55 protein-coding genes (2 of these 55 only partly in view) are annotated in these 55399 nt (G+C 74.8%); 22 read left to right on the top strand and 33 right to left on the bottom strand.

Annotation, left to right across the window (positions count from 1 at the left end; all coding sequences use genetic code 11):
* Both ACUW6W_RS02835 and ACUW6W_RS02830 read left to right on the top strand, forming a co-directional pair.
* On the top strand, positions 1-405 hold the end of the coding sequence (locus tag ACUW6W_RS02835) for an AMP-binding protein (protein WP_206452073.1). Its footprint begins 777 nt before the window's first position; the window shows 405 of its 1182 coding nt (coding positions 778-1182); the start codon falls outside the window, past its left edge; the stop codon is at positions 403-405.
* Between the two features lie 127 nt (positions 406-532).
* Positions 533-1405, top strand: coding sequence for a 1,4-dihydroxy-2-naphthoate polyprenyltransferase (locus ACUW6W_RS02830; protein ID WP_206452074.1), 873 nt, complete (start codon positions 533-535; stop codon positions 1403-1405).
* Between the two features lie 57 nt (positions 1406-1462).
* Here ACUW6W_RS02830 and ACUW6W_RS02825 read toward each other — a convergent pair whose 3' ends face one another.
* Positions 1463-1738, bottom strand: coding sequence for a DUF4229 domain-containing protein (locus ACUW6W_RS02825; protein ID WP_010080315.1), 276 nt, complete (start codon positions 1736-1738; stop codon positions 1463-1465).
* A gap of 69 nt (positions 1739-1807) precedes the next feature.
* Here ACUW6W_RS02825 and ACUW6W_RS02820 point away from each other — a divergent pair, with 69 nt between their 5' ends.
* Positions 1808-2212: a PLDc N-terminal domain-containing protein gene (locus ACUW6W_RS02820; RefSeq protein ID WP_206452075.1), complete on the top strand. Its 405-nt coding sequence runs from the start codon at positions 1808-1810 to the stop codon at positions 2210-2212.
* Positions 2213-2227: 15 nt separating this feature from the next.
* Here the strand turns inward: ACUW6W_RS02820 and ccsB are convergent, their stop codons facing one another.
* The 5 genes from ccsB to ACUW6W_RS02795 all read right to left on the bottom strand — a co-directional run bounded on the left by ccsB (position 2228) and on the right by ACUW6W_RS02795 (position 7236).
* Positions 2228-3328, bottom strand: coding sequence for a c-type cytochrome biogenesis protein CcsB (ccsB, locus tag ACUW6W_RS02815; RefSeq protein ID WP_060973988.1), 1101 nt, complete (start codon positions 3326-3328; stop codon positions 2228-2230).
* 2 nt (positions 3329-3330) lie between these two features.
* A complete protein-coding gene (gene resB, locus ACUW6W_RS02810) occupies positions 3331-5028 on the bottom strand; it encodes a cytochrome c biogenesis protein ResB (protein WP_216880282.1) in 1698 nt (565 codons plus the stop codon).
* A complete protein-coding gene (locus ACUW6W_RS02805; protein ID WP_206452077.1) occupies positions 5025-5780 on the bottom strand; it encodes a cytochrome c biogenesis CcdA family protein in 756 nt (251 codons plus the stop codon). Before ACUW6W_RS02805 ends, resB begins: the two co-directional genes overlap by 4 nt.
* Before the next feature lie 16 nt (positions 5781-5796).
* Positions 5797-6408, bottom strand: coding sequence for a TlpA family protein disulfide reductase (locus ACUW6W_RS02800; RefSeq protein WP_002856341.1), 612 nt, complete (start codon positions 6406-6408; stop codon positions 5797-5799).
* A 153-nt stretch (positions 6409-6561) separates the two neighbouring features.
* Entirely contained in the window at positions 6562-7236 is a 675-nt protein-coding gene (locus ACUW6W_RS02795) for a histidine phosphatase family protein (protein WP_044658894.1), read from the bottom strand.
* Positions 7237-7361: 125 nt separating this feature from the next.
* Here ACUW6W_RS02795 and ACUW6W_RS02790 point away from each other — a divergent pair, with 125 nt between their 5' ends.
* On the top strand, positions 7362-8102 hold the full coding sequence (locus ACUW6W_RS02790; protein WP_454179764.1) for a hypothetical protein: 741 nt from the start codon (positions 7362-7364) through the stop codon (positions 8100-8102).
* A 6-nt stretch (positions 8103-8108) separates the two neighbouring features.
* On the opposite strand, the gene ACUW6W_RS02785 is transcribed toward ACUW6W_RS02790, so the two are convergent.
* From ACUW6W_RS02785 to ACUW6W_RS02775, 3 genes are all read right to left on the bottom strand, one after another.
* Positions 8109-8378, bottom strand: a complete 270-nt coding sequence (locus ACUW6W_RS02785) for a glutaredoxin family protein (protein WP_222958517.1) — start codon at positions 8376-8378, stop codon at positions 8109-8111.
* Between the two features lie 95 nt (positions 8379-8473).
* On the bottom strand, positions 8474-8572 hold the full coding sequence (locus ACUW6W_RS02780) for a 30S ribosomal protein bS22 (protein WP_005504750.1): 99 nt from the start codon (positions 8570-8572) through the stop codon (positions 8474-8476).
* Between the two features lie 163 nt (positions 8573-8735).
* Positions 8736-9989 (bottom strand): acetoin utilization protein AcuC, encoded by a 1254-nt coding sequence (locus ACUW6W_RS02775; protein WP_036317274.1) that lies wholly within the window; start codon positions 9987-9989, stop codon positions 8736-8738.
* 144 nt (positions 9990-10133) lie between these two features.
* On the opposite strand from ACUW6W_RS02775, the gene ACUW6W_RS02770 reads away from it, so the two are divergent.
* A complete protein-coding gene (locus tag ACUW6W_RS02770; protein ID WP_311795205.1) occupies positions 10134-11609 on the top strand; it encodes a TrkH family potassium uptake protein in 1476 nt (491 codons plus the stop codon).
* On the top strand, positions 11602-12279 hold the full coding sequence (locus ACUW6W_RS02765; RefSeq protein ID WP_002856329.1) for a potassium channel family protein: 678 nt from the start codon (positions 11602-11604) through the stop codon (positions 12277-12279). The genes ACUW6W_RS02770 and ACUW6W_RS02765 overlap by 8 nt, the downstream gene beginning before the upstream one ends.
* Positions 12280-12294: 15 nt before the next feature.
* On the opposite strand, the gene proC is transcribed toward ACUW6W_RS02765, so the two are convergent.
* The 6 genes from proC to trhO form a co-directional block, all read right to left on the bottom strand.
* Positions 12295-13125: a pyrroline-5-carboxylate reductase gene (proC, locus tag ACUW6W_RS02760; protein ID WP_363736790.1), complete on the bottom strand. Its 831-nt coding sequence runs from the start codon at positions 13123-13125 to the stop codon at positions 12295-12297.
* Complete coding sequence (locus ACUW6W_RS02755) at positions 13122-14009, bottom strand: sugar phosphate isomerase/epimerase family protein (protein ID WP_049159026.1); 888 nt, start codon at positions 14007-14009, stop codon at positions 13122-13124. The genes proC and ACUW6W_RS02755 overlap by 4 nt, the downstream gene beginning before the upstream one ends.
* Positions 14010-14011: 2 nt before the next feature.
* Entirely contained in the window at positions 14012-15034 is a 1023-nt protein-coding gene (locus ACUW6W_RS02750) for a Ppx/GppA phosphatase family protein (RefSeq protein ID WP_200969350.1), read from the bottom strand.
* Between the two features lie 5 nt (positions 15035-15039).
* Positions 15040-17874 carry a type I DNA topoisomerase gene (gene topA, locus ACUW6W_RS02745; protein ID WP_454179760.1) on the bottom strand — a complete coding sequence of 945 codons (2835 nt, stop codon included), beginning with the start codon at positions 17872-17874 and terminating at the stop codon, positions 15040-15042.
* A gap of 142 nt (positions 17875-18016) precedes the next feature.
* Positions 18017-19693, bottom strand: a complete 1677-nt coding sequence (locus tag ACUW6W_RS02740; RefSeq protein ID WP_145951057.1) for a DUF7059 domain-containing protein — start codon at positions 19691-19693, stop codon at positions 18017-18019.
* Positions 19690-20619 (bottom strand): oxygen-dependent tRNA uridine(34) hydroxylase TrhO, encoded by a 930-nt coding sequence (gene trhO, locus ACUW6W_RS02735; protein WP_101967388.1) that lies wholly within the window; start codon positions 20617-20619, stop codon positions 19690-19692. Before trhO ends, ACUW6W_RS02740 begins: the two co-directional genes overlap by 4 nt.
* A gap of 93 nt (positions 20620-20712) precedes the next feature.
* On the opposite strand from trhO, the gene ACUW6W_RS02730 reads away from it, so the two are divergent.
* Both ACUW6W_RS02730 and ACUW6W_RS02725 read left to right on the top strand, forming a co-directional pair.
* On the top strand, positions 20713-21486 hold the full coding sequence (locus ACUW6W_RS02730) for a GNAT family N-acetyltransferase (protein ID WP_101967387.1): 774 nt from the start codon (positions 20713-20715) through the stop codon (positions 21484-21486).
* On the top strand, positions 21483-24095 hold the full coding sequence (locus ACUW6W_RS02725) for a DEAD/DEAH box helicase (protein WP_113913826.1): 2613 nt from the start codon (positions 21483-21485) through the stop codon (positions 24093-24095). Before ACUW6W_RS02730 ends, ACUW6W_RS02725 begins: the two co-directional genes overlap by 4 nt.
* Here the strand turns inward: ACUW6W_RS02725 and ACUW6W_RS02720 are convergent.
* The 6 genes from ACUW6W_RS02720 to ACUW6W_RS02695 form a co-directional block, all read right to left on the bottom strand.
* Entirely contained in the window at positions 23999-24454 is a 456-nt protein-coding gene (locus tag ACUW6W_RS02720) for an Rv3654c family TadE-like protein (protein WP_049147915.1), read from the bottom strand. The genes ACUW6W_RS02725 and ACUW6W_RS02720 overlap by 97 nt on opposite strands.
* Positions 24451-24903 carry a TadE family type IV pilus minor pilin gene (locus tag ACUW6W_RS02715; RefSeq protein ID WP_049147914.1) on the bottom strand — a complete coding sequence of 151 codons (453 nt, stop codon included), beginning with the start codon at positions 24901-24903 and terminating at the stop codon, positions 24451-24453. The genes ACUW6W_RS02720 and ACUW6W_RS02715 overlap by 4 nt, the downstream gene beginning before the upstream one ends.
* Positions 24896-25129, bottom strand: coding sequence for a DUF4244 domain-containing protein (locus ACUW6W_RS02710; RefSeq protein ID WP_049147913.1), 234 nt, complete (start codon positions 25127-25129; stop codon positions 24896-24898). Before ACUW6W_RS02710 ends, ACUW6W_RS02715 begins: the two co-directional genes overlap by 8 nt.
* A 176-nt stretch (positions 25130-25305) precedes the next feature.
* The gene (locus tag ACUW6W_RS02705; RefSeq protein WP_260844530.1) at positions 25306-26433 is read right to left on the bottom strand and encodes a type II secretion system F family protein; all 1128 of its coding nucleotides are present in this window, start codon (positions 26431-26433) and stop codon (positions 25306-25308) included.
* On the bottom strand, positions 26430-27752 hold the full coding sequence (locus tag ACUW6W_RS02700) for a CpaF family protein (RefSeq protein WP_145951058.1): 1323 nt from the start codon (positions 27750-27752) through the stop codon (positions 26430-26432). Before ACUW6W_RS02700 ends, ACUW6W_RS02705 begins: the two co-directional genes overlap by 4 nt.
* Before the next feature lie 158 nt (positions 27753-27910).
* Positions 27911-28720 (bottom strand): NUDIX hydrolase, encoded by an 810-nt coding sequence (locus ACUW6W_RS02695; RefSeq protein WP_063190170.1) that lies wholly within the window; start codon positions 28718-28720, stop codon positions 27911-27913.
* Positions 28721-28756: 36 nt separating this feature from the next.
* Between ACUW6W_RS02695 and ACUW6W_RS02690 the strand changes: the two genes are divergently transcribed.
* Complete coding sequence (locus ACUW6W_RS02690) at positions 28757-29962, top strand: NAD(P)-binding domain-containing protein (protein ID WP_063190171.1); 1206 nt, start codon at positions 28757-28759, stop codon at positions 29960-29962.
* Positions 29963-29979: 17 nt separating this feature from the next.
* Here the strand turns inward: ACUW6W_RS02690 and nth are convergent, their stop codons facing one another.
* A complete protein-coding gene (gene nth, locus ACUW6W_RS02685; RefSeq protein ID WP_063190172.1) occupies positions 29980-30786 on the bottom strand; it encodes an endonuclease III in 807 nt (268 codons plus the stop codon).
* Between the two features lie 234 nt (positions 30787-31020).
* Here nth and acs point away from each other — a divergent pair, with 234 nt between their 5' ends.
* The gene (acs, locus tag ACUW6W_RS02680; protein ID WP_044658877.1) at positions 31021-32961 is read left to right on the top strand and encodes an acetate--CoA ligase; all 1941 of its coding nucleotides are present in this window, start codon (positions 31021-31023) and stop codon (positions 32959-32961) included.
* Between the two features lie 75 nt (positions 32962-33036).
* Here the strand turns inward: acs and ACUW6W_RS02675 are convergent, their stop codons facing one another.
* The 4 genes from ACUW6W_RS02675 to ACUW6W_RS02660 all read right to left on the bottom strand — a co-directional run bounded on the left by ACUW6W_RS02675 (position 33037) and on the right by ACUW6W_RS02660 (position 36804).
* Positions 33037-33507 (bottom strand): GntR family transcriptional regulator, encoded by a 471-nt coding sequence (locus ACUW6W_RS02675; protein WP_063189855.1) that lies wholly within the window; start codon positions 33505-33507, stop codon positions 33037-33039.
* Positions 33479-33664: a methionine/alanine import family NSS transporter small subunit gene (locus tag ACUW6W_RS02670; RefSeq protein ID WP_063189857.1), complete on the bottom strand. Its 186-nt coding sequence runs from the start codon at positions 33662-33664 to the stop codon at positions 33479-33481. Before ACUW6W_RS02670 ends, ACUW6W_RS02675 begins: the two co-directional genes overlap by 29 nt.
* Before the next feature lie 3 nt (positions 33665-33667).
* Complete coding sequence (locus tag ACUW6W_RS02665; protein WP_063189859.1) at positions 33668-35311, bottom strand: sodium-dependent transporter; 1644 nt, start codon at positions 35309-35311, stop codon at positions 33668-33670.
* A 119-nt stretch (positions 35312-35430) separates the two neighbouring features.
* The gene (locus ACUW6W_RS02660) at positions 35431-36804 is read right to left on the bottom strand and encodes a CvpA family protein (protein WP_063189861.1); all 1374 of its coding nucleotides are present in this window, start codon (positions 36802-36804) and stop codon (positions 35431-35433) included.
* Positions 36805-36978: 174 nt separating this feature from the next.
* On the opposite strand from ACUW6W_RS02660, the gene ACUW6W_RS02655 reads away from it, so the two are divergent.
* Entirely contained in the window at positions 36979-37656 is a 678-nt protein-coding gene (locus ACUW6W_RS02655) for a Crp/Fnr family transcriptional regulator (protein WP_002854021.1), read from the top strand.
* 35 nt (positions 37657-37691) lie between these two features.
* On the opposite strand, the gene ACUW6W_RS02650 is transcribed toward ACUW6W_RS02655, so the two are convergent.
* From ACUW6W_RS02650 to ACUW6W_RS02640, 3 genes are read right to left on the bottom strand one after another with little or no spacing between them, the layout of a single operon-like run.
* Positions 37692-38594, bottom strand: a complete 903-nt coding sequence (locus ACUW6W_RS02650; protein ID WP_063189863.1) for an NUDIX hydrolase — start codon at positions 38592-38594, stop codon at positions 37692-37694.
* Positions 38584-39084, bottom strand: coding sequence for a RidA family protein (locus tag ACUW6W_RS02645; RefSeq protein WP_020628330.1), 501 nt, complete (start codon positions 39082-39084; stop codon positions 38584-38586). The genes ACUW6W_RS02650 and ACUW6W_RS02645 overlap by 11 nt, the downstream gene beginning before the upstream one ends.
* Positions 39081-39248 (bottom strand): DUF4177 domain-containing protein, encoded by a 168-nt coding sequence (locus ACUW6W_RS02640; protein ID WP_010080276.1) that lies wholly within the window; start codon positions 39246-39248, stop codon positions 39081-39083. The genes ACUW6W_RS02645 and ACUW6W_RS02640 overlap by 4 nt, the downstream gene beginning before the upstream one ends.
* Positions 39249-39316: 68 nt before the next feature.
* Between ACUW6W_RS02640 and ACUW6W_RS02635 the strand changes: the two genes are divergently transcribed.
* Genes ACUW6W_RS02635 through ACUW6W_RS02620 form a run of 4 tightly spaced genes read left to right on the top strand, consistent with a single transcriptional unit; the run spans position 39317 to position 46216 of the window.
* Positions 39317-41500 carry a transglycosylase domain-containing protein gene (locus ACUW6W_RS02635; protein ID WP_063189865.1) on the top strand — a complete coding sequence of 728 codons (2184 nt, stop codon included), beginning with the start codon at positions 39317-39319 and terminating at the stop codon, positions 41498-41500.
* A gap of 5 nt (positions 41501-41505) precedes the next feature.
* On the top strand, positions 41506-42474 hold the full coding sequence (locus tag ACUW6W_RS02630; protein ID WP_036338244.1) for a metallophosphoesterase: 969 nt from the start codon (positions 41506-41508) through the stop codon (positions 42472-42474).
* A gap of 41 nt (positions 42475-42515) precedes the next feature.
* Positions 42516-44354 (top strand): ABC transporter ATP-binding protein, encoded by a 1839-nt coding sequence (locus ACUW6W_RS02625; RefSeq protein ID WP_036338247.1) that lies wholly within the window; start codon positions 42516-42518, stop codon positions 44352-44354.
* Entirely contained in the window at positions 44351-46216 is a 1866-nt protein-coding gene (locus ACUW6W_RS02620; RefSeq protein ID WP_036338250.1) for an ABC transporter ATP-binding protein, read from the top strand. The genes ACUW6W_RS02625 and ACUW6W_RS02620 overlap by 4 nt, the downstream gene beginning before the upstream one ends.
* A 65-nt stretch (positions 46217-46281) precedes the next feature.
* Here the strand turns inward: ACUW6W_RS02620 and ACUW6W_RS02615 are convergent, their stop codons facing one another.
* Positions 46282-47229 (bottom strand): phosphoribosylaminoimidazolesuccinocarboxamide synthase, encoded by a 948-nt coding sequence (locus ACUW6W_RS02615; RefSeq protein WP_044658867.1) that lies wholly within the window; start codon positions 47227-47229, stop codon positions 46282-46284.
* On the bottom strand, positions 47226-48515 hold the full coding sequence (gene purD / locus ACUW6W_RS02610; protein WP_060973806.1) for a phosphoribosylamine--glycine ligase: 1290 nt from the start codon (positions 48513-48515) through the stop codon (positions 47226-47228). The genes ACUW6W_RS02615 and purD overlap by 4 nt, the downstream gene beginning before the upstream one ends.
* A gap of 62 nt (positions 48516-48577) precedes the next feature.
* Between purD and ACUW6W_RS02605 the strand changes: the two genes are divergently transcribed.
* A complete protein-coding gene (locus ACUW6W_RS02605) occupies positions 48578-48847 on the top strand; it encodes a hypothetical protein (RefSeq protein WP_020624424.1) in 270 nt (89 codons plus the stop codon).
* Between the two features lie 42 nt (positions 48848-48889).
* On the opposite strand, the gene ACUW6W_RS02600 is transcribed toward ACUW6W_RS02605, so the two are convergent.
* Both ACUW6W_RS02600 and ACUW6W_RS02595 read right to left on the bottom strand, forming a co-directional pair.
* A complete protein-coding gene (locus ACUW6W_RS02600; protein WP_060973807.1) occupies positions 48890-49519 on the bottom strand; it encodes a response regulator in 630 nt (209 codons plus the stop codon).
* Entirely contained in the window at positions 49516-50895 is a 1380-nt protein-coding gene (locus ACUW6W_RS02595) for a sensor histidine kinase (RefSeq protein WP_060973808.1), read from the bottom strand. Before ACUW6W_RS02595 ends, ACUW6W_RS02600 begins: the two co-directional genes overlap by 4 nt.
* 186 nt (positions 50896-51081) lie before the next feature.
* Here ACUW6W_RS02595 and ACUW6W_RS02590 point away from each other — a divergent pair, with 186 nt between their 5' ends.
* The 6 genes from ACUW6W_RS02590 to purF form a co-directional block, all read left to right on the top strand.
* Entirely contained in the window at positions 51082-52233 is a 1152-nt protein-coding gene (locus tag ACUW6W_RS02590) for an ABC transporter permease (protein WP_078026137.1), read from the top strand.
* 79 nt (positions 52234-52312) lie between these two features.
* Positions 52313-53110, top strand: a complete 798-nt coding sequence (locus ACUW6W_RS02585; protein ID WP_078026136.1) for an ABC transporter ATP-binding protein — start codon at positions 52313-52315, stop codon at positions 53108-53110.
* An 81-nt stretch (positions 53111-53191) separates the two neighbouring features.
* Entirely contained in the window at positions 53192-54265 is a 1074-nt protein-coding gene (locus ACUW6W_RS02580; RefSeq protein WP_078026135.1) for an asparaginase, read from the top strand.
* Positions 54262-54663 (top strand): sterol carrier family protein, encoded by a 402-nt coding sequence (locus ACUW6W_RS02575; protein ID WP_454179750.1) that lies wholly within the window; start codon positions 54262-54264, stop codon positions 54661-54663. The genes ACUW6W_RS02580 and ACUW6W_RS02575 overlap by 4 nt, the downstream gene beginning before the upstream one ends.
* A gap of 141 nt (positions 54664-54804) precedes the next feature.
* Positions 54805-55212 (top strand): hypothetical protein, encoded by a 408-nt coding sequence (locus tag ACUW6W_RS02570; RefSeq protein ID WP_423448633.1) that lies wholly within the window; start codon positions 54805-54807, stop codon positions 55210-55212.
* On the top strand, positions 55209-55399 hold the 5' portion of the coding sequence (purF, locus tag ACUW6W_RS02565) for an amidophosphoribosyltransferase (RefSeq protein WP_036339306.1). It continues 1423 nt past the right edge of the window; the window shows 191 of its 1614 coding nt (coding positions 1-191); its start codon is at positions 55209-55211; its stop codon lies beyond the right edge, outside the window. Before ACUW6W_RS02570 ends, purF begins: the two co-directional genes overlap by 4 nt.

Here is a 55399-nt window from a genome sequence, read left to right as displayed (position 1 = left end):
GACGGCGCCCGCGCCTTCCTGACCGAGGACACGGGCGTGCTCTCCCTCACCGACGACGGCGGCGTGCGGCTGGCCGTGACCGGCCGCCTGGACGACGTCGTCATCACGGGCGGGGTGAAGGTGTCCGCGGCGGCGGTGACCGCGGTGCTCGAGGCGCACCCGGGCGTCGCGGCGGCCCACGTGGCCGGCGTGCCGGATCCCGAGTGGGGCGCGCGGCTGTGCGCCGCCGTCGTGCCCGCCCACCCGGCCGCGGCCCCCGACGAGGCCGTCCTGCGCGCCCACGTGCGCGCGGCGCTGGGTGCGGCCGCGGTGCCCAAGACGTGGCTCGTCCTCGACGCCCTGCCCCTGCTCTCGACCGGCAAGACGGACCGGCAGGCCCTGGCCGCCCGGTTCACCGCCAGCTGAGCGACGCCCCGCCCGCGTGGGAGAATGACCCGGGCCCGGCCGACGTCGGGCCCCGGCCGCGCGCCGCCGTCGACCCGGCCCGCCGCGCGCCGCTGCCCACCCCGCTCCCCAGGAGGAACCCCCGCCCATGGCCGCCACGCTCTCCCACTGGGTCGCCGCCGCGCGCCTGCGCACGCTGCCCATGGCGATCGCCCCCGTGATCGTCGGCTCGGCCGCCGCCGCGGAGCTCGGCTCCTTCCACCTCGGTGCGGCGCTGCTGGCCCTCGTGGTGTCGCTCGCGCTGCAGATCGGCGTGAACTACGCCAACGACTACTCGGACGGCATCCGCGGCACCGACGACGAGCGCGTCGGCCCCTTCCGGCTCACCGTCTCCGGGCTCGTGCCCGCGGTCCGGGTGAAGCAGGCGGCCTTCGCGTTCTTCGGCCTCGCCGGGCTGGCCGGCCTGGGGCTCATCCTGCTCTCGGGGCACTGGTGGTTCCTGCTGGTCGGCGTCGCCTGCGTGCTGGCCGCGTGGTTCTATACCGGCGGGAAGCGGCCGTACGGGTACCTCGGCCTCGGTGAGGTGTTCGTGTTCGTGTTCTTCGGGCTGGTGGCCGTCCTCGGCACCACGTACACCCAGGCCGACGCCGTCAGCGGCCTGGCCTGGGCCGGCGCGATCGGCTGCGGGCTGATCTCCACGGCCCTGCTCATGGTCAACAACATCCGGGACATCCCCACGGACCGCGAGGTCGGGAAGATGACGCTGGCCGCCCGTCTGGGCGACGGACCCGCGCGGGCGTCCTACGGCGTCATGCTGGCCGTCGCCCTGCTGCTGCCGCTGTTCTGGGTGGCGGTGCACCCGGGGCTGCTGCTCGTGCCGATCGGCGGCCTGCTCGCGATCCGGCCGATCCGCACGGTGCTGCGCGCACAGGATCGCCGGGCGCTGATCCCGGTGCTGCGGGCGACCGGCGTGATCGGGATCGTCTACGCGATCACGTTCACCCTCGGCGCGCTGCTCTGAGCCGTACGGGATGACCGCGGCGTCGGCGGCGGGGTCCGCGCCGTCGCCCCGCGGGGCTCACTCCCGGAAGCGGCCCTCGGTGTAGGCGTCCTCGGCGTCCGCGTCGGCGGTCTCGGTGCGGCCCCGGCGGCCCGGACGGCCCTCCCACGCGGCGGACAGGTCCTCGGTGGCCCCCGTGCGCAGGCGGCCGAGGAAGAGGTAGCTGACCGCGAACGTCAGGATCGTGGCCGCGATCACTCCGAAGATCATCCCGAGGTCCATCACGTAGTAGAACAGTGCCCACAGGGCGACGAAGACGACCACGCGGACCAGACCGTAGAAGAAGATGCGCACCGGTCCATCCTACGAGGACGGACGCCCCGCCCGCCCGCCGACCCCACAGCCCGCGCCTAGACTGGCGGGATGGGCCGCTTCATCATCCCCGCCGCGATCATCCTCGCCGGACTGACCCTCTACGCGCTGTTCGAGGCGCTGCTCACCCCCGCCCGCGAGGTGCGCAGCCTGCCGAAGACGGCGTGGGTGGCGGTCATCGTGCTCGTGCCGCTCGTGGGGCCGCTGCTGTGGCTGCTGCTCGGCCGCGCCCGCCCGGCCGGCGCGGGCAGCCGCCCCGCGCCCCGGCCCACCGGGGCCCCGGACGACGACGAGGCCTTCCTGCGCAGCCTGCGCGTGCAGCGCCGCCAGGACGCCCGCGAGCAGGACCTGGACCGCCGCGAGGCCGAGCTGCGCGCCCGCGAGGAGGAGCTGCGCCGTCGTCGGGAGCAGGGCGACGACGACGCCGACCCGGAGGGCGACGGGCCGCGCGCCTGAGGGGCCCCGCCGGACTCAGCCGGGCAGACCCGCGTACGAGTGCAGGCCCGGGAAGTACGTGTTGACGATCGTGTAGTTGAACACGATGCACAGGAAGCCCACGATGCTCAGCCAGGCCGCGCGGGCACCGGTCCAGCCGCGGGTGGCCCGGGCGTGCAGGTACGCCGCGTAGACCACCCAGATCACGAAGGACCAGACCTCCTTGGTGTCCCAGTTCCAGTAGCGGCCCCACGCGGCCTCGGCCCAGATGGCGCCGGCGATCACGGTGAACGTCCACATCACGAAGGCGATCGCGTTGAGGCGGTAGGACCAGTTCTCGAGCCCCTGCGCGGCCGGCACGAGGCGCAGGAACGCCCACGAGCGCTCGCCCGCCGCAGCGCGCTTCTCCGCGCGGTCCTGCAGCAGCTGCAGCACGGACATCGCGGCGGTCAGCGCGAACAGCGAGCTGGCAAGCACGGCGATGGACACGTGGATGACGAGCCACGGCGTCTGCAGCGGCGGCTGGAGGTGGCCCACCGGCGTCGGGAAGCCCATGGTGGCCGCGCACATCATCGCCACGACGATGCCGGTGACGAACGTGCCCACGAAGCGCAGATCCTTGCGCAAGAGGAACAGCAGGTAGACGGTCGTGATCACGAGCGCGCCCGTGGTCATGAACTCGTACAGGTTGCCCCACGGCACGCGGGAGGCGGCGAGGCCGCGGGCGACGACGGCGAACGCGTGCAGCGCCCAGCCGACGGCCAGCACGGCCACCGCCACGTTGGCGACCGGGCGGCGGCCGCCGCCCGTGTAGTCCATGTCCTCGTCCACGAGGGCGCCGTCCGCGTCGACGCCGCGCTCGGCGGCGCCGGTCGGACGGGCCGCGTCGGAGGCGCTCGCGCCGACCGCCGTGGACCCGCCGACGGCGACCCCCACGGTCTCGCGGGCCGGAGCGGTGCGCACCTGCCCGCGCTGGGCCGCGAGGTCGGCCTCGAGGCGGCGGATGGTGGCCGAGGCGGTGGCCATGTCGATGGTGAACAGGATGAACGCCGCCGCGTACACGAGCGCGGCGATGAGCATGAAGAGGTCGCTGTACAGCGCCAGCTGCTCGTTCACGGGGGCCGTGGGGTTGAACACTGTCAGTCTCCTGATCGGGCGTCGGCGGGGCCGGCGGGGGTCTCGGGGGCGGTGGGGGTGGACTGGGGGGCGGCACCGGCCGCGGCGTCGTCGGCCGTCTCGGTGGCGGCGACGATGGGCCACCACTTCTCCATGGCGGCGCGCAGGGCCACGTGCTCCTCGTGGAGACCGAACTCCTCGCCGCGGGCGAGCAGCGCGTACTCCACGCGGGTGCGGCCGTCGTCGTCGGTGCGGGCACGCACCCACACGCGGCGACGGCGGACGAACAGACTGATCGCCAGGCCGAGCAGGGCGGTGCCGGCGAACACGCCGACGCCCCACTTGCCCGGGTCGTAGTGGATGTCCAGGCCGACGTAGCGGCGGACGCCGTCGAAGCTGATGGAGCCCTTGCCCTCGGGCAGCTCATACGTCTGGCCCGGGCTGAGCACGATGCCGCCGTTCTCGTTGGTGCGGCTGTTGAGCTCGGTGAGGGATGCGGTGTCCAGCACGTACACGTTCTGCGGGCGGCCGGTGTCCAGGCCGAGGTCCCCGTAGTACGAGTTCAGCTGCAGCTCCGGGTTGAGCAGCTCGGGGTCGGCCGAGAAGGCGGCGCCCTTCTCGTCCTCCACCGCCGTGGGCAGGAAGAAGCCGACGAAGCCCAGCTGATCCGGCCGCGCGTCGGGGACCTTGATGGTGGCCTGCGAGCCGTAGTTCTGGTCGAACACGCGGGTGACCACGGGGCCCTGGAAGGCCACGTCCCCGGCGCCGTCGCGGATGGTCACCACGGGCGCGTAGCCGTTGCCCACGAGGTAGACGCGCACGCCGTCGATGTCCAGCGGCTGGTTGACCTTGAGGATCTGGCGCTGGAGCTCGCCGCCGGAGCCCTCGCGGACGTCCATGACGGCGGTGTAGTCCAGCGGCTGGCCGTAGTGGGTCTCGGACTCGCGGTCGAACACGGCGTCGAAGGAGTCGAGGGTGAGGGAGAACGGCTGGAGGTCGTCCGCGCTGAAGTAGGTGCCGGGGGTGAAGGAGTCGTAGGCCACGAGGTTGTTGGCGAAGCCCTCGCCCTCCACGATGATCTTCTGCCCGCCGTACTTGGTCATGCCGCCGTAGGCCATGAACACGAGCACGCCGATCAGCGAGACGTGGAACAGGATGTTGCCGATCTCGCGCAGGTAGCCGCGCTCGGCGCCCACGGAGGCGCCGCCGTCCTCGAGGCGCCGCTCCACGCGGTAGCGGCGCTTGCGCAGCCACGCCTGGGCTCTGGCCACGGCCTCCTCGGGGCTCGGGCCGCCCTCCTCGAGGACGACGACGCCGGAGGCCGGCAGGCGCGTCAGGTTGCGGGGGGTGCGGGCCGGGGGCTGGCGCAGGGCCTTGGCGTGCTGGATGGCGCGCGGCCACACGCAGCCCACGAGGGAGACGAACAGCAGCAGGTAGATGGCCGAGAACCAGACGGAGTTGTAGACGTCGAAGAACTGCAGGGCGTCCAGGACGGGGCCCCACACGGGGTTGTCCTCGATCCACTGGTCCACGATCTCGGGGCCGGCACGGCGCTGGGGCACGAGGGAGCCGGGCACGGCGGCGACGGCGAGCAGGAGCAGCAGCATGAGCGCGGTGCTCATGCTGGTCAGCTGGGTCCAGATCCAGCGCAGGGTGCCCGCCAGGCCGAGGCGCGGCAGGGTGACGGGCTCGGAGCGCGTCCGGGCGGCCTTGGAGCTCACAGGGGCATCTCCCATTCGTTGGCGAACCACAGCTGCAGCTGCGTGGTCCAGGCGGTCCAGACGCCGGTGACCATGAGCAGGCCCAGCGCGATCAGCAGGGCGCCGCCGAGGCGCATGATCAGCACGCGGTGCCGCGTGAAGAACCCGAGGGCCCGCATGCCGCGCTCCATGCCGAGGGCCATGAGCACGAACGGCAGGCCCAGGCCGAGGCAGTAGAGGAAGGCGAGCAGGGCGCCGCGGCCCACGGAGCCGGAGCTGGCCGTGGACATGGCCAGGACGGCGGCCATGGTGGGGCCGATGCACGGCGCCCAGCCCAGGCCGAAGGTCATGCCCAGCAGGGGCGCGCCGACCAGGCCGGCGGCGGGCTTGAAGTGGACGCGGCGCTCCTGCTGAAGCCGGCCGCCGCCGCCGAGGAACACGAGGCCCATGAGCATCACGAGCACGCCGAGCACGGGGGTGACCCAGGCGCCGTCGCGCCGCAGCCAGACCATGGCCTGGGTGAACACCACGGTGATGCCCACGAACACCACGGCGAACCCGAGCACGAACAGCACGGAGCCGAGCACGAGGCGCCCGCGGCGGCGGCTGGTGAGCACGTCCCCGCCGAGGCCGGTGACGTACCCGAGGTAGCCGGGCACGAGCGGCAGCACGCACGGGGAGAGGAAGGAGATCAGGCCGGCCAGCACGGCGATCGGCGCGGCCAGCAGCAGGGAGCCGTCGAGGGCGATCTCGGCGAAGGGGTTGCTCTGCATGGACACGGCGGCCGGGTCAGGCCGCGGCCTCGTCCACCACGGTGGTGAGCAGGGCGCGCAGGGTGGACTCCTCCACGGCGCCGAGCACGCGGGCGGCCACGCGGCCCTCGACGTCCAGGACGAGGGTGGAGGGCACGGCCTGCGGGGGCACGTAGTCGGTCATGTTCAGGAGCACGTCCCCGCGGGCGTCCTCGATGGACGGGTAGGGGATCTCGAAGGTGCGCTCGAAGGCCTGCGCGGTGGTGGCGGTGTCCCGGACGTTCACGCCGAGGAACCGCACCCCCTGCGGGGCGAACTGCTCGTGCAGGGCCACGAGGTGGGGGGCCTCCACGCGGCACGGGGCGCATGCGGCGTACCAGAAGTTCAGCAGGGCCGGGGCGCCGCGCAGGCTCGCGCCGGTCACGGGGGTGCCGTCGAAGAGCTCGGCGGCGAACTCCACGGGGGCGCCGCGCTCGGCGGGGGCGATCTCCAGGACGGAGCCGTCTCCGGCGATGTAGTTCTTGCCGTCCGCGTTGCCGGCCTGCTGCGTCAGCGAGTCGTCCCCCGAGCACGCCGCGAGGACGGGCGCGAGGCCGAGCAGCGAGAGGCCGGTCAGCACGGTGCGACGGGACGGACGGGGGGTCTGCATGGCGGGCTGCCCTCCAGGGGACGCGCGGGGCTGGATTCCGGGGACCTGGGGAGTCTACTGCCCGCCCCGCATTCTGACTGAACCCTGGACGTCACACCCCCACCCCGTGGGAGGCCGCGGACGGCGCCGTCGACGCCGGCCGCCGTCGGGGCCTCAGGCGCCCGGCAGGGAGGAGGCGTCCTTCAGCAGGGCCTGGTTCGGCTCGTGGTACTCGACGCGCGGCACCCTGCGCCCTTCCTCGTACACGAGCGAGGTCACGGAGGTCAGCGAGCACTCACGGCGGCGCGGGTCGTGCCACAGCGGACGGCCCTCGACGGCCAGGCGCGTCACCCAGATCGGCAGCTGGTGCGAGACGAGCACGGACTCGGCGCCGGGCCCCTCGGCGGCCACGGCCTCGCCGCGGAGCCGGTCGACGACGGCCAGCATCCGGGCGGCCTGCGCGCGGTACGGCTCGCCCCAGGACGGGCGCAGGGGATTGCGCAGCCGGGGCCACAGCCGCGGGTTGCGCTTCAGCGACGCCGCCACCTGGGACATGCCCTCGAAGGCGTTCTCCGCCTCGATCAGGTCCGGCTCGGTGACCAGCGGCAGGTCGAACGCGGCCGCGATGGGCACGGCGGTCTGCTGTGCGCGGGTCAACGGGGAGGCGGCGACGACGGCGGGCGCACGGCCGGTCTGCGCGGCGCGCTCCGCGAACCACGCGGCCACGCCCCGGGCCATCTCGTGGCCGAGCTCCGAGAGCCCGAACTCCGGCAGGCGGCCGTAGAGGACACGATCGGGGTTGTGGACTTCTCCGTGGCGGACCAGGTGGACGGTGGCGAGCGTCTGCATGGGGCCAGTCTGGCAGAGGCGGACCGGTGGCCCCGGCGGTAGCGTGGGGCACACCTCGGCGCGACCGCGCCGCCACCCCCGTCCGCACCGAGACGCCGCGAGCGTCGGCGTCGCTAGGAGGCCCCATGTCCGGCACCTCGCCCACCGATCCCCACGGCAGCCAGAACCCGTACGGCACCGACCCGTACGGCGCCGCCCCGCAGGGGCCGACCCCGGGCTCCCCCGACCCGGCGGGCGCGAGCCCGTACGGCCAGAACCCCTACGGCGCACCGCCGGCGGCTCCGTACGGCGCCCCGGGCCAGGCGGGGATGCCCCAGGCCCCCTCCCCCCACGGCCCGGCCGGCTGGCAGTCTCCCGGCCCGGTCGAGCTGCCCCCGCGGCCGCGTTCCCTGACGGCCGCGTTCTGGCTGATCGTCTCGGGCGGCCTCCTGCTGCTGGCGACGACCCTGCTGGCGGCCTTCGCCATCACCCAGCCGGAAGGCCAGGCCGCGATCCAGCAGGAGCTGGACCGGTCCGTCGAGCAGATGGATCTGCCCGCCGACCAGGCGGAGCAGATGCGCGCCATGACGGACGGGATGCTTCCGGCCCTCGCCACGACGGCGGCCGTGTTCGGCGTGCTCGCGTTCCTCGTCTACCTGTGGGTGGCGTTCGCGATCCGCGGCGGCTCGCGCACCGCGCGCATCGTCGGAACGGTGCTGGCGTCCCTGTCCGTGCTGGTGCTGGTCTCCAACGCCGTGATGGGGGCGTTCAGCCCGCTGGACCTCGTGTGGGTGGGTCTCGGCGTCGCCGGCATCGTGCTCGCCTACCGCCCGGACGCCACGGAGTACATGCGGCTGAAGGCCTGGCAGCGCTTCGCGCGCCGCTGAGCCCGCTCAGGCCCGCGGGGCGTCCAGGAGCCGGACCAGGCGGGCCGGGTCCACGCGCCAGAAGTCGCGCTGGACGCCGTCGACGAACAGCACCGGCACCTCGTCCGCGAACCGCTCGAGCAGGGCCGGGTGCGCGGCGCCGTCGACGGCCTCCCAGGCCTCGCCCCGCGCGACGCACACCTGCGCCACCGTGGCCTCGGCCTCGGCGCACAGGTGACAGCCGGGCTTCACGAGCAGCTGGACGCGGGCGGTGGCGGCGGGCAGGTCGGCGGTCATGGACCCACTCTACGGATCGCCGTCCACGACGAAGCCGCCGTCCTCTCGGAAGGGGACGACGGCTTCGTCTCGTCAGCGCCCGGAGGGCGCGGGCGTCACTTCTTGTTGCGACGCTGGTGACGGGTCTTGCGAAGCAGCTTGCGGTGCTTCTTCTTCGACATGCGCTTGCGGCGCTTCTTGATCACAGATCCCATGGGGACTCCTTGAATCGGGGCGAGGGTCGGCGGTCGTGGGACCGCAGGCATCCGGGGCGCCGGACACGCCGACCCGCATTCCACCGGATGTGGAACGCCTGGAAACGTTCTCGGCCACAATACCGGCCGCACGGGCCGCGGTCGAACCGGGACGCGGGCCGGCTCAGTCGAACCAGGGGTCCAGCCCGTGCAGCGGGAACACCTCGCGGCGCGTGGCCATGATCGACTGGTCCACCGGGTCGGCCGGGTCGTAGCCCACCTCCCACGAGCGCCACCACACATCCGCGTCCTCGCCCATCACGGTGGGGATCCGCTCGGCGTCGTCCCCCTCGTGCACGGACATGTCCCCGGTCAGCTCGTCCGCGGTGAGGGTCCGGACGTGCTCGATCCAGGCGGCGGGGATCTCGCTCTTCACCGGGATCGGGGTCTGCAGGACGGCGGCGGTCAGGTGGGCCCACGCGCGCGGCACCACCCGCAGCGGGTTGTAGCCGCCGCCCCCGGTGGCCAGCCACCGGCCGTGCGCGAACCGGTCGGCCCAGTCGCCGACGTCGAACGCGAGCTGGCGCTGGCCGTCCACGCTCAGCCGCAGGTCGGCGAGCGGGTCCGTGCGGTGACCGTCGCAGCCGTGCTGGCTGACCAGCACGTCCGGGGCGAACGCCTGCAGCAGCGGGGGGACCACGGCGTGGGCGGCGCGCAGGAAGCCGGCGTCGCCGGTGCGCGGGGGCAGCGCGACGTTCACCGCTGTGCCCTGAGCGGCCGAGCCGCCGATCTCGTTGGCGAAGCCCGTGCCCGGGAACAGGCTGATGCCCGTCTCGTGCAGGGAGATGGTGAGCACGCGGGGGTCGTCGTAGAAGATCGACTGCGTGCCGTCGCCGTGGTGCGCGTCCACGTCGACGTAGGCGACGCGCTCCGCGCCGAGGTCCAGCAGGCGCTGGATGGCCACGGCGCAGTCGTTGTAGATGCAGAACCCGGACGCCGAGGACCGGGCGGCGTGGTGCATGCCGCCGGCGAAGTTCACGGCGCGGTCCACCTCGCCGGACCAGATCGCCTCCGCGGCGACGAGGGAGCCGCCCGCGATCCGGGCGGCGGACTCGTGCAGGTCCGGGAACACGGGACAGTCCTCGGTGCCCAGGCCGAAGCGGCCGTCCTCGGCCGACGACGTCGCCGCGGCCCGGCGGACGGCGGCGACGTACTCGGGGTCGTGGACGAGGGCGAGCTGCTCGTCCGTGGCCACGGGCGGCTCCACGATCCGCACGTGGGGCGCGTCCAGCAGGCCGAACGCCTCCACGAGCCGGTGCGTGAGGTCCAGCCGCAGGGGCGCCATCGGGTGTTCCGCGCTGAACCGGTAGCGGAGCAGGCTGGAGTCCCACACCACAGCGGCGGGGGTGGGAGCGGGAGGGGTGGACGTGGTGCTCATCACGGTCCAGCCTAGGGCTCCGGGCGGCACGGTGGCGACGAGCGCCTCGGATGTCTCACCCGCGTGACGCGCGGGCCTCAGGGGCGCGCGATACTGGGAGCCGGTCCGTTCCCCGTCCCCCGTCCCCCTCGCAGGAGGTGCCCCGTGGCAGGTCCCCGTCCGACCCCGCACGCCCGCCGCCACGGCGGGGTGCGCCGGCCCGGCGGACTCCCCCGGCCCGGCCAGGCCTCCACGCTGGAGTCCTCGACCGACCTGCGCACGGCGCTGCGGCGCTCGGGCCGTGCCGTCAGCTCGGTGGTGGGCGGCTCCCCGGCCCGCGCCGCCCTCTCCGCCTTCGCCCTCATGGCCCTGGTGTTCACCGGGCTCCTCGCCCTGCCGTGGGCCGCGGCGGACGGCCACGCCACCCCCCTGCACGACGCCATGTTCACCGCGGTCTCCGCCTTCTCCGTGACCGGTCTGACCACCGTCAACACGGCCGAGCACTGGTCCCCCGCGGGCCAGGTGGTCATCCTCGTGGCCATCCAGATCGGCGGCCTGGGCATCCTCTCGATGGCCTCGCTGCTCACGTTGGCCGTCTCCCGGCATCTGGGCCTGAGGTCGAAGCTGGCGACGCAGCAGGCGGGCATGACCTCCGGCAGTCTCGGCGAGGTCGGCCAGCTGCTGCGCGTCGTCGTCGTGACGGTGCTGACCGCGGAGGCCGCGCTGGCGCTCGTCCTCGTGCCGCGGTTCGCGGCCATCTCCGGCTCGTGGCTCACCGGCCTGTGGCACGGTGTCTTCTACTCGGTCAGCGCCTTCAACAACGCGGGGTTCACCCTGCACGTGGACGGCCTGCCGGAGATCATGCACGACCCGGTGATCATCACGGTGCTCGGCGTCGGCGTGTTCCTCGGCGCGCTCGGCTTCCCCGTGGTCATGGTGCTGCTGGAGAAGGGGTGGCGGTTCCGGGAGTGGAACCTGCACACCAAGCTCACGGTCGAGGTGACGCTGGCCCTGCTGGTGCTCGGCGCCGTCGCCCTCTTCTTCTTCGAGGCGGGCAACCCGGCGACCCAGGCCGGCATGGGCTTCTGGCAGCGGGTCGGGCACTCCCTGTTCGGCTCCGTGATGACCCGCTCCGGAGGCTTCGCGATCGACGACACGAACGCGCACCAGCCCGAGTCCCTGCTGCTCATGGACGCGCTGATGTTCGTGGGCGGTGGGTCCGCCTCCACCGCGGGCGGCATCAAGGTGACCACGCTGGCGATCATGTTCCTCGCGATCGTGGCGGAGGCGCGCGGCGACCGCGAGGTGACGGCGCACGGCCGCACGATCGCCCCCGAGTCCCTGCGCGTGGCCATCGCGGTGCTCGCACTCGGGGCCACCCTCGTGCTCGTGGCCACTCTGGCGCTGGTGCACATCACCGACGAGTCCCTCCAGCGACCCCTGTTCGAGGTGATCTCCGCGTTCGGCACGTGCGGGCTCTCCGTGGGCGTCTCCGCGGAGAGCCCACCGGCCGGCAAGTACGTCCTGACGGCCATGATGTTCGCGGGCCGCGTTGGTACGATCACGTTCGCCGCCGCCCTGGCCCTGCGCCAGCGGCGCGTGCTCTACCGCTACCCCGTCGAGAGGCCGGTCATTGGCTGACACCCCGCAGCGCACCGATCCCAACGCCCCCGTGCTCGTCGTGGGGCTGGGCCGCTTCGGCGCCGCCACGGCCGAGGAGCTCGTCGCACAGGGGCGCGAGGTGCTCGCCGTCGAGCGGGACCCCGTCCTCGTGCAGCGCTACGCCCCCTCGCTGACCCACGTGGTGGAGGCGGACGCCACCGACTCCGAGGCCCTGCGCCAGCTCGGTGCGCAGGACTTCTCGACGGCGGTGGTCGGCGTGGGCACCTCCATCGAGGCATCGGTGCTGATCACCGTGAACCTCGTGGACCTGGAGATCCCGCACATCTGGGTGAAGGCGATCAGCGAGGCGCACGGCACGATCCTCAAGCGGATCGGGGCGAACCATGTGATCTTCCCGGAGCACGACGCCGGCGTGCGCGCCGCCCACCTCGTGAACGGGCGCATGCTCGACTTCATCGAGTTCGACGACGACTTCGCGATCGTGAAGATGTACCCGCCGGCCGAGTGCGTGGGCTTCACGCTCGCCGAGTCCCACGTGCGCTCCAAGTACGGCGTGACCGTGGTGGGCGTGAAGACCCCGGGCGAGGACTTCACCTACGCCCAGCCGGACACCCGGGTGGGCCCGCGCGACACCCTCATCGTCTCGGGCCACACCGACCTCATCGACCGGTTCGCCGCCCGGCCCTGAGGCACGCCGGAGCCGTCAGGCCCCGAACTCCTCGGCCATCTCCTTGTCGCGCTGCGCGGCCGCGTCCATGGCACGGTTCACGAGGTCGCCCATGCCGCCGTCCAGGAACGCCTCCACGGCCTTCTCGGTGGTGCCGTTCGGGCTCATCACGGCCTTGCGCAGAGCCTCGGCCCTGGCCCCCTCCTGCTGGAGCATGATGCCGGCGCCCTTGACGGTGGCCGCGGCCATGGCCTCGGCGGAGGCGGCGTCCAGTCCCATCTCCGCACCGTGGGCGGCGATCAGCTCGGCCAGCAGGAACACGTAGGCCGGGGCGGAGCCGGCGGTGGCCACCACGGCGGAGAGCTGCTCCTCGGCCACCGGCACCACCAGGCCGCAGCCCTCGAAGAGAGCACGCACGGCGGTGGCCTGCTCCTCGGTGACGCCCGGCCCGGGGGCCACGCCCACGACGCCGGAGCCCACCGTCAGGGGCGTGTTCGGCATGGTCCGCACGATCGGCTGCCCCGCGGGCAGCACGGCGGCCATGGTCGCGGCGGTGACGCCGGCTGCCACGGACACCACCACGGTCTCGGGGCGCAGCGACGGCGCCAGGTCCGTGAGGGTGGCGACCATGTCCTTCGGCTTCACGCCCACCAGGACGATGTCCGCCTCAGCGACCGCGGCATGGTTGGCGCGTTCGTCCCGCTCCTGGGAGGTCACGGTGACGCCGTGCTGCGCGGCGGCCTTCTCGGCGGAGGCGGCGGAGCGGGTGGTGGCGGTGACGTCCTCGGCGCGCACGGCGCCGGCGTCGAGGGCTCCGGCGAGGATCGCGCCGGTCATGGTGCCCAGGCCCAGGATGGTCAGCTTCATGGTCGGTCCGTCTCCTTCGTGGTCGGGCGCGGAACGCCGTCGTCGTCGTGGTGGTCGGTCCCGCCGGCGGCCAGGTGCTCGCGCGCGAACGCGAGCGAGGCGGCCAGCTTCTCCTCGCGCTGGCCCGCGTACTCCACGCCGCGGGTGCCCACCTCCACGCACACCGCGCCGGCCAGGCCCTCGGTCGCCAGGTGGCGCAGGGTCTCGGCCACGCGCTGCGTGCCCTCGCCGGGGACCAGGTGGTCGTCCTTGCCGGAGTCGTTGCCGTCGGTGAGGTGGACGTGCCGCAGCCGCGGGCCGAGCTCGCGGACGGCCGCCAGGGAGTCCGCCCGCGCGATGGCCGCGTGGGAGAAGTCCCAGCAGATGTGCTCGTACGGCTCGGGCAGCGGGTTCCAGTGCGGCAGGTACATCTTGGCCTCGCGGCCGTAGGCCCGCCACGGGTACATGTTCTCCACCGCGATCACCACACCGGTCTCCGCCATGAGCTCGTGGATGCCCTCGGCGAAGCGCACCGCGTACGTGCCCTGCCAGCGGAACGGCGGGTGGGCGACCACGGTGGCCGCACCCACGGCCTGCGCCAGCTCCACGGAGCGGCGGATCTTGGACCACGCGGAGCCCCAGACCTGCTGCGTGAACAGCAGGGTGGGGGCGTGGATGGAGTCGATGGGCATCCCGTGACGCTCGGACAGCCGCGTCAGCCGCCGCGCGTCCTGGCTCCACGCGTTGTGCGTGACCATGACCTCCACGCCGTCGTAGCCGAGGTCCTCGGCGGTGGCGAACACGTCCTGGGTGCCCAGGGGGAACACGGACGAGGAGGACAGGGTCACGGGGATGTCCGCGCCGAAGCGCGCCGCGGGGGCCAGGTGCGCGGTGGCGTCCGCCATGCTCAGCGCACCCCCAGGCTCAGTCCCGGCAGGAGGGTGTCCGGGTTGAGGTTCACGTGGCCGACGCCGGGCAGGCCGTCCCGGGTGAGGTGGCCCTCGAGCATGAGCGCGTCGAGGCGGTTGAGGATCAGGCCCTCGCGCAGCGCCCACGGGCAGATCTCGAGCTGGGCGATGCCGAACGTGCGCATGGCCGTCAGCGCGACGATCGCCCCCGCGAACACCTGGTGCGCGCGCACGTCCGAGACGCCGGGCAGCTCCGCCCGCTCCGCGATGGTCATCGCCGCGAGGCGGTTCACCCACAGGTGCAGGTCGTCCGCGCGCAGGTGCCGCTTCACGAAGGGCCCCGCCGCCGACGGCGCCGCCCCGGTGATCCGGGCGAGGGAGCGGAACGTCTTCGAGGTGGCGGTGACCACCACGGGCGACTCGATGCGCGGGAAGTCCGCGTAGGCCTCCTCGAGTCGCTTCTCCACGTGCTTGCGGAGCTTCTTCACCGCCTTGGGGCTGGGCGGGTCCTCGGGCACCCAGTCGCGGGTGAGGCGGCCGGCGCCCAGCGGCAGGGACAGGGCGTGCGAGGGCAGCTCGTCCTGGCCGTAGGCGATCTCGAAGGAACCGCCGCCGATGTCGAAGTTCAGGATGGAGCCGGCGTCCCAGCCCTGCCAGCGGCGCACGGCGAAGTACGTCATGGCCGACTCCTGGTCCCCCGTGAGCTCGGAGAGGTGCACACCGGTCTCGGCCTGCACGCGGGCCAGCACGGCGGCGCCGTTCGCGGACTCGCGGATCGCCGAGGTGCAGAACGAGATCATGTCCTCCGCCCGATGCTCCTCCGCGAACGCGGCGGCCTCCCGGACGAAGTCCACGAGCTCCCGCTGACCCTCCTCCGTGATCGCCCCGTCGGCGTCCTGGTAGCGGATCAACGGAAGGGAGCGCTTGTGCTCCGCGTAGGCGACGGGGCGGGCCCCCGGGTGGGCGTCCACGAGCAGCAGGTGGACGGTGTTGGATCCGATGTCCAGGACGCCGAGGCGCATGGCGCTCAGGCCTTCTTCCGCGCGGTGGTCTTCTTGGCCGGGGTCTTGCGCGCCGCCGGCTTCTTGGCGCCGCCGCGGGTGGCCGGGCCCTTGGCGCGCTTGTCCGCGAGCAGCTGGTAGGCCTCCTCCGCCGTGAGCTCCTCGGGCTGGCGGCCGCGCGGGACGGTGATGTTGGTGACCCCGTCCGTGACGTACGGGCCGAAGCGGCCCTCCTTCACGGTGACCTTCTTGCCGGAGACCGGGTCCTCGCCGAACTCGGCCAGCGGCGGCTTGGCGGCCCCGCGGCCACGCTGCTTCGGCTGGGCGTAGATCTCGAGGGCCTGCTCCTGCGTGATGCTGAAGATCTGGTCCTCGGACTCGAGCGAGCGCGAGTCCGAGCCCTTCTTCAGGTAGGGCCCGAAGCGGCCGTTCTGGGCGGTGATGACCTCGCCCTCGGCGTCCGCGCCCACGACGCGCGGCAGGGACATCAGCTGCAGCGCCTGCTCGAGGGTCACGGTGTCCACGGACATGCTCGTGAAGAGGGAGCCGGTGCGGGGCTTCTCCTTGGCCGGCTTCTTCTTCGGCTTGGGCTTGCCGTTCTTGTAGTACTCGGTGGGCTGGGCGTCGAGCCAGGCCTGCAGCTCCTCCTCGGTCATCTCGGGGATGACCTCGGTGACGTAGGGCCCGTAGCGCCCGTCCTTGGCGACGATGGTCCGGCCCGTCTCCGGGTCCGTGCCGAGCTCGCGCTCGGAGGGCTGGGCGGTGGCGAACAGCTCCTCGGCCTTGGCCGGGGTGAGCTCGTCCGGGGCCAGGTCCTCGGGGACGTTGGCGCGCGGCGGGGTGGCGCCCGCCTCCGCGTCGGCCGGCAGCGACCGCTCCAGGTACGGACCGTACTGGCCCACCCGCAGGGTGATGTCCTCGGTGATCGGCAGCGAGTTCACGGCCCGCGCGTCGATCTCGCCGAGGTTGTCCACCACGTGCTTGAGGCCCTCGACGCCCTTCTCCGTCTCCGCGGCGGGGGCCCCGAAGTAGAAGGTCTGCAGCCAGGCCTCGCGGCCGAGTTCGCCCGCGGCGATCCGGTCGAGGTCGTCCTCCATGCGGGCCGTGAAGTCGTAGTCCACGTACTTCGCGAAGTAGTCCTCGAGCAGGCCGATCACCGCGAACGCGGTCCACGACGGGACGAGCGCGGTGCCGCGCTTGGACACGTAGCCGCGGTCCATGATCGTGGAGATCGTCGGGGCGTACGTGGAGGGACGCCCGATCTCGCGGCGCTCCAGCTCGGCGACGATCGACGCCTCGGTGTAGCGGGCCGGCGGGGAGGTCTCGTGCCCGGTGGCCTCGATCGGGTCACCGGTGAGGCGCTCGCCCTGGGCCACCTGCGGCAGGCGGCGGTCCTTGGCCTCCGCGTTCTCGCCGTCGACCTCGGCGTCCCGACCCTCCTCGTACGCGTCGAGGAAGCCCTTGAACGTGATGACGGTGCCCGAGGCGCTGAACTGCGCGAGGCGGCCGTCCTGCGCGGTGGCCGAGAGCCGCAGCGTGGCGGTGTAGCCCTTGGCATCGGCCATCTGCGAGGCCACGGTGCGCTTCCAGATCAGCTCGTACAGGCGGAACTCGTCCGGGCGCAGCTCGGCCTTGACCTGGGCCGGGGTCCGGAAGGAGTCCCCCGCGGGCCGGATGGCCTCGTGGGCCTCCTGCGCGGTCTCGTTGCGCTTGGCGTAGACGCGCGGCTGGGCCGGCACGGCGTCCGCCCCGTAGAGCTCGGTGGCCTGGCGCCGGGCGGCCTGCACGGCTTCCTGCGAGAGGTTCACCGAGTCCGTGCGCATGTACGTGATGTAGCCGTTCTCGTACAGGCGCTGGGCCACCTGCATGGAGACGCGGGAGCTCATGCGGAGCTTGCGGGCGGCCTCCTGTTGCAGCGTGGAGGTGGTGAAGGGGGCGGCCGGGCGGCGGGTGTACGGCTTGTCCTCCACCGAGTCGACCGTGAAGTCCGCCCCGCGCAGACCCTCGGCCAGCGAGCGGGCGCCGGCCTCGTCCAGGTGGGTCACCTTCTTGCCGGCGGAGGCCTTGAGCCGCCCGGCGTCGTCGAAGTCGCGGCCCGTGGCCACGCGCTCGCCGTCCACCGTGCTGAGGCGGGCCGTGAACGAGCTGCCCACGGCGTCCGCGGCCTGCGCGCCCTCGGCCACCGTGAAGGTGCCCTCCACGCCCCAGTAGTGGGCGGAGACGAAGGCCATGCGCTCCCGCTCGCGCTCGACGACGAGGCGGGTGGCCACCGACTGCACGCGGCCCGCCGAGAGCCCGCGGGAGACCTTGCGCCACAGCACCGGCGAGAGCTCGTAGCCGAACAGGCGGTCGAGGATGCGGCGCGTCTCCTGGGCGTCCACGAGGGCCGTGTCCAGCTCGCGGATGTTCTCCAGGCCTCGGCGCACGCCCTCCTGGGTGATCTCCCCGAAGGTCATCCGGTACACCGGCACCGTGGGCTTGAGGGTGTCCAGCAGGTGCCAGGCGATGGCCTCGCCCTCCCGGTCCGCATCCGTGGCGAGGTAGAGGGCCTCGGCGTCCTTGAGCTCGCGCTTGAGCTCCGCGACCTTCTTCTTCTTGTCCGGGTGCACCACGTAGTACGGGGTGAAGCCGTGCTCCGTGTCCACGGCGAACTTCCCGAACGGGCCCTTCTTCATGTCCGCCGGCAGGTCCGAGGGCTTGGGCAGGTCGCGGATGTGCCCCACGGAGGAGTCCACCACCCAGCCGGAGCCCACCGCGTTGAGGTACTTCGCGATGGACTTGCTCTTGGCCGGGGACTCCACGATGACCAGCTTCTTGCCCTCGGGCACGGGAGCGGTCACGGAAGCGGATGACGTGGACAAGGGGGTCCTCCTCGGACGGGGAAGGCGGTGGTTCCGGGCCGGTGCGCGGTGCACGCCGGCGTCGGGCGGACGTCCCCACATCGTAGGGGGCGCGGTGCCCACGATAACGCCCGGCGTCCCCGCGCCCGCCACCGCCCGATCGTCAGCCCTCCACCAGGAACCCGTCCTCGTACAGCTCCCGCAGCGCGGCCAGCAGGCCGGCCCGCCCGACGTCGTCCAGCTCCAGCAGCGCGGCGACCGCGCCCACCAGCTGCCCCACGGACAGCTCACCGTCGGAGGCGGACAGCACGCCCGCCGTCGCGGTGTCCAGGCGCGCCACGCGCCGGAACCCGGAGCCCTGCCGGGCCAGGATCACCTCGGGGTGCTCCGCCCCGAACCGCTGGTGGCGCTCCTCCGTGACGTCCGCGGCCACGCGCAGGTGCAGGCCGCGCAGCGCGGCCAGGGCCGGGTCCCCGACGGCGTCCCCCGCCCCGGCGCCGGCGGTGAGCCGGTCCCGGCGGGCGACGGCGGCGGCCCACGCGGTGCCGAGGGCCTCGTCCACGGCCTGGGTCAGCTCCTCGGCGACCACCCACCCCCGGCCCTGGGAGCCGTCCGCGGCGGGCCGACGCAGCCACACGTGGCCGAAGCCCACGCCCGCGACCCCGCGCGCGGCGAAGTCGTCCAGGTACCCACGGTAGGCGGCCTCATAGGCGGGCGGGTCGAGCTCGAGTGAGGAGTCCTGCAGCCACGTCTCCGCGTAGCCCGCGGGGTCCTGCCGGTCGCGCTGGATGAACCAGGCCTGCATCCCCGACGCCACCCACGAGCGCGGGCGCGCGTCCCAGGGTGCGGTGTCGGCGTCGGCGGTGTCTCCCGCCGGGATCTCCCAGTTGGCGAGCAGCTGCGCGGTGCCGCCCTCGGCGAGCACGTCCGGCAGGGCCGCGATCAGCTCCGCGACGATCCGGTCGCCCTCGCGGCCGCCGTCGCGGTAGGTCAGCACGGGCGCGTCCGGGTCCGTGCGCGGGGTGATCACGAACGGCGGGTTCGAGACCACGAGGTCGAACCGCTCCCCCGCCACCGGCGCCAGCAGATCGCCGGCCGCCAGCCGGACCCGGTCCTCGAGCCGCTCCCGGTCGAGGCCGAGCACGTCCGCGTTGAGCAGCAGGTTGAACCGGGTGAAGGCCAGGGCGCGCTCGGACAGGTCCGTGGCGGTGACGTGGTCGGCGTGGGCGAGCAGGTGCAGGGTCTGGATCCCGCAGCCCACCCCCACGTCGAGGGCGCGGGCCACGGGACGGCGCTGCGTGGCGCCGGCGAGCGTGAGGGAGGCCCGGCCGACGCCGAGCACGTGCTCGGGAGGCAGCGGGCCGCGCCGCTGCAGGGCCGTCAGGTCCGAGGCGATCCACATCCGGCCCGGCTCGTCCGCCTCGTACGGCGAGAGGTCCACCGCGCCGCGCACGCGCCCGTCCGGCCCCTCGACGACGAGCCCGGCCGCCACGGCCCCGGCCAGGCCGAGGCGGGGCAGCGCGGCGTCGAGGTCGGCGGCGGGGACGGGGTCGCCGAGCAGCCAGGCCCCGACGGCGGCGGCGAGGCCCCGCGTGCCATACCGGTCGCCGGGGCCGGCTGCGTCGTCGGGCCGGCCGGGGCCCGCCAGGTGACCGGCGACGACGCGGCGGGCGGCCTCGGCGTGCTCGCGGTCCAGGGCGAGCGTGGCCACGGGTCCGAGCAGCCCCTCGACGGCGGCGGTGGTGAACGGCAGGGCCGCCAGATCCGCGGCGAGGGCCACGGCCGTGGCCGGGGTCAGCCGCGGGGCGGGGGGCGACGGGGGTGTCGGGACGGGACTCATGCCTCGGTCCTCTCAGCGGGGTGGGGGCGGTGGGCGCAGACAGGACAGCGGTGCTCGGGGTCGTCGGCGGCGCAGGCCGCACAGCGGACCTCGAGCGTGGTGCAGGCCGGGTCGGCGCAGTTGCGCAGCGCCGAGGTCGGTGCCTCGCACGCGACGCACCGGCCGATGGTCTCGGCGTCGGCGGTGAAGCGGGTGGACAGGCGCCGGTCGAACACGGCCAGCTCGCCCCGCCACAGTCCGGCGTCGCCACGGGCCTCGCCGTAGCGGACGATGCCGCCGTCGAGCTGGTAGACCTCGGCGAAGCCGCGGTCCTTGAGCAGGGCCGAGAGGACCTCGCAGCGCACGCCGCCCGTGCAGTAGGTGATCAGCGGCGCGTCCTTGAGGTGGTCCAGGGCCCCGGAGTCGACGGCGGCGAGCAGGTCGCGGGTGGTGTGCGCGTCCGGGACCACGGCCCCGTCGAAGCGGCCGATGGCCGCCTCGACCGTGTTGCGGCCGTCGAGGAAGCGCACGGGGTTGGCGGTGCCGGCGCGCTCGGCGACGAGCGCGTCCACCTGGGCGGGGGTGAGCCGCTCCCCCGTGCCGACGACGCCGCCCGCGTCCACGGTGACGCGCTCGGGGGCCCCGAACGCGACGAGCTCGGGCTTGAGCTTGACGGAGAGGCGGGGGAAGTCCGCCGCCGAGCCGTCCGACCACTTCACCTCGAGATCCCGGAACGCCGGATGCTCCCGCGTGCCGCGCACGTAGCGCTTGACCGCGTCGACCGGCCCGCCGACGGTCCCGTTGATCCCCTGCGGCGACACGATGATCCGGCCGGTCAGGCCGAGGGACGCGGCGAGCGTGCGCTGCCACAGCCGCACCGCCTCGGGGTCGGCGAGCGGGGTGAACCGGTAGTACAGCGCGATGCGGGAGAGGGCGGCGGTGCTCATCGAGGTCCAGGCTAGTGCGCGACCCCGGACGTGACGGCCGTGAGGGACGGGCGGGGCCTGGCCCGCACCGGCCTCACGCCTTACCCTTCAGACATGACTGAGCATCTGGATCCGGCACTGGTCGACATCTGGTTCGCGGCCTGGTCGCGATCGCGCGGCTACCGCGTCAGCCAGGAGGCGGGGCGACGCGCGGCCCTGCGCACCCCCCGCCCCGCCCACATGATCCCCGGCGGCTCCGGTCGCGCCACGGTGGATGTGCCGGCCACGTGGGAGCACGTGGTGGTGAACCCCTCCCGCGCGGAGCTGGAGGACCTGCGCGAGGCGGTGCGGGACCAGGAGCAGATCCTGCTCACCGTGTTCGGCGACGCCGGCGAGGACCCCAAGGCCATGGGTCTGAAGGCCCAGGCCGAGCCGGAGCGCTTCATGACCATGGACATGGACCCCGAGCTGCAGGACGTGGAGCCCCCGCTGCTGCCCGAGGGCTATGAGGCCCGCGTGGACCAGCCGATGGAGGGCAGTCGTCGCCTGCGCATCCTGGCCGTCGGCGCCTCGACCGCGCCGGAGGGCGAGGAGGAGCTCGCCGCCCTCGGCTGGGTCACCGAGGAGGACGGCACCGCCGTCTACGACCGGATCTGGACGTCCCCGAACCACCGTCGTCGCGGCCTCGGCTCCCTCGTGATGCGCTATCTCACCTCCGAGGTCATGAGCGAGGGTGAGATCAGCCGCGGCCTGCTCGTCGCCTCCCCGGACGGGCAGAAGCTGTACCGCCACCTGGCCTGGACCGACCTCGGCCCCGTGTCCATCTGGGGTCGCGGCCTGGCCGAGGACAACCCCACCGCCGAGCACACCGGCACCATGGGGGCGTGACCGGCCACCTCCCGGAGCACGATCCCTGGGCGGATCCCGCGGGCGGCTGGGGGCCGCCCGGCACGGCGGACGCCGCGCCGCCCGTCGACGACGCCGCCCCGGACTCCTCCGGACCGGAGCCGCAGCCCGTCGGTGAGATGGTGGCCGACGTCGTGGCCGGGCTGTCCGTCACGGCACCCGGCGACCTGCGCCCGGACATCCCGGCGGGGGCCGGACTCCGTGCGGCGCTGGGCCGGACCGGGCTGCCCGAGCAGATCCGCCACGTCACCGAGCTGCCCGCACGGCAGGCCCGGCACACGGACTGGCCCGCGGACGCTCCGGAGGGCCTGGTCGGGGCGTTCGCGGCGCGCGGCGTCGAGCGGCCGTGGCTGCACCAGGTGCGCGCCGCGGCCCTGGCCGGCGCGGGGACGCACACCGTGCTCGCCACGGGCACGGCGTCGGGCAAGTCGCTGGGCTACCAGCTGGCGGTCGGCACCCGGCTGGCCGCCGACCCCCGGGCCACCGCGCTCTACCTCGCCCCCACCAAGGCCCTCGCGGCGGACCAGCTGACCTCCTGGCGCGCCCTCGAGCGGGACGGCGCCCCGGGGCTGCGCGCGGCCCCCTACGACGGCGACACCGCACCGCAGGACCGGATCTGGGCCCGCGAGCACGCCACCGTGCTCATGACCAACCCGGACATGCTCCACGTGGGGATCCTGCCGCACCACGAGCGGTGGGCCGCGTTCTTCCGGAACCTCGCGTTCGTGGTGGTGGACGAGTCGCACACCTACCGGGGCGTCTTCGGCTCGCAGGTGGGCATCCTGCTGCGCCGGCTGCGGCGCATCGCCGCCCACTACCGCGGGGACCGTCCGGAGACCGTGTTCATCGGGGCGTCGGCGACGTCGGCGGATCCGGCCGGGCACTTCGCCCGACTGATCGGGGCGCCGGCCACGGCCGTCACCGAGGACGCGTCCCCGCACGGGGCGGTCACGGTGGCGTTCTGGGAGCCGGAGCTGACGGACCGTCGGGGCGAGAACGGCGCGCCCGTCCGCCGCTCGGCGATGGCCGCCGCCGCCGACCTGGTCACGGACCTGGCCCTGCAGCAGGTGCGCACGCTGGCGTTCATCCGCTCGCGGCGCGGGGCCGAGGCCATCGCCAGCGCGGCCAAGCGGCAGCTCGAGGAGGTCGAGCCGGGGCTCGGCACGCGGATCGCGGCCTACCGCTCGGGCTATCTGCCCGAGGAGCGGCGGGAGCTGGAGGCGGACCTGCGCTCGGGTCGGCTGCTGGGCATGGCCTCGACGCCGGCGCTGGAGATGGGCATCGACGTCGCGGGGCTGGACGCGGTGGTGGTGGCCGGCTGGCCGGGCACCCGCGCGTCGTTCTTCCAGCAGATCGGCCGCGCCGGGCGCGGCGGCCAGGACGCGCTCGCGTTCTTCGTGGCCTCGGACGACCCCCTGGACACGTTCGTGGTGGACCACCCGGAGGCCGTGTTCGACCTGGGCGTGGAGGACACCGTGGTGGACCCGGAGAACCCGCACCTGCTCGGCCCCCAGCTGTGCGCGGCCGCCGCGGAGCTGCCGATCACGCCCGAGGCGTTCGGCTGGTTCGGGGAGCCGGAGCGGGTGCGCGCCCTGCTGGACGTGCTGGTCGAGCAGGGGCTGCTGCGCCGCCGGCCGGCCGGCTGGTTCTGGACGCACCCCGAGCACGCCGCCGGCATGGTCTCCCTGCGGGACGACGGCGGCGGGCCCATGGACATCATCGACGCCGAGTCCGGTGCCCTGCTGGGCACGATGGACTCGCCCCAGACCCACTACCAGGCGCATCCCGGCGCGGTGTACGTGCACCAGGACCGCACGTACCTCGTGGAGGAGCTGGACGAGGACGCGCACGCGGTGGTGGTCACGCGCGCCTGGCCGGACTTCACCACGCAGGCCCGGGACGTCACGGAGGTCGAGATCGTGGCGGTGCACCGCCGCCTGGACGCGCGGGAGGGCACCCTGCGCTGGTGCCTCGGGGATGTGCAGGTCCGCACCCAGGTGGTGTCCTTCCAGCGCAAGGCCCTGGCCTCCGGGGAGGTGCTCGGCGAGGAGCCCCTCGACCTGCCGGCGCGGGACCTGTTCACCTCGGCGGTGTGGTTCCAGGCGGCCTCGGACGAGCTCATCGCCGCGGGACTGACCACGGATCGCCTTCCCGGCGCCCTGCACGCGGCCGAGCACGCGATGATCGGCATGATGCCGCTCGTCGCCTCGAACGACCGCTGGGACATCGGAGGCGTCTCGATGGTCCTGCACCCGGACACCGGCTCCCCCGCCGTGTTCGTCTACGACGGCCGGCCCGGCGGGGCGGGCTTCGCCGAACGCGGCTTCGAGCAGGCGCGACGCTGGGTCGAGGCGACGGCGGGGGCCATCGCGGCCTGCGAGTGCGCGGAGGGCTGCCCGTCCTGCGTGCAGTCCCCCAAGTGCGGCAACCGCAACAGCCCACTGGACAAGGCCGGCGCGCTGACCGTCCTGCGGTTCCTGATGGACCACGCCGATCACCTCGTCCCGGCGGACGCCTCGACCGACGGCTCGGGCGGCGGCGCCTCCGGCGGGTCCTCCGGCGGGGCCACGGACGCGGCGCCCGGGGCCTGAGACCGCGGCGGACCCGCGACGGCATCGGCCGTGGCCGCCGGCAGCGGGGCGCGGGCGAGCTCGACCGCGACGCGCACGGTCCCGTCCTCGCGCACCTCGCACGCCACGACGGCGGCCCCGTTGCGTTCGGCGGTCCGCCCGGCCAGCACGCACGGCTCGTGGTCGGAGAGCCCGCGCCGGGCGTCGGAGGCGGCGAGCGCCGCCAGATCGGCAGCCCCGGCCGCCCGGGAGCCGGTGGCCGAGGCCTGCCCCAGCGCCGCGACAGCCAGCAGCAGCCCCGCCCCCAGAGCGGCCGTGCCCAGGACGGACACGGTGCCCGAGCCGCGTTCGCCCCGCGCGGGCGCCCTCCCACGGGTCATGACCGGTCCTCCGGCCCGGCGGCGGGCGTTCCGGGCCGCTGGTCGGGGGCGGCGGCGTGCGCGGTGAGGGTGAGCACCTCGGCCCAGGCGAGCGGCCCGGGGCCGGGCTGGACGACCTCGACGGTCACCCACCCGCCCTCGACGGTGTGCGAGAGCGAGGCGTCGTCGCCGGCCATGCGCGCCACGGCGTCCCGGGCCGCCGCCTCGTCGTCGCCCCGGGCGAGGATGCGGGCGGCCGACGCCGCCGCGTCCTGACCCCGCACCTGCTGCACCGCGGCGGCCCCGGCCAGCAGGACGGACACGAGCACGAACGCGATCACGGGCAGCAGCACCGCGTACTCGGCCGTGACGGCCCCGGTCTCGCCGCCCCGGAGCGCGCGGGGCCGCCCCGCCGTCCGGGCGCCCGTGCGGCGCCCGGACGGCGAGGCGGAGGTCGGGTGCTCAGTCACGCTGGAGCGCCCCGGAGACGAGGTCCACGAGCAGCGACTGCACGTCCGGGCTGGTGAGCACGACGGCCAGCACGCCCGCGAAGCCCACGGCGGCGAGCGTGAGGATGCCGTACTCGGCCGTGATCGCGCCGGTCTCCTCGCCCGCGGCGTCGACGACGCGCGCGAGGCGATTGCGGCCGCTCGGGCGGGTGACGGCGGGCTGGGCGGAGTGGGAGCGGTGGGTCATGGTGGTCCTCCTGGAGTGGGCCCCGCGGTGCGGGGCGGTGATGACGGCCCGGCCGGGCCGCTGGTCCCAGGCTGGCCCGCTCCGGGGCTCGCGCGCCGGGGGCGGCGCGGATCCGGGGATGGGCCGGGGCGATCGGGGCCCTGTGCAGGACCGGACGCCCCGGCGTCGCCGCCGCCTCAGCCCGGTCCCGCCCCGAGCAGGGCCATGACGACGGGCACCACGCCCCAGCACACGAAGGCCGGCAGCAGGCACAGCCCCAGCGGCATCACCAGGCGCACGGCGAGCTCCTCGGCCGCCCGTTCATCGGCCCGCCGGGTCTGCTGACGGACGGCGGCGGCGGTCTCGGCCAGCGTGCGGGCGCCGGCCATCCCGGACCGGTGCAGCGGCCGCAGCCGGGCGGCGGTCTCGATCCACACCGGGTCCGTGTCGAGCCCCGCCCACGCCTCGTCCCAGTCCCGGCCCCAGAGCAGCAGCGCCGCCGTGGCGCGCAGGCCGCGGGCGCCCGGCAGGGTTCGGCCGAGGTCGTCCAGCGCGGCGGGCAGGGATCGGCCGGCGCTGAGCAGCGCCGCCAACACGTCCAGCACGACGGCGGCGCCCACCGCCGCCGGTTCGCGCGCGGCAGCACGCAGCAGCAGGCGCGTCCAGGACCGCCCGGCCAGCCAGAACAGCAGCCCCACCGCGGCGACCACGGCACCGAAGGGCGAGCGGGCCAGGTCCCACGGGGAGGTGCCGAGCAGCCACGCGAGGCCGAGGCCGCCCAGGGGCAGCCACTGCAGCAGTCGGGACGTCGCGCCCGGCCCCGCCGCGGCCGAGCGGCGGGCCCGGGCCGCGTCCACGTCCGCCTCGAGACTGTGGGCCAGCCGCCGGGCCACGGCAGCGGGAGCGGCACCCGCCCGGGCCCCGGCCGCGAGCGCCGCGTCGACCAGCGCCCAGCCCGGGTCCCGTGCGGGGGTCCGCCAGGGCAGGGTCCCGCCGCCGCGCGCCGCCTCCCCGGTCGGCGCATGCGACGCCGGCACATCCCAGGCCAGCGCCTCGGCCCGGCGTCGGGCGCGGTGATGGGCACAGCATGCGGCACCCGCCTCGCCCGGGCCCGACCCGCAGGCGGGCAGGGTGCACGCGGTCTCCCGCCAGGCCTGCTCCTCGGTCAGGCCGGCCGCGACGAGGGCGGCCCAGCGGCGCAGCGCGCCGACGAGCACCTCCGTCTCCTCCTCCGGCCTCGCCCGCCCCGCCCACCAGGGCAGCAGCGGCTCGGCACGCCCAGCGCGCGACCGTCGTGCCTGCCCGGCCGCCGTCGTCGTGCTCACCGGCCGCACCGCCCCGCCAGCCGGGCCGCGAGCGCGGGCACGCCGGGTCCCTCGACGGTCCGCCCACCCGCCGCCTCCGTCCCGGGCCGCCACGTGAGGGCGGGCAGCAGGGCGAACCCGTCGGCGCGCGGGTCCGGGACGGCGAGTTCGACTGGATGCCGCCCGTGGCCGTCGCGGGCGATGTGCAGCACGGCGTCCACGCCGGCGCGGGCCTGCGCGGCCACCGTCTCGGGCCGCCAGCCGGCCAGGGAGGCCATGGCCGTCAGCCGGGCGGGCACCTCGGCGGCGGCGTTGGCGTGCAGGGTGCCCCACGCACCCTGATGTCCCGTGTTCAGGGCGGTGAGGACGTCGGCCACCTCGGCGCCGCGGCACTCGCCGACCACGAGCCGGTCCGGCCGCATCCGCAGCGCGTGGCGGACGAGCTCGGCCAGTCCGACCTCGCCGGCGCCCTCCGCGTTGGCGGCGCGGCACTGCAGTGCGACCACGTGCGGGTGATCGGGCGCGGCCTCGGCCGTGTCCTCCACGACGACGATCCGTTCGTCCCCCGGCACCCGGCCGAGGGCCGCGGAGAGCAGCGTGGTCTTGCCCGCCCCGGTCGCGCCGCTGACCAGGACGGTGGCACGGTCGCACACGAGCGCCTCGAGGGCGTCGGCCCAGAGGGCGCCGTCCGGCCAGCCGTCGGCCAGCGCGGTCAGCGACGGCGTCGTCGCGGCCGGGATCCGCAGGCTCAGCAAAGTGCCGCCGCCGCTGACCGGGGGCAGGACCGCGTGGACGCGCACGCCGCCCACGCGGGCGTCGGCCAGCGGCACCGCCGCGTCGAGGCGGCGGCCGGCCCGGTGCAGCAGCCGCACCGCGAGCGCCCGGGCGGTCTCGGGGTCGAGCCGACCGGGGCGGCGGACGAGGCCCTCGTCCCCGTCGGTCCACACCGCGCCCGCGCCGTCCACGAGCACGTCGGTCACGCCCGGGGTGCGCACCCAGGGTGCGAGCGGGCCGAAGCCGTCGAGCTCATCGACCAGCGCCGCCACGCGCGGGTCGTCGATCGGCGCGTCGAGGGCCTCGGCGATCAGCGGGACCAGCGGCAGCTCCGCCCCGTCTGCGGCCGACGCACGGGCCTCGGCCACGCGCCGGCGCACGACGGCGGCGTCCAGCCCGCCGGGGCCCGCTGCGGGTGCGGCCAGCGGCGGCGCGGCGACCTGCGTGCGTTCCGGCTCGGCCGGGTCAGTGCGGGGCCACGGGAACCGTCGGCTGCCCTCGGGCGGGGCGGGGCGGCGGCGGCCCCGGGGCGGGCGGGCCGGGGCGGCGGGGACGAACGGGCGCATGGCGGGCCTCCTGCGGGTCGGGGCGGCGGCCGCGGTCCGCGGCCGCCGGCCCGTCCAGTCCACCGTCCCGCCCGGGCGCCTGCGCCCCCGGCCCCGCCGCTGGGGACACGGGCCCGCCCACCGGCGCCTGTGCAGGAGCGGGCGGCGGCGCGCAGCCGTCAGCCGCGCAGGATCCGGTGGGTCCGCGCGTCACGCACGCGGGAGTCGTTCCACGGCACGTCCCAGCCCAGCAGTGCCAGCACACGGTCCAGCAGCGCCGCCGTGAACCCCCACACCAGGCGCTCGCCCACGAGGAAGCCCGGCGTCTCGCCGCGGCGGCCGCCGGGCCGGGCCACGCGGCACCGGTTCGCGGGGTCCACCAGGTCCGCGACCGGCATCCGGAACACGGCCGCGGCCTCGGCCTGGTCGACCACCGCCACGCGACTGGGGTCCCGCCACCACCCGAGCACCGGGTGCACCACGTGCCCCGAGACCACCACCGGCACCGCCGGCAGCACGCCCAGGACCTCCACGCCGGCCGGGTCCAAGCCGGTCTCCTCCTGCGCCTCGCGCAGGGCCGTGGCCACGACGTCGGCGTCCTCGGGGTCGACGCGACCGCCGGGGAACGCGATCTGCCCGGCGTGCTGGCGCAGGGTGGCGGCGCGCTGGGTCAGCAGCACGTCCACGTGCGGGTGCACGCGCTCGGCGTCGTGACGGGCGGGGACGTCGTCGAGGGCGCCGAACAGGATCAGCACGGCGGAGGGGCGCGGATCGCCGGACCGGGGCCAGTCGAAGCCCCACATCGGCACGGCCTCGGGCGGGATTGTGGTGAGCGAGGCCGGGTCGTGGTGACCGGGCGCGTCCGCAGGGGCCGTGCCCCACCGGGCCACGAGGTCCGCCAGCTGGTCCCGCGCACCCGTCAGCGACGCCTCGGACGTCCCGGCGGCGTCGCGGGAGGTCGGGCGGGGGCTCGCGGGGGTCTCAGGCATGGCCCCCACGCTAGCCGCCGGTCGTAGCCTCGGGGCATGACGGCTCCCCTGACCTCGCCCCCAGCGGCCACCGCGTCCTCGGATCCGGTGGACGTCGCGGTGATCGGCGCCGGCCAGGCCGGACTGGCGGCCGGCTACTTCCTGGCGCGGGCCGCGCGGGACGTCGGCCGCGGGCGCCGGCCGGGCCCGCCGCCGTCGTTCGTCCTGCTCGACGCCTCCGCCCAGCCCGGCGGCGCGTGGCCGCACCACTGGGACTCCCTGCGCCTGTTCTCCCCCGCCGAGCACTCCTCCCTGCCGGGCCGACCCATGCCGCCGTCGCCCGGCCCCGGCACCCCGGACGCCGGGCACGTCGTCGCCTACCTGGCCGACTACGAGGACCGCTACGGGCTGCCGGTGCGCCGGGGCGTGCGTGTCGCGGAGGTGACGCACGACGCCGCCGCGTCCCCTCCGTTCACCCTGCGGCTCGAGGACGGCACGGCCCTGAGCGCCCGCGCGGTGGTCTCCGCCACCGGCTCGTTCACCCGCCCGTTCTTGCCGGCCCTCCCGGGCGTCGACCACTTCGGCGGCACGCAGCGGCATTCCGCCGCGTACCGCTCCCCCGACGCGTTCACCGGGCGGCACGTCCTCGTGGTGGGCGGCGGCAACTCGGGCGCCCAGATCGCGGCGGACCTGCTGCTGGCGGGTGTCGCCACCACGTGGGCCACCCGGCGTCCGCCCCGGTTCATGCCGGACGACGTGGACGGGCGGGTGCTCTTCGATCGGGCCTCGGCGCGCGTGCTGGGCCGCTCCGAGGCGCGCGTGGGCGACCTCGGGGACATCGTCATGGTGCCCTCGGTGATCCGCGCCCGCGACGGGGCCGGGCTCCACGCGGTCCCCGCGCCCACCGCGCTCACGCCGGACGGCGTCCGCTGGGACCACGACGCCGGCGCGAGCCACGGCTGGCCCGCCGCCAACCGCGCCGCGGCCCGGGTGCGCGGCGCCGAGCACCCGGTGGACGACATCGTCTGGTGCACGAGCTTCCGGGCGGACCTGCGCCATCTGCGGGGCCTCGAGCTGACCCGCCACCCCTCCGGGGCGCCGGCGACGGAGCGTGCACTGCCGACCGCCTCGGTGGACGTGCCGGGGCTGCACCTGCTCGGCTACGACGACTGGTGCGGGGCCGCCTCGGCCACGCTCGCGGGCGTGGGGGCTCACGCGCGCCGGGCGGTCGCCGCGATCCTCGCGGGTCTCACCGAAGGCTGAGCGGGCAGGCCGGGCGCTCAGGCCTCCAGCCCGTGGCCGAGGGCGCGCAGCTCCCGGCGCGTCCGCCCCGCGCGCAGGAGCTCGAGCAGCTCCTCCCGGCCGGGCTTGAGCTCGTAGGCCAGCAGGGCGCGCGCCCGCTCGGGGTCGGTCTCCCCCTCGCCGTAGGACGGGCACCAGCGGGCGATCGGGCACGCCCCGCACGCCGGGCGGCGCGCGTGGCACACGCGGCGGCCGTGGAAGATCAGCCGGTGGGAGAGCATCGTCCAGTCCCGGCGCGGGAACAGGGCGCCCACGGCGTGCTCGACCTTCACCGGGTCGGTCTCGTCCGTGAACCCCAGGCGCCGGGCGAGCCGGCCGACGTGCGTGTCCACGGTGATCCCGGGCTGGCCGAAGGCGTTGCCGAGCACCACGAACGCGGTCTTGCGGCCCACCCCGGGCAGCGCCACGAGGTCCTCGAGACGGGCGGGGACCTCGCCGTCGTGCCGGGCCACGAGCTCCTGGGACAGCCGCAGGATCGCGGAGGCCTTGTTCCGGTAGAACCCCGTGGAGCGCACGAGCTCCTGCAGCTCGGGCTCGGTGGCCGCGGCCATCGCGTGGGCGTCCGGGAAGCGGGCGAACAGCGCCGGCGTGGCCGCGTTGACCCGCACGTCGGTGGTCTGGGCGGACAGCACCGTGGCCACGAGCAGCTCGAACGGCGTCTCGAAGTCCAGCTCGGCGACGGCGTACGGGTACGTCTCGGCCAGGATCCGGTTGATCCGCCGCGCCCGGCGCACCAGGGCCAGCCGGGTCTCCCCGGTCGGCGTGTCCGTCGGCTCCGTCTCCATCCGCGCGTCCTCCCGCCCTCGTGCGATCCGCTCAGGTCCGACCATCCTAGGGAGCGGGGCGCGTGCCGACGTCCACACCGGGGTCGGCCCCCGCTTCCGGGCGCGATGCGACACACAGGACCCGAAGATTTGTGGCGACGACGCCGCGCGCGGCATGCTGAGGCGGGAGACTAGTGTGGGACGCGTCACATCCGCGTCTCGCACCGACCGCACCACCCCGAAAGGACCCCGTCGATGGACGAGCAGATCCCCACGTTCCCGCCCCCGGCCGAGTTCGCCGCCCAGGCGGTGGCCGGAGCCGACCTGTACGAGGAGGCCGCCGAGGACCGCCTGGCCTATTGGGCCCGCCGCGCCCGCGAGGTCCTGCACTGGGAGCAGGACTTCACCGACGTCCTGGACTGGTCCGATGCACCCTTCGCGAAGTGGTTCGTCGGCGGCACCACCAACGCCGCGTACAACGCCCTGGACCGCCACGTCGAGGCCGGCCACGGCGACCGCGTGGCCATCCACTTCGAGGGCGAGCCCGGTGACACCCGCACCTACACCTACGCCGACCTGGCCGCCGAGGTCCGGCGCGCCGCCAACGCGTTCGAGTCCCTCGGCGTGACCAAGGGCGACCGCGTGGCCGTCTACCTGCCGATGATCCCCGAGGCCGTCATCACGATGCTCGCGTGCGCGCGCATCGGCGCGGTCCACTCCGTGGTCTTCGGCGGCTTCTCCTCCGACGCCCTGCGCTCCCGCGTGGACGACGCCGAGGCCAAGCTCGTCGTCACGGCCGACGGCTCCTTCCGCCGCGGCAAGCCCTCCATGCTCAAGCCCGCCGTGGACCAGGCCCTCTCCGCGCCCGGCCACACGGCCGAGCACGTGCTCGTGGTCCGCCGCAACGAGGCCGAGGTCGAGATGACCGAGGGCCGCGACCTGTGGTGGCACGACGTCGTGGACGCCCAGTCCGACGAGCACGAGCTCGTGTGGCACGACGCCGAGCACCCGCTCTACATCCTCTACACCTCCGGTACCACCGGGAAGCCGAAGGGCATCCTGCACACCACCGGCGGCTACCTCGTGCAGGCCGCGGCCACCCACCACGACACCTTCGACCTGCACCCGGAGTCGGACGTCTTCTGGTGCACCGCCGACGTCGGCTGGGTCACCGGGCACTCCTACGTCGCCTATGCGCCGCTGGTCAACGGCGCCACCCAGGTGATCTACGAGGGCACCCCGGACTCCCCGCACCAGGGCCGCTGGTGGGAGATCGTGCAGAAGTACGGCGTGAGCATCCTCTACACGGCGCCGACGGCGATCCGCACGTTCATGAAGTGGGGCCGGCACATCCCGGACGAGTACGACCTCTCCAGCCTGCGCGTGCTCGGCTCCGTGGGCGAGGCCATCAACCCGGAGGCCTGGCGCTGGTACCACGAGGTCATCGGCGCCGGCCGCTGCCCCATCGTGGACACCTGGTGGCAGACCGAGACAGGCGCCCACATGCTCACCCCGCTGCCCGGCGTGACCACCCTCAAGCCCGGTTCCGCCCAGAGGCCGGTGCCCGGCGTCGTGCTGGAGGTCGTGGACGAGCTCGGCGAGCCCATGACGGACACGAGCGCGGGCTTCCTCGTGGTGCGCGAGCCGTGGCCGTCCATGCTGCGCGGCATCTGGGGCGACCGGGAGCGCTTCAAGGAGACCTACTGGTCCCGCTTCCCCGGCATGTACTTCGCCGGCGACGGCGCCCGCTACGACGAGGACGGCGACATCTGGCTGCTGGGCCGCGTGGACGACGTCATGAACGTCTCCGGCCACCGCCTGTCCACCACCGAGATCGAGTCCTCCCTCGTGGCGCACCCGTCCGTGGCCGAGTCCGCGGTGGTCGGCGCGAAGGATGAGACCACGGGCGAGGCGGTCGTGGCGTTCGTCCTGCTCACCGCGGTCGCCGTCGCGGCCGACCGCGACGTCGCCGAGGTCGAGGAGGAGCTGCGGCAGCACGTGGGCAAGGACATCGGACCCATCGCCAAGCCCAAGCGCGTGCTCGTGGTCCCCGAGCTGCCCAAGACGCGCTCCGGCAAGATCATGCGCCGTCTGCTCAAGGACGTGGCCGAGGGCCGCGACCCGGGCGACTCCACCACGCTGGCCGACCCCACGGTCATGCAGCGCATCGTGGAGACGCTCGCCCCGAAGGCCTGAGCCGGCACGACGACGCCGCCCCGGACCGCACGCTGCGTGCGGTCCGGGGCGGCGTCGTCGGTGGGCGGGCCCGCCTCAGGCGCGGGCGGCCGCGTCCCGGCGGACCAGCTCCACGGCCTCGTCGGGCGTGTACCCGAGGCGCTCGAGCAGGGTGTCCAGACAGCGCCGCACGGCCTGGTGCGCGGCGTCGGCGCGGGCGTCCGCCGAGGCGGCCACGAACGTGCCCGCGCGACCCCGGGTGCGGATGGTGCCGTGCGCCTCGAGCTCCTTGTAGGCCCGGGCCACGGTGCCCGGTGCCACGCCGAGCTCGGCGGCGAGCACGCGCACGGGCGGCAGTCGGTCCCCGCGGGCCAGGGATCCGGAGGCGACGCCGGCCAGGACCGCGTCCACGATCTGCCGGTAGGGCGGGGCCGGCAGGCTCGCGTCCACCGCCACGACCGGCAGGGAGGCGGAGACCACGCCCGCGGCCCCGTCGGCGACCGGGGCCGCCGCGAACGGACCGGGGAGCCTCATCGACTCACCGGTGCCGCGCGTCGAGACGGCCATCCTCGCGCTCCCGCACGGCGGGGGCCAGCTCGTCCTCGATGGCGAGGTCGCCCGAGGAGTCGTCCGGGTGGCGGAGCAGGTGGATGGCGGAGACCGCGAGGCCGCCCCACACCAGGAGGATGGCCAGGGACATCATGACGATCGCTGCGGTGCTCATCGGTCAGAGCTCCTTCCGGGTGGTGGCCGCGGGCACCACCGGCAGGGCGCCGGTGGGGACGGTGCCCTCGGGCACGGCGTTGTGCGGGATGAGGTCGCCGTGGATCTCGCTGTCCAGGTCCTCCGCGTAGAGGTTGGACTTGCGGGACCACGGGATCAGGGAGAGCAGGACGGCCAGGGCGACGGAGCCGAGCGCGATGCCCCAGCCGAAGACGCCGAGGAAGTCGCCCGGGTAGCCCTCATAGCCCTCCGCGATCACCTTCATGATCCAGGAGAGCCAGATGTAGGCGAGCACGATCGGCATGAGCACGCCGATCAGCAGCACGTACCCGCGGCCGACCTTGAAGGAGGAGACGGCGTTGAGGTGCGCCGTGATGCGGCGGGCCGAGCCCAGTGCGCCGGTGACCAGGAGCACCGACAGGAGCGCCGCGCCCACGATGCCGAAGTTGTTGGCGAACGCGTCCATGGTGTCGAGCATCTGCAGGCCCGTGGTGGTGGAGAACAGGGCGAGGGAGACCACCCCGGACAGGCCGATCACGACGATCGTGGCCGTCCAGCGGCCCCAGCCGAGCTTGTCCTTCACGGCGGAGATGACGACCTCGAGGATCGAGATCAGCGAGGTGAAGCCGGCGACCACGAGCGAGCCGAAGAACAGCACGCCGATCAGGGCGCCGAGCGGGGCCTGCGAGATCAGGGTGGGGAAGGCGATGAACGCCAGGCCGATGCCGCTGCCGGCCACCTCGGACACGGACACGCCGGAGGCCTGCGCCATGAAGCCCAGGGCGGAGAACACGCCGATGCCGGCTAGGATCTCGAAGCCCGAGTTGGAGAAGCCGACGACCAGGCCGGAGCCGGTAAGGTTCGTCCGGCGGTTGAGGTAGGAGGCGTAGGTGATCATGATGCCGAAACCGACGGACAGCGAGAAGAAGATCTGGCCGTAGGCGGCGATCCAGACGCCGGGGTCAGCGAGCGCGGCCCAGTTCGGCGTGAACAGGGCGTCCAGGCCCTGGGCGGCGCCCGGCAGGGTGAGGGCGATGCCGACGAGGATCAGGAACATCACGATGAGCAGCGGGATGCCGACCATCGAGGCCAGGGCCACGCCCCGGCGCACGCCGAAGCCCATGATGAGCAGCGTGATCACCCAGACGGCGAGCATGGGCCAGAAGACGCCCGAGACGAAGTCGAAGGACGGGGACGGGTCGTCGGCGACCCGCAGGTAGTCGCCCATGAGGAAGGTCTCCGGGTCCTCGCCCCACCGCTGGTCCACGGAGAACCAGGTGTACATGATCGCCCAGCCGATGATCGCGGCGTAGTAGATCCCGATGACGACGCAGATGAGCACCTGCCACCAGCCGACGGTCTCGGTCCACCGGGACAGGCGCCGGAACGCCAGAGGCGCGGAGCCGCGGAAGCGGTGGCCGATCGCGTAGTCGAAGAACAGCAGCGGGATGCCCGCCGTGAGCAGCGCGATCAGGTAGGGGATGACGAACGCGCCACCGCCGTTCTCATAGGCGACGTAGGGGAAGCGCCAGATGTTGCCGAGGCCCACGGCGGAGCCGATGGCCGCCAGGATGAAGGCCCACCGGCCGGTGAACTCCTCCCGGGTGCGCTTCGGCGCCGTGGCGGGCGCGGAGACGGTGCTGGACATGCAGGACCTCCGAGGGTCGGGGAAACTCGAGTGTGACGGATGCCACAATAGTCGACGCGGGCCGTTACCGGACAGTCCGGTCCGGAATGCGGGCGTCAGGCGCGTGGCGCGGCGCCGGCTCAGCCGCCCGGGACGCAGTCCCCCGAGGGGACCGTGGCTGTCATCCCCGGGGCCGCGGCGACGACGGGGGCGATGGTGTCCGCCGTCAGGGCGTAGCCGACGGCGTCCGAGCCCGGGGCCCGGGCGAACACCAGACCGGCCAGGTTCCCGGCGGCGTCCACCACCGGGCCGCCCGAGTAGCCGTGGCGGATGTCCGCCGCGAGGGTGTAGACGTCCACCATGCTCGCGGCCCCGGTCAGGACGTCGCCGAGCGGCACCTCGCCGACAGCCTGCACGGTCGCGGGGGTGGAGGCGAACGGGCCGCCGTCGGGGTACCCCAGGACGGAGGCCGACGCGCCGCCCGTCAGCTCGGCCCCGACCGGCATGACGGGCAGGTCCGCGTCGTCGACCGCCAGGACGGCGAGGTCGTGCGCCGTGTCCAGGTGGACGATCCGCGCCGCGTGCACGCCGCGGGCGCGGTCCGTCACGGTGGGGGCGTCCACGCCGAGGACCACGTGCGCGTTCGTGAGCACGCGGTCCGGGGCCACGGCCACGCCCGAGCCGCTCTGCACCTGGTTGCACTGCGCGGCCGTCCCGGTCAGCCGGACGACGGCGGCCGACGCCGAGGAGGCGGCGGGAGTCGAGGGGGCGGCCGTCGACGTCGACGAGGCGGGGGCGGTCGTCGTGGCCGACGGCGCGGCGGACGTGGACGACGAGGCCGCGGCGGCGTCGTCGGGCTCCTCGGGGGTCGCCGCGGCGGACGTCGCGGGCGGGGCGGACGGGGAGGAGGCGGCCGAGGGCAGACCCGGCGTCGCGGCCGGGGCCGGAGCGGCGCGGACGCCGTCGTCGGTCTCCGGGACGGGGGCGGGCAGCTCGAGCTCCGGCAGCACGTCCAGGTCGGCGACGGCGGAACGCGAGCGGGCGGCCCAGGCCAGGAGCGAGTCGGGCATCACGGTGTCCAGCGCTGCGATCACCCGCGAGCGGGTCACCTCACGGGTGACCGCGGTGGAGCCGGAGGCCGCGATGGAGAACGCCACGAGCCAGAGGACGAGGGCGCCCGCGAGACCGGTGGCGAGCGCGCCGAGCAGGCGGTCGACGAGTCGCAGCGCCGGCAGGTTCACGCGCAACCGGATCGCCTCGCCGATGGCGGCGCCCACGTACTGGCCCGCCGCCACGAGCACGACGAGGGTGGCGATCAGCGCGGCCCACCGCCACTGCGGCGCGGTGACGAACTTCGCCACCTCAGGCAGGGCGTAGAACGCGATCGCGGCGCCGCCGACCAGGCCGACGAGGTTGCCCAGCACCACCCACAGGCCGCGACGGTGACCCTGGACCAGGAGCATCGCGAGCGCGACGATGAGCAGGACGTCCAGCCACGTCAGACCCAGCGGCATGGGCGACCTCCTTCGGATGTGACGGCACCGGCCACGCACGGGGACGGCCCGCGCACCCGGTGGAGGATCCAGGGTATCGGCCCGCACGGGGGTATGGGGCACAATGGACGCCAGTGAACCGGGCGGCTCCTCCGCCGCGGTGTGAGGAACTGGCCACAGAGAGGACACGCACACATGGATCTCGAGGTTCTGCGGAAGGCTCCGCTGTTCACCAACCTGGACGACGAGGTGTTCGCCATCCTCACCTCGGAGCTGACCGAGGTGGAGCTCTCCCGCGGCGCGTCCGCGTTCCACGAGGGCGACCAGGGCGATCAGCTGTACGTGATCATGTCCGGCAAGATCAAGCTCGGCCGCACCGCTTCGGACGGCCGCGAGAACCTCGTGGCCGTGCTCGGCCCCGGCGAGATCTTCGGCGAGATGGCCCTGTTCAACCCCGCCCCGCGCAACGCCACCGCCACCGCGGTGTCCGCCACGCGCCTGGCCGGTCTGCGCCATGAGAACCTGCGCCGCGCCATCGCCTCGTCGCCGGATGTGTCGGTCCAGCTGCTCCAGGCCCTGGCCCAGCGCCTGTCCAAGACCAACGAGTCCCTGGCGGACCTGGTGTTCTCGGACGTGCCGGGCCGCGTGGCCAAGGCGCTCCTGGACCTCGCGGACCGCTTCGGCCGGCCGGCCGCGGACGGCCTGCTGGTGGCGCACGACCTCACGCAGGAGGAGCTCGCCCAGCTGGTGGGCGCGTCCCGCGAGACCGTGAACAAGGCCCTGGCCGAGTTCGTCCAGCGCGGCTGGATCCGCCTGGAGAACCGCGCCGTGGTCATCCTGGACCTGCAGCGTCTGCGTCAGCGTTCGCGCTGACGCCCCCCGCCCTGCCGTGGAGCGGGCCACCCCGGTCAGTCCCGGGTGGCCCGCTTCACGCGCATCCGGGGGGTGCCGTCGTCGCCGGCCTCGGTGACCAGGTGGTATTCCGGCACGGGGCCGCGCCGGGCACAGGGCGTGACGGAGAGCAGGAAGGCGGCGGCCGTCCGGTGTGCCGCGACCCGACGCACGATCACCTGCGTCAGCGGGGTCGCCACCTGGTCGAAGGGTGCCGTGCCCTCCGCCCCGGCGGGTCCGGGCAGCCGCAGCGGGCCGGCGAGCGCGCGACGCGCGGACACCCACGCCTGAAGTTCGGGACCGGGTTCCTCGGATGCCGGCGCGGACTGCAGCGGTGGGGTCATCGTGGCGAACACGGCCGTGTCGAAGCGTCGGTGGACGTGGGGCGCGGATCGCCAGCGCATGACGGGGCGCAGCAGGTCGGCGCGCACCCCGAGGCCACGCGCGGCCAGCAGATGGGGCAGACTCTCCGAGCCCTCCTCGAGGGAGCTGCGGCCCCCGCCCCAGGTCTCGATGCGCGCCGTGGACACGACGTCCGTGTCGGAGCGACCGGCGAGGAGCACTCCGGCCTCGTCGTGGAGCTCACGGACGGCGGCCACCACGTGCTGCCGCGCACGCCGCCGGTCCGTGGTCCCGAACGTGCGGGCCCACTGGGAGGGCTCGGGCCCGTACCACGGGCAGGAGTCGGCGTCGGACTCGATGAGCGCGCCGCCGGGCAGACCCACGCGGCCGAGCGGGGTGCGTCCCGCGCGGTGACGGAGGAAGACCTCCGGGCCGTCGTCGCCGTCCCGCACGAGCACGACGGACGACCCGGGCCGGGCGGGGCGGACCTGGCGGAAGCGCCGGTCCAGCCACTGGCGGGTGAGGTCCTCCTCCTGCCCCGGGACCGGCAGCAGCAGGCCGGCCGGGTCAGCGGACACGGACGGTGATCTCCACCTCGACGGGAGCGTCCATGGGCAGCACGGCCACGCCGACGGCGGAGCGCGCGTGGCGGCCGGCCTCGCCGAAGATCTCGGCCAGCACGTCCGAGGCGCCGTTCACCACGCCGGGCTGACCGGTGAACGCGGGGTCGGAGGCCACGAAGCCGACGACCTTGACGACCTGGGCGACCCGGTCCAGGTCGCCCACCAGCTCGTGCACCGCGGCCACCGCGTTCACGGCGCATGCTCGCGCGAGCTCCTGGGCGCGTTCGGGGGTGACCTCCGCGCCCACCTTGCCGGTGGCGGGCAGGGCGCCGGCCACGAAGGGGAGCTGGCCGGAGGTCAGCACGAGGTCGCCGTCCCGCAGGGCCGGGACGTAGGAGCCGACCGGCGCCGCGACGGCGGGTCGGTCGATGCCGAGCTCCGCGAGGCGGGCCGCGACGGCGCCGTCGCCCCAGGTGGGGGCCGAGGACTGCTCCGTCACGTTCACGCCGCCTTCGGACGCTTGAGGTAGGCCACGGGGTTGTTCCCCTCGGGGCCCGGGATCACCGTGACGAGCTCCCAGCCGTCCTCGCCCCACTGGTCGAGGATCTGCTTGGTCGCGTGGATGAGGAGGGGGATCGTGGCGTACTCCCACTGCGTCTGCTGAGTCATGGGACCCACCCTAGCCACCGGCGCGGACCCCGGAAGAGGTCCCAGGTGCCCGCGCTACACTCGCGCCCATGGCCTCCCGCACGACCCGCTTCCCCGCGCCCTCGAGCGCCCTCGGCCGCCTCCTCGCCTTCGTGGGCCTCTCGGCGCTGGCTGGCCTGCTCGTGGCGGCCCTCCTGCTGCCCGTCGCGGGCCTGGCCGGTGTCGCCGCCGCGTCGGGTCGGGAGATGCTGGACGAGCTGCCGGACGAGCTGCCCGCGGAGCCGGTGTCCGTCCCGTCGCGCATCCTCTCGGAGGACGGTGAGGAGATCGCCGTCTTCTATGAGGAGAACCGCACCCCGGTCCCACTGGACAAGATCTCAAAGCACATGCAGCACGCGATCGTGGCCATCGAGGACGAGCGCTTCTACGATCACGACGGCGTGGACGCGCGCGGCCTCATTCGCGCGACCGTCAACAACGCCACCTCCGACTCCACGCAGGGCGCCTCCACCCTCACCCAGCAGTTCGTGAACAACATGCTGGTGAACGTGCAGCAGATCCGCGGCGACTCCCGCCTCACCCTCTCCGGCTCCAAGAACATCGCGGACAAGGTCAAGGAGATCAAGCTCGCCGTCGCCGTCGAGAAGCAGATGTCGAAGGACGAGATCCTCGAGGGCTACCTCAACATCGTGCTGTTCTCCGGCCGCGCCTACGGGGTCGAGGCTGCCTCGCAGTACGTGTTCGGCAAGTCCGCCGCCGACCTGGAGAGCTGGGAGGCCGCCACGCTGGCCGGCATGGTCCAGTCCCCCACCCGGTTCAACCCGGCCCGCAACCCGGAGGAGGCCACGGAGCGGCGCAACCTCGTGCTGAACGCGATGAAGGACAACGGCTACCTCTCCCAGGAGGAGTACGACCACGCCGTCGCCCAGCCGATGGAGGTGGTCATGGAGTCCCGCCCCTCGGGCTGCCTCTACGCCAAGTTCGGCACCTACTTCTGCGACTACGTGGAGCGGCAGATCCTCGCCGACCCCACGTTCGGCCCGGACGTCCAGTCCCGCCAGGCCCTGCTGGACCGCGGCGGACTCACCATCCGCACAACGATCGACTCGACGCTCCAGAAGGAGACCGAGAAGAACCTGCGCGCCTCGGTGCCCAACAACGAGTCGCTGGGCGCCGGCCACGCGCTCACCTCGGTGGAGGCCGGCACCGGCAACATCCGCACCATGGCCCAGAACACCGAGTACGCCATCCAGGACGAGCTCGGCCACACCTCGCTGAACTTCAACGTGGACAAGCAGTGGGGTGGCGGCCAGGGCTTCCAGGCCGGCTCCACGCTCAAGCCCTTCGTGGCACTGACGTGGCTGCGCAACGGCAACCGCCTGGTCGACTCCGTGGACGCCTCCCGGAACGTCTACCCCACGGGCACGCGGTTCGCTGCCTCGTGCCGCCCGGGCGGCTACACCACGATCGGCGGCACCTGGCAGTTCAAGAACGTGATCCCGGGCATGCTGCGGCAGGTGCGCGTGGACGAGGGCCTCTTCTGGTCCGTGAACACCCCGACCGTCGCCACCGCGTACCAGCTGGACCTGTGCGACATCACGAGCCTCACCACCCAGCTGGGCATCACCCGCGCCCTGGACAGCTCCCCGCTGCAGCCGGACGACCCGTCCTTCCTGCTCGGCAAGGACTCGGTGGCCCCGCTGTCCTTGGCCGGCGCGTACGCCGCCATCGCCGCGAACGGCCTGTACTGCGAGCCGCGCGCCATCCTGGAGGTCACGGACACCGTCGGCAACCAGTACGACGTCGCCGACCCTCAGTGCGACCAGGTCATCGACCCGGACCACGTCCGGGAGCTGATGCCGGTCCTGCGCCACATCGCCGGCTTCAACATCGCCGAGGAGGGCGCCGGCTACGAGTTCGGCGGCAAGACGGGCACGAACGACAACGTGTCCTCCACGTGGTTCGTCGGATTCACCAGCGAGCTGGCCACCGCCGTGTGGACCGGCCGCTACAACAACCTGAAGTCCATGACGGGCGAGACCGTCAACGGCGAGGTCCGCAACCCGTTCTACTCGACCTCCATCAACGGCCCGTCCTGGCTCGAGTACAACCAGTTGGCCAAGGAGAAGTTCCCGCCGGGTGAACTGCCCGAGTGGGACGGCCCGCAGTCGGAGGACCCGGGCGAGGCCGGCGAGCACCCGGACGGACGCCAGTTCCACATCGACGACCTGGACCGAGGCGGGCCGTTGCCCGAGGCGGTCCCGGGCTTCTGACCGCGATGCCCCCCGCCGCCTCCCCCACCCGCCGCATGCTCCGTTCCGCAGCGCCTGCCGCCGTCGGGATGGCCGCGACGGCGGGCCTCGGCCTGGCCTGGGGCCTCGCCGAGGCTGAGGCCCGGACGGTGCGCACGCACCGACTGGCCGTGCTGCCGGCCGGGTCGGCGCCGTTGCGGGTGCTGCACCTCTCGGACATCCACCTGCTGCCCCGGCACCGGGCCAAGCGGGCGTGGCTGCGCGGGCTGGATGCACTCGAGCCTGACCTCGTGGTCAACACGGGAGACAACGTGTCCGCCGCGGCGTCGGTGCCGCTCGTGCTCGACGCGCTCGGGCCGCTGCTGGCGCGGCCCGGCGTGTTCGTGCCCGGCTCCAACGACTACTACGCGCCCAAGGCGGCCAACCCCCTGCGGTACTTCGCGGGCCCCTCGCGCATGGACGAGGACCGGCCCCGGCTTCCCTCCGACGTCCTGTTCGGCGCGTTCCGCGCCGCCGGCTGGGCCGACCTGACGAACCGGGGCGCCGCCCTGGCCGTGCCGACCCGCGCCGGGACCACGCTCGAGGTCCTCGCCGCCGGCACCGACGACCCGCACCTCGGTCTGGACGCCTGGGCCGGCTTCCCCGGCGCCGCACCCGACGAGAACGCCGGGCGGCCCGGTGACGACGGGCGGTTCCGGCTGGGCGTCACCCACGCCCCGTACCGCCGCGTGCTGGACGCCATGACCGCCGACGGCGCCGACCTGCTGCTCGCCGGCCACACCCACGGCGGGCAGGTGTGCGTGCCGTTCCTCGGTGCGCTCGTCACCAACTGCGACCTGCCGCGCCGACAGGCCTCCGGGGTCTCGACGTGGACGGCCGCGGGGCGGACCGTCCCCCTCGAGGTGTCGGCCGGCCTGGGGACCGCGCCGTCCGCGCCCGTGCGGTTCGCGTGCCGGCCCGAGGCCGTGGTGCTGGACCTGGTCCCGCGGGGCTGAGCCGCCTGTCCCGTCCGGGGCCGCGGGTACAGTGGGGCCCCGTGACCCGCGCCACCTCTCCCGACGCCTCGTCCCTGCGTGACGCCCTGGGCGGGATCGCACCGTACCTCGAGGGCGTGCGGGCGCGCTGGGTGCTCGGGCTCGCCTCGGCCACGGCGGCGGGCCTCGTGGCCCTGGCCATCCCGCAGGTCATCCACCTGCTCGTGGACACCGTGTTCACGCAGACTGTGCTCGCCGGGCCCTCCTCCCCCGACTCCCGCGCGGACGTGTGGCGGGCCGCCGGCCTACTCACCGTGCTCGGCCTCGCCGAGGCCGCGTTCATCGGCCTGCGCCGGTACTTCATCCTCCCGCCGGCCGCCGGGGTGGAGAACCGGGCGCGCATCGCCCTGTTCGAACGGCTCCAGCGCCTGCCGGTGGCGTTCCACGACGCGTGGCCCTCGGGGCAGCTGCTCTCCCGGGCCCAGGGCGACCTCTCGCTGCTGCGGCGGTGGATCGCGTTCGGCTCGGTCATGCTCGTGGTGGACGTGGTGACCATCGCCGTCGGCCTCGTCCTGCTGTTCCTGCTGTCCTGGCAGCTGGCCCTGCTCTACCTCGCCGCGGCCGTGCCGATCATGTGGGCGTCGTTCGGGTTCCGCAACGACTTCCGCGCCGCGTCCCGGCTCTCCCAGGACCAGGCCGGGGACCTCGCCACGTCCGTCGAGGAGTCGGTGCACGGCATCCGCGTCCTCAAGGCGTTCGGCCGCGGCGCGCACGCCCTCGACGGCTTCCGCGGGCGCGCCCGCACGCTGCAGGGCACCGAGGTGCACAAGGCCTCGGTGCTGGCCCGGTTCATCGCGCTCATCGTGGCCCTGCCGGAGACGGTGCTGGGCCTGGGCCTCGCCCTGGGCCTGTGGCTCGTGGCGACCGGGGAGCTGACGGTGGGCGCGCTCGCCGCCTACTTCGCCACCGCGGCCGTGCTGGCCGGGCCGGTCGAGTCGGTGGGCCAGCTGATGGGCATGACGCTCTCGGCCCGCACGGCGATCGACCGCCACGTGGACGTCCTCGCCACGCCCGTGGACATCGCCTCGCCCACCGGGGAGGCCGCCGTCGTGCCCCCGGCCACCGGCGCGCTCGCGTTCCGCGGGGTGCGCTTCCGCTGGCCGGACGCGGACCCGGGGCGCGGGGAGCGCGACCTGCTCGACGGCGTCGACCTCGAGCTGGTGCCCGGCGAGACGATGGCCCTGGTCGGCGCGACCGGCGCCGGCAAGTCGACGCTGCTGCAGCTGGTCCCCCGGCTGCTCGACGTCACGGCGGGCTCCGTCTGCGTGGACGGGGTGGACGTGCGCCGGATGCCGCTCGAGGAGCTGCGCCGGCGGGTGTCCGTGGCGTTCGAGGACGCCACGCTGTTCTCCGCGACCATCCGGCAGAACGTGCTGCTCGGCGCCCCGGCGGACGTGCTCGCGGACGGCCTCCACTCCCCCGCGGCGGACGCCCTGCTCGACCTCGCGCTCGAGACCGCGCAGGCGGGCTTCGTGGCGGACCTGGCGGACGGCGTCGAGACCGAGATCGGCGAGGAGGGCCTCAGCCTCTCCGGCGGACAGCGCCAGCGGATCGCCCTCGCCCGCGCGATCGCGGCGCGCCCGGACGTGCTCGTGCTGGACGACCCCCTCTCCGCCCTCGACGTGCGCACCGAGGAGACCGTGACCGCGCGCCTGCGCGAGGTCCTCGACGGGACGACCACCCTGATCGTGGCGCATCGTCCCTCCACCGTGGCCCTGGCGGACCGGGTCGCGGTGCTGGCGGACGGGCGGATCGAGGACGTGGGGACGCACCCCGAACTGCTGGCCCGCAGCGCCGTGTACCGGCACATCATCTCGAGCCGACCGGAGGAGCAGGCATGAGCGCCGCCGACGTGAGCCGCGTGCGCGGCGTGGGGGCCGAAGAGGACCTCGACTACACCCGCGCGGAGCGCCGCCACATCCGGCGCCGGTCCTTCCGGCTGCTCGGCGAGCTCGCGCGGCCGGTCCGGGGGACGCTGCTGGTCACCGTGGTCTTCGTGCTCGTGTCCAACGCGGCGCGGGCGGCCGGGCCGCTGATCATCGCCTGGGCGATCGACGCGGAGCTGCCGCGCGTCGTCGAGGCCGTGCGGGCCGGCGAGTCCGTCTGGCCCATCCTCGTCCCCGTGGGCGGGGCGTACGTGGCGGCGGCCCTCGTCTCCGGGGGCCTGCTGGGGGCGTACACGTGGCTCACCGCGCGGGCCAGCCAGGCCATGCTGCTCAGCCTGCGGCTGCGCGTGTTCCGGCACACGCAGCGGCTGAGCCTCGGGTTCCACGAGCGGTACACGTCCGGGCGGGTGATCTCGCGGCAGACCTCGGACCTGGAGGCGCTGCGGGAGCTGCTGGACCAGGGCGTGTCCTCGCTCGTGTCCGGGCTGATGTTCATGTCGTTCACCGCGGCGTCCATCCTGCTGCTGGACCCGCCGTCGTTCCTCGTGCTGCTGGGCGCGGCCGTGCCGGTGGCGATCGTGACGCGCTGGTACCAGGTGCGGTCCGAGGAGGCGTACCGGCGGTCGCGGGTGTCCTCGGCACGGTCGATCGTGCACTTCGTGGAGACCATGACCGGCATCCGCGCGGTCCAGGCCTTCCGGCGGGAACGGGACAACGACGCGCGGTACCGCGACTTGGCCACGGCCTACCGGGACGACATGGTGGCCACGCTCAACCTGTTCGGCATCCTGCAGCCGGTGCTCGTGGCGACGGGCAACCTCACGGTAGCGGCGCTGCTCGTGACCGGGGGCCTGCGCGTGCTCGACGGCGACCTCGAGGTGGGGGTGCTCGTGGCGCTCCTGCTGGCCGGACGGCGCGTGTTCCAGCCCATGGAGATGGTGGCGATGTTCTACTCGTCGCTGCAGTCCGCGACGGCGGCGCTCGAGAAGGTCTCCGGCCTGCTCGAGGAGGAGCCCACCGTGGTGGAGGCCGCCGAGCCCACGCCGCTGCCCGGGGCCGACGCTCCGGGGACGGGCGTGGCGTCCGGGCGGGTGGAGTTCCGGGACGCGGTGTTCAGCTACGGACCGGACCGGGTGGTGCTGCCGGAGTTCGACCTCGTGATCCCGGCCGGGCAGACCGTGGCCGTGGTGGGCCAGACGGGTGCGGGCAAGTCGACGCTGGCCAAGCTCATCGCCCGGTTCTACGACGTCTCTGCCGGCTCGCTGACGCTGGACGGGGTGGAGCTGCGCGAGCTCAGCCAGGCGGATCTGCGGCGCAACGTGGTGATGGTGACCCAGGAGGCGTTCCTGTTCTCCGGGTCGATCGCGGAGAACATCGCCCTCGGCCGGCCCGACGCCACCGAGGCCGAGATCCAGGCGGCCGCCCGGGCGGTGGGGGCGCACGACTTCATCCTGGGGCTGCCCGAGGGCTACGCGACCGACGTCGCCAAGCGCGGCGGGCGGCTGAGCGCGGGACAGCGGCAGCTCGTGTCGTTCGCGCGGGCGTTCCTCGCGGACCCCGCCGTGCTGATCCTGGACGAGGCGACGTCGTCGCTGGACCTGCCGAGCGAGCGTCTCGTGCAGGCCGGGCTGGAGCGGCTGTTGGGGAACCGGACGGCACTGATCATCGCCCACCGGCTCAGCACCGTCGAGACCGCCGACCGGGTGCTCGTGATGCACGACGGCCGGATCGTCGAGGACGGCAGCCCCGCCGAGCTGGTGGCGGCCGACGGGCGGTTCGCGGCGCTGCACCGGGCCTGGGAGGACTCGCTCGCCTGACGGGTGGCGCGCCCGACGCGCTTTCGAACGTGGCAGAGGGCCTACCCCACGTTCGAAAGTCCGGGTCAGGCGTCGAAGGGGCGGCCCGTCAGGCGCTCGTACGCCTCCACGTAGCGGTCGCGGGTCTTGGCCACGACGTCGGCGGGCAGCGCCGGCGGGGCCTCCCCGCTGGTCTTGTCCCAACCGGAGTCGGGGCCCGTGAGCCAGTCGCGGACGAACTGCTTGTCGAAGCTCGCCTGGGGGCGGCCGGGCTCGTAGTCCTCGGCGTCCCAGAACCGGGAGGAGTCCGGGGTGAGGACCTCGTCGCCCAGCACCACCTGGCCGGTGGCCGGGTCCACGCCGAACTCGACCTTCGTGTCCGCCAGGATGATGCCGGCCTCGCGGGCGATCGCCTCGGCGCGGGCGTACAGGTCCAGGGTGAGGAACCGCAGGCGCTCGGCGGCCTCGGTGCCCACGCGCTCGACCATCTGCTCGAACGTGATGTTCTCGTCGTGCTCGCCGACCTCGGCCTTCGCGGACGGCGTGAAGATCGGCGGGTCGACCCGCGAGCCGTCCACGAGCCCGGCGGGCAGCGGCAGGCCGGCCACCGTGCCCGACGCGCGGTACTCGGCCAGGCCGGAGCCGGTCAGGTAGCCGCGGGCGATGCACTCCACGGGGAACATGTCCAGGCGCTTGACGATCATCGCCCGCCCGGCCACGGCCGCGGGCACGTCCGTGCTCACCACGTGGTGCTCGACCGGCTCGGCGTGGGCCCCGTTGTAGCCCTCGGCCAGCTTCTCGAACCACCACAGGGTCAGCCGGGTGAGGATGGCGCCCTTGTCCGGGATCGGCGGCTCCAGCACGTGGTCGTAGGCGCTGATCCGGTCGGAGGCCACCACGAGCAGCGTCGCGGACCGCCCCGGCTCGGCGTCGGCGGGCTCGTACAGGTCCCGCACCTTGCCCGAGTAGACGTGCCGCCAGCCCGGCAGCTCGAGGGCCTCGGCCCCCGTGAACCCCACGCGCTCCCCGCTCACTTCGCTCCCTCCGTCCCGGGCACGGTGATCTCGCCGCGCTCGGCCTTGAGTCCGATGTCCGTGCGCCACTGGGCGCCGTCGAACCGGATGCGCTCGACGCCCGCGTAGGCGCGCTCGCGCGCTTGGGCCAGGTCCGCCCCGCGCCCGACGACGGCCAGCACCCGGCCGCCCGCCGTCACCACGTCCTCACCGGACACCGCGGTGCCCGCGTGGATCACGTGCACGCCCTCGAGGCCGGCCGCGTCGGCCAGCCCGTTGATCACGTCGCCCTTCGAGGAGGAGGCCGGGTAGCCGGCCGAGGCCATGACCACGTCCACGGCGACGTCGTCGCTCCACTCGAGTCGACGGTCCGCGCCGAGCCGGCCGGCCGCGGCGTCGGCGAGCAGCCCGCCCAGGGGCGTCTCGAGGCGGGCGAGCACGGCCTGGGTCTCGGGGTCGCCGAAGCGCACGTTGAACTCGATGACCTCCACACCCTTGGCGGTCACGGCCAGGCCGCAGAACAGCACGCCCGTGAACGGGGTGCCGCGGCGGGCCATCTCGGCGAGCACGGGGCGGGCCACGCGGTCCATCACCTCGTCCGTGAAGCCCTCGGGCAGCCACGGCAGCGGCGTGTACGCGCCCATGCCGCCGGTGTTGGGGCCGGCGTCGCCGTCGTGGATGCGCTTGAAGTCCTGGGCGGGGGTGAGGGCGACGGCGTCCTCGCCGTCGCAGATCACGAAGAGGGAGACCTCGGGGCCGTCCAGGAAGTCCTCGATCACCACGGTGCCGCCGGCGGCGAAGCAGGCCTCGGCGTGGGCGAGGGCCTCGGCGCGGTCGGAGGTGACCACGACGCCCTTGCCCGCAGCCAGACCGTCGTCCTTGACGACGTGCGGGGCGCCGAACTCGTCAAGGGCGGCGGCGGCCTCCGCGGCGGTGGTGCACACGCGGGAGCCGGCGGTGGGCACGCCCGCGGCGGACATGACCTCCTTGGCGAAGGCCTTGGACGCCTCGAGCTGCGCGGCGGCCTGCGAGGGGCCGAACACGGCGAACCCGGCCTCGCGCAGGGCGTCGGAGACGCCGGCGGCCAGCGGGGCCTCGGGACCGACGACGACGAGGTCGGCCCCCAGCTCGCGCGCGAGCTCCACGACGGCGGCCGGGTCGGTGGCCTCGACGGCGTGGAGGGTGGCGAGGTCGGCCATGCCGGCGTTGCCGGGCGCCGCGTGGAGGGCGCTGACCTGCGGATCACGGGAGAGGGCGGTGAGCAGCGCGTGTTCGCGGCCGCCGTTGCCGAGCACAAGGGTCTTCACGAGCCTCAAGCCTACGCGGTGGCCCTGGCCCGGCCCGGCCCGTGGCCCCTACGGTGGAGCGCATGACGATGCCTCCCCTCCACCACGGTCAGCCCGGCGACGACGGCGACCCCCGTGACCCCCGCCACCGGCCCGGCGCGGGGCTGGGACCCGGGCTGCGCTCGGCCTGGACGTTCGTCGGCGTGATGTTCACGTGCGCCCTGATCGTCTTCTGGACGCTGCGGGGGCTCGGCGTCCAGCGCGGCGACCTCAGCCTGCCCGCCGCGCTCGGCGTGCTGGCGCTGGCCGCCGTCGCCGCGGCGGTGATCACCCGGTACGTGCGGCGCCGCTGAGCAGGGCTGGGCCCTCCAGGGCCGGCCGCCCCGGCCTGTCCGTCAGCGGATGATGCGCCGTCGCCGGGCCTCGTCGACGGCGCGCGTGCGGTTGTCCACCCCGAGCTTCTGGAAGATGTGCACCAGGTGCGTCTTCACGGTGGCCTCGGAGATGAACAGCTCCTTCGCGGCCACCTTGTTCGTGGCGCCCCGCGCGATCAGCTCGAGCAGCTGGATCTCCCGCTCGGACAGCACCTCGGAGCCGCCGGACATGCGCCCCATCAGCGTGGCCGCGACCTGCGGGGCCAGCGCCTTGCGCCCCGCCGCCGCCTGCCGCACCGCCGAGGCGATCTCCTCGCTCGGGGCGTCCTTGAGCAGGTAGCCGGCAGCGCCCGCGTTCACGGCCGCGAGGATGTCCGCCTCCGTGTCGAAGGTCGTCAGGATCAGCACCTGCACCCCCGGCCACCGCTCCCGCACCGCGCGGGTGGCGGTCACGCCGTCCATCCCCGCGCCCATCTGCAGGTCCATCAGCACGACGTCCACCGCGGGCTCGCCCGCCTCCAGGACGCCGATCGCCTCCGCCCCGTCGGCGGCCTCGGCCACCACGGTCAGGTCCGGGTGCGCCTCGACGACGGCCCGCACCCCCGCCCGGACCACGGGGTGGTCGTCCACCAGCATCACGCGCACGCTCATGCGGTCTCCTCGCTCTCGGTCTGCTCGGGATCAGCGCTCCGGCCGGCCCCGGCGGCGACCAGCGGCACCCGCAGCGCCACCACGGTGCCCTCGCCGGGGGCCGACTCGACGGTGGCCTCGCCGCCCACCGCCGCGAGGCGCTCGCGCACGCTCGCCAGTCCCACGCCGGTCCCCACCCCCGGGTCGGCACCGGCGGCTCCGGCCCGGGCGCGGGCCGCGACGACGGCCGGGTCGAACCCCGCGCCGTCGTCGGCCACGTCCACCGTCAGCTCGTCGCCGAGGTAGCCCAGCGTGACGCGGGCGCGATGGGCGCCCGCGTGGGCGCCGACGTTCGCCAGGGAGGCCTGCACGGCTCGCAGCACGGCGGTCTCCACGGCCTCGGCGACCGCGACCGGCTCGCCCACGACCTCGACGTCCGCGGCCACGGGTGTCCCGGCGGCGGCCTGCCGGTCGGCGAACCCGGTGACCGCTCGTTCGAGCGCCTCGATGAGGGACGGTGCCCCGGTGCCGCGCAGGTCGCGGACGAAGCGGCGGGACTCGGCGAGGTTCTCGGCGGCCGTGGCGCGCACGGTCTCCATGCGCTGCCGGGCGAGGGCGGGGTCGGCGGCGTCGAGCGCGTCCTGGGCCGCGCGCGAGACCAGCACGATCGAGGCCAGCCCCTGGGTGAGGGTGTCGTGGATCTCGCGGGCGAACCGCTCCCTCTCGGCGCTCACCCCCGCCCGGTGCTCGGTGCGCGCGAGCTCGGCCTGCGCGGCGCGCAGCTGCTCGGCCACGGCACGCTGGCGCTCGGACTCGGCGTGCAGGGCGCGGTACGCCCCGGAGAGCACCACGGCCACGGCGGCGCCCACCAGCGGACCAATGACGGCCGGCACCCGCACGCCGCCGGCGCCCGCCGCCATCCCGGCCACCACGACGACGGCCATCGCCACCACCAGCGCGGGCCCGACCACGTGGCGCACCCAGGCCTGCCGGGCCACCCGGTCGACCACGTGCAGGACGACGAAGAAGAGGGGGAAGGCGACCCACGCGAAGTCGCCGTGGTGGGCCACGAGCAGGCCCCACAGCAGCAGCACCAGGGCCAGCCAGGCGACCGCCGGACCGCGGCCGACGTCGTCGCCCCGGGCCCACCGGCGCCGCTCCAGCACGGTCCCGGCCAGGTAGACGCCCGCCAGCGCGGCGGTCAGCAGCACCAGGGTGGTGGCCGGGAACGGACCGGAGGACGCCTCCGGGGACCGGTCCGCGAGCGCGCGCGCCAGCCCCACGGTGAGCAGCGCGGCGAACGTGACGTGCAGGGCCACGCGCAGGCCGGCGAGCACGGCGGTGGTGCCGGTCTCGGTGGGCGCGGGGGGCACGGCGGCGCGGGGTGCGACGGACATGGCTCCACCCTAGGGCGCGCCCCGGACGCGACAACGGCCCGATGCCCCGGGGCCGCGCCGCTGCGCCGCCGGGATCAACCATTCGGTTGACCGGGTCCAGCCGCCGCGGGCGATGTGGCGACCCCTCCCCGCGCGAGACCGTGGAGGCAACCTCAGGACAGACCTCGTCAGGAAAGGACGCGCCCCGTGTTCCTCGCACTCCGCGACCTCCGCTTCGCCACCGGACGGTTCGCCCTCATGGGCTCCGTGGTGGCCCTCATCAGCCTGCTGCTCGTCATGCTCTCCGGCCTCACGGCCGGCCTGGGCGGGCAGAACACGGCCGCGATCGACCGCCTCGGCGAGCAGGGCGTGCAGCGTCTGGTCTTCGGCGGTGCGGCGGGCCAGGAGCCCACCGCGTCGTTCACCCAGTCCGAGTTCACCGTGGCCCAGCGCGACGCGTGGGCGGCCACGGACGGCGTGGCCTCCGTCGAGCCGCTCGGTGTGAGCCAGGGCCGGGCCATCGGCCTCGAGCACCCCGTGGACACGGACCCGCAGGGCCGCGCGGACGTGTCCGGCGAGCCCACCACCGGCGTGGCCACCACCGCGTTCATCGGTCTCACCCCGGGCGGCTCCGACGCGCCGGCCGGCGTCGAGCTCGGGCAGATCGTGCTCAGCCAGGACGTGGCCGACTCCCTCCACGCCCAGGCGGGTGACGCCGTCGCGGTCTCCGGCTTCGTCTACACCGTGGCCGACGTCGTGCCGACCGAGTACTACTCCCACTCCCCCGTGACGTGGCTGGCGCTCGAGGACTGGAACGCCATCTCGCACACCGCCGACGACGCGGTGCTCGGCACCGCCGGCCTCGTGCGCTTCGACGCGGGCGCCGACGTCGACGCCGTGGCCGCCGCCGGCGACGACGCCGCGGGCACCGTCGCGGAGACCGTGAAGGGCTCCTACGCCGCCCTGCCCAGCTACCGGTCCGAGAACGGCTCCCTGATGACCATGCAGGGCTTCCTGTACGGCATCTCGGCGCTCGTGGTGATCGCGTTCCTGTCCATCTGGACGGTGCAGCGCACCCGCGACATCGCGGTGCTCAAGGCCCTCGGCGGCTCGAACGGCTGGGTGCTGAAGGACTCGCTCGCGCAGGCCGCGTTCGTGCTCGTCGGCGGCGTGGCCGTGGGCACCGGGCTGGCCGCCGTGATCGGCGCGTTCGCGGGGCGGGCCGTCCCGTTCGAGCTCTCGTGGGCCACCACCGCGGTGCCCGCCGCCGGGGTCCTCGTGCTCGGCATGCTCGCCGCCGTCATCGCGGTCTACCGCGTCACCCGGATCGACCCGCTGGTCGCCCTCGGCGGCAACTGAGCGCCCCGACGACGGCGCCGCCCGGCGCCGTCGTCCCCCTCGGCTCCGCCTCGCCCCCGCCTGGAGAAAGGACCTCCCCGTGACCACCCTCACCGCCCCGCAGGCCGACCTCGACGCCCTCCGCACCCCCGCCGCCGCGGCCGCCCACCGCGTCGCCGGCGAGCGCCCCGCCGCCGCGGCCGACGCCACCCCCGCGCTGTCCGTGCGCGACCTCGTGCTGGAGTACCCGGACGGCGAGCGCGGCGTGCTGCGCGCCCTGGACGAGGTGAGCCTGGACCTGCTCCCCGGCACGTTCACCGCGATGGTCGGCCCGTCCGGCTCGGGCAAGTCCTCCCTGCTGGCGGTGGCCGCGGGCCTGGTGACGCCCACCTCCGGCAGCGTGTCCGTCGCCGGCCGCGAGATGGCCGGGCTGTCCCGGAAGGAGCGCACGGCGCTGCGCGGCCAGGAGATCGGCGTGATCTTCCAGCAGCCGAACCTCATCCCGTCCCTGACCGCCGCCGAGCAGCTCGAGCTGACCGTGCACCTGGACCGCGACGCCACCCGCGCCGACCGCAGGGCCGCCAAGGCCCGGGCCATGGAGCTGCTCGAGCGTGTGGACCTGGCCGACCAGGCCGGCAAGCGCCCGCACCAGCTCTCGGGCGGTCAGCGGCAGCGCGTGAACATCGTGCGCGCGCTGATGGCCTCCCCGACGCTGCTGCTCGTGGACGAGCCCACCTCCGCGCTGGACCGTGAGCGCTCGGCCGCCGTCGTGGACCTGCTGGGCACGCTGACCCGCGAGGAGCAGGTGGCGACGCTCATGGTCACGCACGACCACGAGTTCCTCTCCGTCACGGACCGCACCCTGACCATGGTGGACGGGCGGCTCTCCGCGGAGTGAGCCGCTGACGCCGCCGGACCCGACCCGGCCCACCGGCCCCGGACGCCCGGCGCGTCCGGGGCCCTCGCTACCCTGGACCGCATGACCCACGCCACCGTCGCCCCCGCGGGCGAGACCCTCGCCCTGTCCGACGCCGTCGAGCTCGTGGAGACCGTCCGCAACGGCTTCGTCGAGTCCCGGACGGCGGGCGCCGCCGTCGTGACCGGCCCCGACGGGCGGGTGCTGGCCGGGCTCGGCCCCGCGGACGCGCTGATCTACCCGCGCTCCACGCTGAAGCCGTTCCAGGCCGTCGCGTCGCTGCGCCACGGGGCGGCGCTGGAGGGCGAGGCCCTGTCCATCGCGTGCGGCTCCCACCGGGGCACGCTCCGGCACCAGGCGCTGGCCGAGCGCATGCTCGCGGACGCAGGCCTCGACGCGTCCGCCCTGCAGTGCCCGCCGGCCTGGCCCGCGGACACCTCCGAGGTGGTCGCCCAGGTCCGCCGCGACGGCGAGTCCGCCGCCGCGACCCCGCTGGCCTTCAACTGCTCCGGCAAGCACGCCGGCTTCCTCGCGGCCTGCGCGGCGTCCGGGCACGACGTCGCCACGTACCTCGACCCGGCGCACCCGCTGCAGCGCGAGGTGGACGCGGTGATCGCCGAGTACTGCGGCGAGCCGGTGGCCCACACCGGTGTGGACGGCTGTGGCGCCCCGGCCGCCGTCATCTCGCTGGCGGGCCTGGCCCGCGGCATCGGGCGGGTCGCCGCGGCGCCCGGCCGCGCCGACGCGGATCCGCACGCGGCCGCCGTCGCCACCGCGATGCTCGAGCACCCGTGGGCCGTCCACGGGGAGACGAGCTCCAACACCGTGGTGATGCGCGAGCTCGGCCTGCTCGCCAAGGCGGGCGCGGACGGCGTGCTCGTCATGGCCGCGCCGGACGGCACGGCCGTGGCCGTCAAGGCGCTCGACGGCGGCACGCGGGCCGGCGACCTGGTCGCGCTCGCGCTGCTGGCCCGGTTCGCCCCGGACCACGTGGACCGGGCGACGCTGCCGGGCGTGCTGGCCGCCGTCGTGCCCCCGGTGCTCGGCCGGGGTGAGCCGGTCGGTGAGATCCGCCTGGCCGCGCCGGTGCGGGACCTCGTGGGGGACGTCCTGCCGGCCTTCGAGGCGCGGGCGTGACCACCGGCTCCGTGCCCCGCCGCCGGGTGCCTGTCGTCGAGGGCCACGCGGCGCTGCTGGCGTGGGCACGCGCCCACGAGGAGGACCCCGCGGCGGCCGCCGCGCTGCCGCGCCCCCCGCGGGCCATGGCGGTGCGCTTCGCGCTCGAGGAGCTGGCGACCCGCGTGCCCGGGAACTCGGTGGAGGTGCGCGTGCCGCCCTTCGGCGTCGCCCAGTGCCTCCCCGGGCCCCGGCACACCCGCGGCACCCCGCCCAACGTGGTGGAGATGGACGCCGTGACATGGCTGTCCCTGGCCACGGGGCTGACGACCTGGGAGGACGCGACGGCGGCCGGCGGCGTGCGCGCCTCGGGCGTGCGGGCCGACCTCGGCGCGCACCTGCCGCTCGTGCGGCCGTGAGCGAGGGGTGTCCGGCAGTCCTCTCGGCGGCACCGACCGTTCGAACGTCGGCACCGTTCCGCGTCGCGGGATGCAGCTGTGCCGATCCCGCCGCGGGCACCCGGGACTGGCCCCAGCGGCCGACTCGATAGACTGGCGCGCATGACCTCCGCCCCCGAGCCGACCCCCGATCAGCGCGCCTACACCGTCCGTCGCGCCCCGCGGCTGACCGCGGTGCTCGCGGTGGCGCTCGCGCTCGGCCTGCTGATCGCCCTCGTGATCACCACCGCGGCCCACGCCTCCCCCACGCCGCCCGCGGACCCGTACTCCGGCATCCCGCTCTCCTTCTCGGAGACGTTCGGCTTCGCGGCGCTGCTGAGCATGCTCGGCACCGGAGTGCTCGGACTGCTCGTGTGGCTGCTGCTGGACCGCCGCTCCCGGTCGACCGCGCGCACCGTGGTCCTCGAGCGCACCGACGACCCGGCCGTGGCGGACGTCCGCCTGGACCGCGTGGACGCGGGTGCCCCGCCCGCCCGCGCCACCCCCACCGAAAGGACCCCCGAGCAGTGATCGCACCGCGCACCCGACGAGGCGACGGCCGCCTGACCGCCGCCCTCGACCCCCAGGACCAGGGGCCGCAGGACGAATGCGGCGTGTTCGGCGTGTGGGCGCCGGGCGAGGAGGTCGCGAAGCTGGCCTACTACGGCCTGTACGCGCTCCAGCACCGCGGCCAGGAGTCCGCGGGCATCGCCGTCTC

This window comes from Micrococcus sp. 093350064-1 (assembly GCF_053627955.1).
This window is presented reverse-complemented; position numbering and strand designations above follow the sequence as displayed.

Coding starts and splice junctions, on each gene's coding strand:
- ACUW6W_RS02830 (WP_206452074.1), top strand. CDS start 533: ATGGCCGCCACGCTCTCCCACTGGGTCGCCGCCGCGCGCCTGCGCACG.
- ACUW6W_RS02820 (WP_206452075.1), top strand. CDS start 1,808: ATGGGCCGCTTCATCATCCCCGCCGCGATCATCCTCGCCGGACTGACC.
- ACUW6W_RS02805 (WP_206452077.1), bottom strand. CDS start 5,780: ATGCAGAGCAACCCCTTCGCCGAGATCGCCCTCGACGGCTCCCTGCTG.
- ACUW6W_RS02800 (WP_002856341.1), bottom strand. CDS start 6,408: ATGCAGACCCCCCGTCCGTCCCGTCGCACCGTGCTGACCGGCCTCTCG.
- ACUW6W_RS02795 (WP_044658894.1), bottom strand. CDS start 7,236: ATGCAGACGCTCGCCACCGTCCACCTGGTCCGCCACGGAGAAGTCCAC.
- ACUW6W_RS02790 (WP_454179764.1), top strand. CDS start 7,362: ATGTCCGGCACCTCGCCCACCGATCCCCACGGCAGCCAGAACCCGTAC.
- ACUW6W_RS02785 (WP_222958517.1), bottom strand. CDS start 8,378: ATGACCGCCGACCTGCCCGCCGCCACCGCCCGCGTCCAGCTGCTCGTG.
- ACUW6W_RS02780 (WP_005504750.1), bottom strand. CDS start 8,572: ATGGGATCTGTGATCAAGAAGCGCCGCAAGCGCATGTCGAAGAAGAAG.
- ACUW6W_RS02775 (WP_036317274.1), bottom strand. CDS start 9,989: ATGAGCACCACGTCCACCCCTCCCGCTCCCACCCCCGCCGCTGTGGTG.
- proC (WP_363736790.1), bottom strand. CDS start 13,125: ATGAAGCTGACCATCCTGGGCCTGGGCACCATGACCGGCGCGATCCTC.
- ACUW6W_RS02755 (WP_049159026.1), bottom strand. CDS start 14,009: ATGGCGGACGCCACCGCGCACCTGGCCCCCGCGGCGCGCTTCGGCGCG.
- ACUW6W_RS02750 (WP_200969350.1), bottom strand. CDS start 15,034: ATGCGCCTCGGCGTCCTGGACATCGGATCCAACACCGTCCACCTGCTG.
- ACUW6W_RS02740 (WP_145951057.1), bottom strand. CDS start 19,693: ATGAGTCCCGTCCCGACACCCCCGTCGCCCCCCGCCCCGCGGCTGACC.
- trhO (WP_101967388.1), bottom strand. CDS start 20,619: ATGAGCACCGCCGCCCTCTCCCGCATCGCGCTGTACTACCGGTTCACC.
- ACUW6W_RS02730 (WP_101967387.1), top strand. CDS start 20,713: ATGACTGAGCATCTGGATCCGGCACTGGTCGACATCTGGTTCGCGGCC.
- ACUW6W_RS02720 (WP_049147915.1), bottom strand. CDS start 24,454: ATGACCCGTGGGAGGGCGCCCGCGCGGGGCGAACGCGGCTCGGGCACC.
- ACUW6W_RS02710 (WP_049147913.1), bottom strand. CDS start 25,129: ATGACCCACCGCTCCCACTCCGCCCAGCCCGCCGTCACCCGCCCGAGC.
- ACUW6W_RS02700 (WP_145951058.1), bottom strand. CDS start 27,752: ATGCGCCCGTTCGTCCCCGCCGCCCCGGCCCGCCCGCCCCGGGGCCGC.
- ACUW6W_RS02695 (WP_063190170.1), bottom strand. CDS start 28,720: ATGCCTGAGACCCCCGCGAGCCCCCGCCCGACCTCCCGCGACGCCGCC.
- ACUW6W_RS02690 (WP_063190171.1), top strand. CDS start 28,757: ATGACGGCTCCCCTGACCTCGCCCCCAGCGGCCACCGCGTCCTCGGAT.
- nth (WP_063190172.1), bottom strand. CDS start 30,786: ATGGAGACGGAGCCGACGGACACGCCGACCGGGGAGACCCGGCTGGCC.
- acs (WP_044658877.1), top strand. CDS start 31,021: ATGGACGAGCAGATCCCCACGTTCCCGCCCCCGGCCGAGTTCGCCGCC.
- ACUW6W_RS02675 (WP_063189855.1), bottom strand. CDS start 33,507: ATGGCCGTCTCGACGCGCGGCACCGGTGAGTCGATGAGGCTCCCCGGT.
- ACUW6W_RS02670 (WP_063189857.1), bottom strand. CDS start 33,664: ATGAGCACCGCAGCGATCGTCATGATGTCCCTGGCCATCCTCCTGGTG.
- ACUW6W_RS02665 (WP_063189859.1), bottom strand. CDS start 35,311: ATGTCCAGCACCGTCTCCGCGCCCGCCACGGCGCCGAAGCGCACCCGG.
- ACUW6W_RS02660 (WP_063189861.1), bottom strand. CDS start 36,804: ATGCCGCTGGGTCTGACGTGGCTGGACGTCCTGCTCATCGTCGCGCTC.
- ACUW6W_RS02655 (WP_002854021.1), top strand. CDS start 36,979: ATGGATCTCGAGGTTCTGCGGAAGGCTCCGCTGTTCACCAACCTGGAC.
- ACUW6W_RS02640 (WP_010080276.1), bottom strand. CDS start 39,248: ATGACTCAGCAGACGCAGTGGGAGTACGCCACGATCCCCCTCCTCATC.
- ACUW6W_RS02635 (WP_063189865.1), top strand. CDS start 39,317: ATGGCCTCCCGCACGACCCGCTTCCCCGCGCCCTCGAGCGCCCTCGGC.
- ACUW6W_RS02630 (WP_036338244.1), top strand. CDS start 41,506: ATGCCCCCCGCCGCCTCCCCCACCCGCCGCATGCTCCGTTCCGCAGCG.
- ACUW6W_RS02620 (WP_036338250.1), top strand. CDS start 44,351: ATGAGCGCCGCCGACGTGAGCCGCGTGCGCGGCGTGGGGGCCGAAGAG.
- ACUW6W_RS02605 (WP_020624424.1), top strand. CDS start 48,578: ATGACGATGCCTCCCCTCCACCACGGTCAGCCCGGCGACGACGGCGAC.
- ACUW6W_RS02600 (WP_060973807.1), bottom strand. CDS start 49,519: ATGAGCGTGCGCGTGATGCTGGTGGACGACCACCCCGTGGTCCGGGCG.
- ACUW6W_RS02595 (WP_060973808.1), bottom strand. CDS start 50,895: ATGTCCGTCGCACCCCGCGCCGCCGTGCCCCCCGCGCCCACCGAGACC.
- ACUW6W_RS02580 (WP_078026135.1), top strand. CDS start 53,192: ATGACCCACGCCACCGTCGCCCCCGCGGGCGAGACCCTCGCCCTGTCC.
- ACUW6W_RS02570 (WP_423448633.1), top strand. CDS start 54,805: ATGACCTCCGCCCCCGAGCCGACCCCCGATCAGCGCGCCTACACCGTC.